Source organism: Stenotrophomonas sp. WHRI 8082, from assembly GCF_040223995.2.
In the GTDB taxonomy this organism is placed as follows: Bacteria; Pseudomonadota; Gammaproteobacteria; order Xanthomonadales; family Xanthomonadaceae; genus Stenotrophomonas.
In genome coordinates this window covers 403,295-458,674 of record NZ_CP167826.1, presented here as the reverse complement: position 1 = coordinate 458,674, position 55,380 = coordinate 403,295, and the positions used below count along the sequence as shown (strand labels likewise).

55 protein-coding genes and 1 other RNA gene (2 of these 56 only partly in view) are annotated in these 55,380 nt (G+C 65.7%); 36 read left to right on the top strand and 20 right to left on the bottom strand.

The features are described 5' to 3' along the window. The 6 genes from rsmD to ABRP17_RS01930 form a co-directional block, all read left to right on the top strand. A protein-coding gene (gene rsmD, locus ABRP17_RS01955) for a 16S rRNA (guanine(966)-N(2))-methyltransferase RsmD (protein WP_349986818.1) crosses the window boundary here: on the top strand, positions 1-329 show its 3' portion. Its footprint begins 250 nt before the window's first position; 329 of the gene's 579 nt are visible here — the last part of the coding sequence; its start codon lies off the left edge, out of view; its stop codon occupies positions 327-329. A 26-nt stretch (positions 330-355) separates the two neighbouring features. Next, complete coding sequence (coaD, locus tag ABRP17_RS01950) at positions 356-865, top strand: pantetheine-phosphate adenylyltransferase (RefSeq protein WP_188324352.1); 510 nt, start codon at positions 356-358, stop codon at positions 863-865. A gap of 82 nt (positions 866-947) precedes the next feature. After that, positions 948-1,442, top strand: coding sequence for a hypothetical protein (locus ABRP17_RS01945; protein WP_188324351.1), 495 nt, complete (start codon positions 948-950; stop codon positions 1,440-1,442). A gap of 153 nt (positions 1,443-1,595) precedes the next feature. After that, positions 1,596-1,877, top strand: a complete 282-nt coding sequence (locus tag ABRP17_RS01940) for a YfhL family 4Fe-4S dicluster ferredoxin (RefSeq protein ID WP_042612382.1) — start codon at positions 1,596-1,598, stop codon at positions 1,875-1,877. After that, positions 1,874-3,601 (top strand): gamma-glutamyltransferase, encoded by a 1,728-nt coding sequence (ggt, locus tag ABRP17_RS01935; RefSeq protein ID WP_188324350.1) that lies wholly within the window; start codon positions 1,874-1,876, stop codon positions 3,599-3,601. The genes ABRP17_RS01940 and ggt overlap by 4 nt, the downstream gene beginning before the upstream one ends. 85 nt (positions 3,602-3,686) lie before the next feature. Further along, positions 3,687-4,571, top strand: coding sequence for an MBL fold metallo-hydrolase (locus ABRP17_RS01930; RefSeq protein ID WP_188324349.1), 885 nt, complete (start codon positions 3,687-3,689; stop codon positions 4,569-4,571). 84 nt (positions 4,572-4,655) lie between these two features. On the opposite strand, the gene upp is transcribed toward ABRP17_RS01930, so the two are convergent. Next, positions 4,656-5,285, bottom strand: a complete 630-nt coding sequence (upp, locus tag ABRP17_RS01925) for a uracil phosphoribosyltransferase (RefSeq protein ID WP_188324348.1) — start codon at positions 5,283-5,285, stop codon at positions 4,656-4,658. A gap of 167 nt (positions 5,286-5,452) precedes the next feature. Between upp and ABRP17_RS01920 the strand changes: the two genes are divergently transcribed. From ABRP17_RS01920 to ABRP17_RS01890, 7 genes are all read left to right on the top strand, one after another. Further along, the gene (locus ABRP17_RS01920) at positions 5,453-8,011 is read left to right on the top strand and encodes a TonB-dependent receptor (protein WP_349985306.1); all 2,559 of its coding nucleotides are present in this window, start codon (positions 5,453-5,455) and stop codon (positions 8,009-8,011) included. Next, entirely contained in the window at positions 8,011-9,144 is a 1,134-nt protein-coding gene (locus ABRP17_RS01915; RefSeq protein ID WP_349985305.1) for a phytase, read from the top strand. Before ABRP17_RS01920 ends, ABRP17_RS01915 begins: the two co-directional genes overlap by 1 nt. Beyond that, a complete protein-coding gene (locus ABRP17_RS01910; RefSeq protein ID WP_372486942.1) occupies positions 9,144-10,520 on the top strand; it encodes a metallophosphoesterase in 1,377 nt (458 codons plus the stop codon). The genes ABRP17_RS01915 and ABRP17_RS01910 overlap by 1 nt, the downstream gene beginning before the upstream one ends. A 34-nt stretch (positions 10,521-10,554) precedes the next feature. Continuing rightward, positions 10,555-11,181: an inorganic diphosphatase gene (locus ABRP17_RS01905; RefSeq protein WP_349985304.1), complete on the top strand. Its 627-nt coding sequence runs from the start codon at positions 10,555-10,557 to the stop codon at positions 11,179-11,181. A gap of 31 nt (positions 11,182-11,212) precedes the next feature. Continuing rightward, positions 11,213-11,341, top strand: coding sequence for a hypothetical protein (locus ABRP17_RS01900; RefSeq protein WP_349985303.1), 129 nt, complete (start codon positions 11,213-11,215; stop codon positions 11,339-11,341). Between the two features lie 106 nt (positions 11,342-11,447). Beyond that, positions 11,448-12,854 carry a deoxyribodipyrimidine photo-lyase gene (locus tag ABRP17_RS01895; protein ID WP_349985302.1) on the top strand — a complete coding sequence of 469 codons (1,407 nt, stop codon included), beginning with the start codon at positions 11,448-11,450 and terminating at the stop codon, positions 12,852-12,854. Between the two features lie 145 nt (positions 12,855-12,999). Continuing rightward, positions 13,000-13,695: an OmpA family protein gene (locus ABRP17_RS01890; protein WP_188324342.1), complete on the top strand. Its 696-nt coding sequence runs from the start codon at positions 13,000-13,002 to the stop codon at positions 13,693-13,695. Between the two features lie 149 nt (positions 13,696-13,844). On the opposite strand, the gene ABRP17_RS01885 is transcribed toward ABRP17_RS01890, so the two are convergent. After that, complete coding sequence (locus ABRP17_RS01885; protein WP_188324341.1) at positions 13,845-14,864, bottom strand: LysR family transcriptional regulator; 1,020 nt, start codon at positions 14,862-14,864, stop codon at positions 13,845-13,847. Positions 14,865-15,009: 145 nt separating this feature from the next. Here ABRP17_RS01885 and ABRP17_RS01880 point away from each other — a divergent pair, with 145 nt between their 5' ends. From ABRP17_RS01880 to ABRP17_RS01855, 6 genes are all read left to right on the top strand, one after another. Beyond that, entirely contained in the window at positions 15,010-15,237 is a 228-nt protein-coding gene (locus ABRP17_RS01880) for a hypothetical protein (RefSeq protein WP_192080622.1), read from the top strand. Then, positions 15,234-16,004, top strand: a complete 771-nt coding sequence (locus ABRP17_RS01875) for an SDR family NAD(P)-dependent oxidoreductase (protein WP_192080624.1) — start codon at positions 15,234-15,236, stop codon at positions 16,002-16,004. Before ABRP17_RS01880 ends, ABRP17_RS01875 begins: the two co-directional genes overlap by 4 nt. Positions 16,005-16,115: 111 nt before the next feature. Then, on the top strand, positions 16,116-17,357 hold the full coding sequence (locus tag ABRP17_RS01870) for an efflux RND transporter periplasmic adaptor subunit (protein WP_349985311.1): 1,242 nt from the start codon (positions 16,116-16,118) through the stop codon (positions 17,355-17,357). A 98-nt stretch (positions 17,358-17,455) separates the two neighbouring features. Further along, positions 17,456-20,626, top strand: a complete 3,171-nt coding sequence (locus ABRP17_RS01865; RefSeq protein ID WP_188324338.1) for an efflux RND transporter permease subunit — start codon at positions 17,456-17,458, stop codon at positions 20,624-20,626. An 86-nt stretch (positions 20,627-20,712) separates the two neighbouring features. Continuing rightward, positions 20,713-21,450 carry an SDR family oxidoreductase gene (locus tag ABRP17_RS01860; RefSeq protein ID WP_349985301.1) on the top strand — a complete coding sequence of 246 codons (738 nt, stop codon included), beginning with the start codon at positions 20,713-20,715 and terminating at the stop codon, positions 21,448-21,450. Next, positions 21,444-22,862: an efflux transporter outer membrane subunit gene (locus tag ABRP17_RS01855; protein WP_188324336.1), complete on the top strand. Its 1,419-nt coding sequence runs from the start codon at positions 21,444-21,446 to the stop codon at positions 22,860-22,862. Before ABRP17_RS01860 ends, ABRP17_RS01855 begins: the two co-directional genes overlap by 7 nt. A gap of 142 nt (positions 22,863-23,004) precedes the next feature. On the opposite strand, the gene ABRP17_RS01850 is transcribed toward ABRP17_RS01855, so the two are convergent. Beyond that, positions 23,005-23,856: an endonuclease/exonuclease/phosphatase family protein gene (locus tag ABRP17_RS01850; RefSeq protein WP_349985300.1), complete on the bottom strand. Its 852-nt coding sequence runs from the start codon at positions 23,854-23,856 to the stop codon at positions 23,005-23,007. A gap of 192 nt (positions 23,857-24,048) precedes the next feature. Here ABRP17_RS01850 and ABRP17_RS01845 point away from each other — a divergent pair, with 192 nt between their 5' ends. Next, a complete protein-coding gene (locus ABRP17_RS01845) occupies positions 24,049-24,222 on the top strand; it encodes a DUF1328 domain-containing protein (RefSeq protein WP_042612362.1) in 174 nt (57 codons plus the stop codon). 201 nt (positions 24,223-24,423) lie between these two features. On the opposite strand, the gene ABRP17_RS01840 is transcribed toward ABRP17_RS01845, so the two are convergent. Together ABRP17_RS01840 and ABRP17_RS01835 are read right to left on the bottom strand one after the other, a co-directional pair. Next, positions 24,424-24,705 carry an excalibur calcium-binding domain-containing protein gene (locus ABRP17_RS01840; RefSeq protein WP_349985299.1) on the bottom strand — a complete coding sequence of 94 codons (282 nt, stop codon included), beginning with the start codon at positions 24,703-24,705 and terminating at the stop codon, positions 24,424-24,426. A 74-nt stretch (positions 24,706-24,779) separates the two neighbouring features. Further along, the gene (locus ABRP17_RS01835; RefSeq protein WP_349985310.1) at positions 24,780-25,238 is read right to left on the bottom strand and encodes a VOC family protein; all 459 of its coding nucleotides are present in this window, start codon (positions 25,236-25,238) and stop codon (positions 24,780-24,782) included. Between the two features lie 125 nt (positions 25,239-25,363). Between ABRP17_RS01835 and ABRP17_RS01830 the strand changes: the two genes are divergently transcribed. Beyond that, entirely contained in the window at positions 25,364-25,897 is a 534-nt protein-coding gene (locus ABRP17_RS01830; RefSeq protein ID WP_349985298.1) for a hypothetical protein, read from the top strand. Between the two features lie 17 nt (positions 25,898-25,914). On the opposite strand, the gene ABRP17_RS01825 is transcribed toward ABRP17_RS01830, so the two are convergent. The 5 genes from ABRP17_RS01825 to ssrA all read right to left on the bottom strand — a co-directional run bounded on the left by ABRP17_RS01825 (position 25,915) and on the right by ssrA (position 28,614). After that, positions 25,915-26,364 carry a response regulator gene (locus tag ABRP17_RS01825; RefSeq protein WP_349985297.1) on the bottom strand — a complete coding sequence of 150 codons (450 nt, stop codon included), beginning with the start codon at positions 26,362-26,364 and terminating at the stop codon, positions 25,915-25,917. A gap of 180 nt (positions 26,365-26,544) precedes the next feature. Continuing rightward, positions 26,545-26,961 carry a hypothetical protein gene (locus ABRP17_RS01820; protein ID WP_349985296.1) on the bottom strand — a complete coding sequence of 139 codons (417 nt, stop codon included), beginning with the start codon at positions 26,959-26,961 and terminating at the stop codon, positions 26,545-26,547. Between the two features lie 408 nt (positions 26,962-27,369). Further along, the gene (locus ABRP17_RS01815; protein WP_349985295.1) at positions 27,370-27,771 is read right to left on the bottom strand and encodes a type II toxin-antitoxin system HicB family antitoxin; all 402 of its coding nucleotides are present in this window, start codon (positions 27,769-27,771) and stop codon (positions 27,370-27,372) included. Continuing rightward, a complete protein-coding gene (locus ABRP17_RS01810; RefSeq protein ID WP_349985294.1) occupies positions 27,771-27,950 on the bottom strand; it encodes a type II toxin-antitoxin system HicA family toxin in 180 nt (59 codons plus the stop codon). Before ABRP17_RS01810 ends, ABRP17_RS01815 begins: the two co-directional genes overlap by 1 nt. A 268-nt stretch (positions 27,951-28,218) precedes the next feature. Further along, positions 28,219-28,614, bottom strand: a transfer-messenger RNA (tmRNA) gene (ssrA, locus tag ABRP17_RS01805). 229 nt (positions 28,615-28,843) lie between these two features. Between ssrA and ABRP17_RS01800 the strand changes: the two genes are divergently transcribed. Then, a complete protein-coding gene (locus tag ABRP17_RS01800) occupies positions 28,844-29,410 on the top strand; it encodes a hypothetical protein (protein ID WP_349985293.1) in 567 nt (188 codons plus the stop codon). Positions 29,411-29,494: 84 nt separating this feature from the next. Here the strand turns inward: ABRP17_RS01800 and smpB are convergent, their stop codons facing one another. Then, complete coding sequence (gene smpB, locus ABRP17_RS01795; protein ID WP_188324326.1) at positions 29,495-29,998, bottom strand: SsrA-binding protein SmpB; 504 nt, start codon at positions 29,996-29,998, stop codon at positions 29,495-29,497. Between the two features lie 59 nt (positions 29,999-30,057). Between smpB and ABRP17_RS01790 the strand changes: the two genes are divergently transcribed. Beyond that, positions 30,058-30,486, top strand: a complete 429-nt coding sequence (locus tag ABRP17_RS01790) for a type II toxin-antitoxin system RatA family toxin (protein ID WP_349985292.1) — start codon at positions 30,058-30,060, stop codon at positions 30,484-30,486. 4 nt (positions 30,487-30,490) lie between these two features. Further along, positions 30,491-30,754, top strand: coding sequence for an RnfH family protein (locus ABRP17_RS01785; protein WP_192080649.1), 264 nt, complete (start codon positions 30,491-30,493; stop codon positions 30,752-30,754). Positions 30,755-30,825: 71 nt separating this feature from the next. Here ABRP17_RS01785 and ABRP17_RS01780 read toward each other — a convergent pair whose 3' ends face one another. Next, positions 30,826-31,218, bottom strand: coding sequence for an outer membrane protein assembly factor BamE (locus ABRP17_RS01780; protein WP_192093769.1), 393 nt, complete (start codon positions 31,216-31,218; stop codon positions 30,826-30,828). 103 nt (positions 31,219-31,321) lie between these two features. Here ABRP17_RS01780 and fur point away from each other — a divergent pair, with 103 nt between their 5' ends. Next, positions 31,322-31,726: a ferric iron uptake transcriptional regulator gene (fur, locus tag ABRP17_RS01775; RefSeq protein WP_188324322.1), complete on the top strand. Its 405-nt coding sequence runs from the start codon at positions 31,322-31,324 to the stop codon at positions 31,724-31,726. Positions 31,727-32,032: 306 nt separating this feature from the next. Here fur and recN read toward each other — a convergent pair whose 3' ends face one another. Then, on the bottom strand, positions 32,033-33,694 hold the full coding sequence (gene recN / locus ABRP17_RS01770; RefSeq protein WP_349985291.1) for a DNA repair protein RecN: 1,662 nt from the start codon (positions 33,692-33,694) through the stop codon (positions 32,033-32,035). A gap of 115 nt (positions 33,695-33,809) precedes the next feature. On the opposite strand from recN, the gene hrcA reads away from it, so the two are divergent. The 6 genes from hrcA to ABRP17_RS01740 all read left to right on the top strand — a co-directional run bounded on the left by hrcA (position 33,810) and on the right by ABRP17_RS01740 (position 41,200). Then, positions 33,810-34,874: a heat-inducible transcriptional repressor HrcA gene (gene hrcA, locus ABRP17_RS01765; RefSeq protein WP_188324320.1), complete on the top strand. Its 1,065-nt coding sequence runs from the start codon at positions 33,810-33,812 to the stop codon at positions 34,872-34,874. A gap of 63 nt (positions 34,875-34,937) precedes the next feature. Beyond that, complete coding sequence (gene grpE / locus ABRP17_RS01760) at positions 34,938-35,447, top strand: nucleotide exchange factor GrpE (protein WP_188324319.1); 510 nt, start codon at positions 34,938-34,940, stop codon at positions 35,445-35,447. A gap of 354 nt (positions 35,448-35,801) precedes the next feature. Beyond that, positions 35,802-37,718: a molecular chaperone DnaK gene (gene dnaK, locus ABRP17_RS01755; protein ID WP_188324318.1), complete on the top strand. Its 1,917-nt coding sequence runs from the start codon at positions 35,802-35,804 to the stop codon at positions 37,716-37,718. A gap of 155 nt (positions 37,719-37,873) precedes the next feature. After that, the gene (gene dnaJ / locus ABRP17_RS01750) at positions 37,874-39,004 is read left to right on the top strand and encodes a molecular chaperone DnaJ (RefSeq protein ID WP_188324317.1); all 1,131 of its coding nucleotides are present in this window, start codon (positions 37,874-37,876) and stop codon (positions 39,002-39,004) included. A 175-nt stretch (positions 39,005-39,179) separates the two neighbouring features. Continuing rightward, the gene (gene pdxY / locus ABRP17_RS01745; RefSeq protein WP_349985290.1) at positions 39,180-40,088 is read left to right on the top strand and encodes a pyridoxal kinase; all 909 of its coding nucleotides are present in this window, start codon (positions 39,180-39,182) and stop codon (positions 40,086-40,088) included. Next, complete coding sequence (locus ABRP17_RS01740) at positions 40,085-41,200, top strand: prephenate dehydrogenase (RefSeq protein WP_349985289.1); 1,116 nt, start codon at positions 40,085-40,087, stop codon at positions 41,198-41,200. Before pdxY ends, ABRP17_RS01740 begins: the two co-directional genes overlap by 4 nt. A 216-nt stretch (positions 41,201-41,416) precedes the next feature. Here the strand turns inward: ABRP17_RS01740 and ABRP17_RS01735 are convergent, their stop codons facing one another. From ABRP17_RS01735 to ABRP17_RS01715, 5 genes are all read right to left on the bottom strand, one after another. Then, on the bottom strand, positions 41,417-41,608 hold the full coding sequence (locus tag ABRP17_RS01735; protein ID WP_192080655.1) for a hypothetical protein: 192 nt from the start codon (positions 41,606-41,608) through the stop codon (positions 41,417-41,419). Between the two features lie 67 nt (positions 41,609-41,675). Further along, the gene (locus ABRP17_RS01730; protein ID WP_349985288.1) at positions 41,676-43,439 is read right to left on the bottom strand and encodes an ABC transporter transmembrane domain-containing protein; all 1,764 of its coding nucleotides are present in this window, start codon (positions 43,437-43,439) and stop codon (positions 41,676-41,678) included. After that, positions 43,432-44,037 carry a YigZ family protein gene (locus tag ABRP17_RS01725; RefSeq protein WP_188324312.1) on the bottom strand — a complete coding sequence of 202 codons (606 nt, stop codon included), beginning with the start codon at positions 44,035-44,037 and terminating at the stop codon, positions 43,432-43,434. The genes ABRP17_RS01730 and ABRP17_RS01725 overlap by 8 nt, the downstream gene beginning before the upstream one ends. A gap of 53 nt (positions 44,038-44,090) precedes the next feature. Next, a complete protein-coding gene (locus ABRP17_RS01720; RefSeq protein WP_349985287.1) occupies positions 44,091-45,092 on the bottom strand; it encodes a hypothetical protein in 1,002 nt (333 codons plus the stop codon). After that, positions 45,089-45,730: an RNA polymerase sigma factor gene (locus tag ABRP17_RS01715; RefSeq protein ID WP_188324311.1), complete on the bottom strand. Its 642-nt coding sequence runs from the start codon at positions 45,728-45,730 to the stop codon at positions 45,089-45,091. The genes ABRP17_RS01720 and ABRP17_RS01715 overlap by 4 nt, the downstream gene beginning before the upstream one ends. Positions 45,731-45,851: 121 nt before the next feature. Here ABRP17_RS01715 and ABRP17_RS01710 point away from each other — a divergent pair, with 121 nt between their 5' ends. After that, positions 45,852-48,692 carry an EAL domain-containing protein gene (locus tag ABRP17_RS01710; RefSeq protein ID WP_349985286.1) on the top strand — a complete coding sequence of 947 codons (2,841 nt, stop codon included), beginning with the start codon at positions 45,852-45,854 and terminating at the stop codon, positions 48,690-48,692. Between the two features lie 91 nt (positions 48,693-48,783). Here the strand turns inward: ABRP17_RS01710 and ABRP17_RS01705 are convergent, their stop codons facing one another. Both ABRP17_RS01705 and ABRP17_RS01700 read right to left on the bottom strand, forming a co-directional pair. Beyond that, positions 48,784-49,380 (bottom strand): TIGR00730 family Rossman fold protein, encoded by a 597-nt coding sequence (locus ABRP17_RS01705; RefSeq protein ID WP_192080659.1) that lies wholly within the window; start codon positions 49,378-49,380, stop codon positions 48,784-48,786. Positions 49,381-49,461: 81 nt separating this feature from the next. Continuing rightward, entirely contained in the window at positions 49,462-50,958 is a 1,497-nt protein-coding gene (locus tag ABRP17_RS01700) for an aminotransferase class III-fold pyridoxal phosphate-dependent enzyme (protein WP_349985285.1), read from the bottom strand. Between the two features lie 213 nt (positions 50,959-51,171). Between ABRP17_RS01700 and queA the strand changes: the two genes are divergently transcribed. The 4 genes from queA to secD all read left to right on the top strand — a co-directional run. Then, positions 51,172-52,236 carry a tRNA preQ1(34) S-adenosylmethionine ribosyltransferase-isomerase QueA gene (gene queA / locus ABRP17_RS01695; protein ID WP_349985284.1) on the top strand — a complete coding sequence of 355 codons (1,065 nt, stop codon included), beginning with the start codon at positions 51,172-51,174 and terminating at the stop codon, positions 52,234-52,236. Positions 52,237-52,563: 327 nt separating this feature from the next. Beyond that, positions 52,564-53,694: a tRNA guanosine(34) transglycosylase Tgt gene (tgt, locus tag ABRP17_RS01690; protein WP_349985283.1), complete on the top strand. Its 1,131-nt coding sequence runs from the start codon at positions 52,564-52,566 to the stop codon at positions 53,692-53,694. Between the two features lie 132 nt (positions 53,695-53,826). Next, complete coding sequence (gene yajC / locus ABRP17_RS01685; RefSeq protein WP_042615071.1) at positions 53,827-54,171, top strand: preprotein translocase subunit YajC; 345 nt, start codon at positions 53,827-53,829, stop codon at positions 54,169-54,171. A 61-nt stretch (positions 54,172-54,232) separates the two neighbouring features. After that, positions 54,233-55,380, top strand: the 5' portion of a protein-coding gene (secD, locus tag ABRP17_RS01680; protein WP_349985282.1) for a protein translocase subunit SecD. 703 nt of this gene lie beyond the right edge of the window; the window shows 1,148 of its 1,851 coding nt (coding positions 1-1,148); the start codon lies at positions 54,233-54,235; its stop codon lies off the right edge, out of view.

Sequence of the window (55,380 nt, the reverse complement as noted above, 5' to 3'; positions counted from 1 at the left end):
CGCAGCTGGCGGCAAACCTGACGGCGGTGGTGGCCAAACTCAAGGCCGAGTCGCGCGTGCAGGTGGTGCAGAGCGATGCGCTGCGCTGGCTGCAGAGCGCGCCGCCGGCACAGGCCGACATCGCCTTCGTCGATCCGCCGTTCGCAGCCGAGCTGTGGGAAAGCACGCTGGCCCAGCTGCCGCGACACCTGGCCGCCGACGCCTGGCTGTATGTGGAGTCACCCGAGGGCCAGGCTCCGCGCTTGCCGGCGGAGTGGCTGCTGCACCGCGAAGGAGGCACCCGCGAGGTGCGCTTTGCGCTGTATCGGCGTGCCACTGCTACACTTTGACCAAATCTGAACGTTTACGACCGCACATGACCGTCGCCAATCGTCGCATCGCTGTCTACCCGGGCACCTTCGACCCCATCACCAATGGTCACATCGACCTGGTGAACCGGGCCGCTCCGCTGTTCGAAAAAGTAGTGGTCGGCGTGGCGCAGAGCCCGTCCAAGGGCCCGACGCTGCCGCTGGAGCTGCGCGTGCAGTTGGCCCGCGGCGCGCTGTCGCACCACGACAACGTGGAAGTGATCGGCTTTGATACCCTGCTGGCGCACTTCGTGCGTTCGGTGCAGGGCGGCATCCTGCTGCGCGGGCTGCGCGCGGTCTCCGATTTCGAGTACGAGTTCCAGATGGCCAGCATGAACCGCCACCTGATCCCGGAAGTCGAAACCCTGTTCCTGACACCGGCCGAGCAGCACAGCTTCATCTCCTCGTCGCTGGTGCGCGAAATCGCACGCCTGGGTGGCGACGTGTCCGGCTTCGTGCCGGCGTCGGTGCTCGATGCGCTGCGCAGGGCCCGCGAAGCCAAGGCAGCGCAGGCCTGAACCACCCGCCCGTGGCGCACCAGCGCCGCCGGCATCCTTACGTATCCACTGCAATCCACAGAATCACCACGGGAGATCACCCATGAACACCACCATGCGCGCCATGCTGCTGGCCTCGCTTGCCCTGGCCTTCACCGCCTGCAAGAAGGAAGAAGCCCCGGCTCCGGCCGCCGACGCCCAGCAGGCGCTGGTCGCTCCGGCCAAGGACGACGATGCCGGCTGGAAGAAGTACCTGCAGACCGTGGCCGTGCAGAACATGGGCACCGTGACCAACAGCCCGTTCCTGTACTACCTCGCACCGGAATCGGATCCGGAGTTCGCCGCCAAGTTCGAGCGCCAGACCGAGAGCGCCACCCAGGCCGTCGCCCGTGGCGTGCAGCCGGGCAACATGCTGGCCTTCGGTTCGTCGGCCTCGGCCAAGATGGCCGACATGATCCAGGTCGTGTTCAAGGACGTGTCGCCGGATTCCATGAAGAACGTGCGCGTGCTGTTCATCGGTGACGCCGCGGACAATGCGCGCGTGCAGGCTGTCGTCCAGCCGACCGGTGCCGAGTACGTGTTCGTCGAAGCCAAGTAATACCCGTGCGGTAGCGGCCACGCCCTGCGGCGTGGCCGTAGGTGCCCCCGACGGGGTGCCACTGACCGGCCAGCGCGCCCGCGCCGGCCGGTGCCAGTCCAGCGGTCTGCCTTGCCAGGCAGTCCGCGCTGCGCGGGCGAGGAGTCCATCGCCGTGTCGCTGAAAATCAATGAGCTCTGCGTCAACTGTGACGTCTGCGAGCCGGCCTGCCCCAACCAGGCCATTTCGATGGGTGAAACCATCTACGTGATCGACCCTGCACGCTGTACCGAGTGCGTGGGCCATTTCGACGAAGCCCAGTGCGTGGTCGTCTGTCCGGTGGAATGCATCGACCCGGACCCGGACATCGTCGAAACGCACGACCAGCTGATGGCCAAACTGCGCGGCCTGCAGCACGATCACCCTGAACTCTACGCGGAGCCCCCATCCGAATGAACCCGATCCTGCGCCCCTTGTTGCTGCTGGGCCTGCTGCTGTCTGCGCCGCTGGCGTGGGCGCAATCCACTGGCCCCACCCGTGCCGCCCATCCCGATGGCGTGGCGATCGCCAGTGGCCATCAGTTGGCCACGCAGGCCGGCATGGACATCCTGGCGCAGGGGGGCAATGCCTTCGATGCGGCCGTCGCGGTGTCCTCCACCCTGGCGGTGGTCGAACCGATCAGCTCCGGGCTGGGCGGTGGCGGCTTCTTCCTGCTGCACGATGCCGCGTCGGGCAAGGACCTGATGCTGGACGCACGCGAGACCGCACCGGCGGCCGCCACCGAAGCGGCGTTCCTGGACAAGGACGGCAATCTGGATCGCGACCGTTCGGTCAACGGTGCCTGGTCGGCCGGCATCCCAGGCCTGCCCGCGGCACTGGTCGAGCTGTCCTCCAAGCATGGCAAGCTGCCGCTGAAGACCTCGCTGCAGCCGGCGATCCGCATCGCCACCGAAGGCTTCCCCGTGTACGCGCGGATGGCCAAGGGCTACCAGTCGCGCCGTGAAGTGATGGAGCGTTATGCCGGCACGCGGGAGGTCTACCTGCGCAACGGCAAGCCGATTGCCGAGGGCGATATCTTCCAGCAGCCGGAACTGGCACGCACGCTGCAGCGTCTGGCGGACGGCGGGTTCGATGGGTTCTACCGCGGACAGACCGGCAAGCTGCTGCTGGCCGGGGTCAAGCAGGCCGGTGGCCGCTGGACCGCCGACGAGCTGTCCGGCTACACGGTGAAGGTGCGCGAGCCGATCGTGTTCGATTACAACGGCTGGAAGATCACCACCGCGCCGCCGCCGTCTTCTGGTGGCATTGCGTTGGCCAGCATGCTGCAGATCCTCGAGGGCTGGGACATCAAATCGATGGATGAGGCGCACCGCGCCCACCTGGTGGTGGAGGCCATGCGCCGCGCATACCGCGATCGCACCTTCTTCCTTGGTGATCCGGATTTCGTCGACATCCCGCAGAAGGTGCTGACCAGCAAGGATTACGCGCAGGGGCTGCGCGCGACCATCCATCCGGAAAAGGCCACGCCCAGCGATCTGTTGTCGGGCAATCCGACGCCGCTGGAAGATGACGAGACCACGCACTTCTCGATCATCGACCGCGACGGCAACCGCGTGGGTGCAACGCAGACGGTGAACCTGCTGTACGGCTCCGGTTTGATTCCGAAGGGCACCGGCGTACTGCTGAACAACGAAATGGATGACTTCGCACTCAAGCCCGGTACCCCCAATGCCTTCGGCGTGATGGGTTACGCGGCAAATGCGCCGAAGGCCGGCAAGCGCATGCTGAGCTCAATGACGCCGACCTTCATGGAAAGCGACGACAAGGTGGTGGTGCTGGGCACCCCGGGTGGCAGCCGCATCATCACCATGGTGCTGCTGGGCATCCTCGGCTACGACCAAGGGCTGACTGCGCAGCAGGTTGCCGCGTTGCCGCGTTATCACCACCAGTGGTTGCCGGATGCGATCGAAGCGGAAACCGATGCGTTCGATGCCGGCACCATCAAGCAGCTGCAGGCCATGGGCCACAAGATCGACCTGCCGGGCGACAGCGCCGCTGGCGGTCGCGGATCCAGCCACGTGTGGGGCAACCTGCAGACGGTGGAATGGGATCGCCGCAGCAATACGTTGTACGGCGGCAGCGACCCGCGCAATCCGGTCGGCAGCGCGCAGGTGAAGTAAATGGTTCAGCGGTAGCGCCGAGCCACACTCGGCGTGACCGCCCCGGCTAGCGATTATTTAACGGTAGCTGACCGATACTTGCCGCATGAAACTATGGTCGATCCGCGGCAACACGCAACGTCTGGATGGCGGTGCGATGTTCGGCAACGCTCCACGTGCGGTGTGGGAAAAATGGGCGGCGCCCGACGAACTCAACCGCATCGAACTGGCGTGTCGCGCGTTGTTGGCCAGCCCGCTGCACGGTAAGACCGTGCTGTTTGAAACCGGGATCGGCGCATTCTTCGAACCGCGGCTGCGCGAGCGCTACGGTGTGCAGGAAAGCCGGCACGTGCTGATCGATTCCCTGCGCGAAGCGGGTTTCGAGCACGAAGACATCGATGTGGTGGTGTTGAGCCACCTGCACTTCGACCACGCCGGTGGGTTGCTGGCGCCGTGGGTGGAGGGCAGGCCCCCCGAACTGCTGTTCCCCAACGCCACCTTCGTGGTGGGTGCCGAGCATTGGCAGCGCGCAGTGCAGCCCCACCCGCGCGACCGCGCCAGCTTCATCCCGGAACTGCCCGCCCTGTTGCAGGAAAGCGGACGCCTGGAAATCGTGCAGGGCGAGTACTCGCAGGTACTGGGTGCCAGCGTGCGTTTCAGTTTCAGCGACGGCCACACGCCTGGCCTGATGCTGGCGGAGATCGTCGGCCAGCCAACGGCAGACGGCCAGACCCGGGGCGGCGTAGTGTTCTGTGCCGACCTGGTGCCGGGCCGGTCCTGGGTGCACGTGCCGATCACCATGGGCTACGACCGCAACGCGGAACTACTGATCGACGAGAAGAAACAATTCCTCGAAGACAAGCTGTCGCGCAACGTCCACCTGTTCTTTACCCACGACCCGCAGATCGCGCTGGCGCAACTCCAGCGCGACGACAAGGGGCGATTCGTGACCGTGCACGAGCAGCACGAACTCACCGCCCGCGCCCTGTAACACCATAAAGGGGACGGAGGGGATTAAGTCGCAAATGGCCACGTTCTTGGCCATTTGCGACTTAATCCCCTCCGTCCCCTTTTTTCAGACGCGGGTGCCGAAGATGCGGTCGCCGGCGTCGCCGAGGCCGGGCAGGATGTAGCCCTTTTCGTTCAGATGATGGTCGATGGCGGCGGTGTAGATCTCCACGTCCGGGTGCACGGCCTGTACGGCGGCGATGCCCTCCGGTGCGGCTACCAGGAAAATGCCCTTGATGCGGCGTGCGCCTGCCCGCTTGAGCATGTCGATGGTCGCGATCAGGGTGCCGCCGGTGGCCAGCATCGGGTCCAGGATCAGCGCGTCCCGCTCTTCCAGGCGGCCCGTCAGGCGCTCGAAGTAGGGCACCGGCTGCAGGGTTTCTTCGTCGCGCTGCAGGCCGACCACGCTGACGCGCGCGGCGGGAATCAGCGACAGCACGCCGCTCAGCATGCCCAGGCCCGCGCGCAGGATCGGCACCACGGTGATCTTGGCACCGGCGATGCGCTGCACCGTCACCGGGCCGGACCATCCGTCCATGGTGTGCGATTCGGTGTCCAGGTCGGCGGTCGCCTCATAGGCGAGCAGGGTGCCCAGCTCGTTGGCCAGTTCGCGGAAATCCTTGGTGCTGAGCGCGGCGTTGCGCATCAGCCCGATCTTGTGCTGCACCAGCGGATGGCGCACTTCGACGATATTCATGGGGGGCCGGCAAAGGGAAAGGCAGAGGTCGCCATTGTCCCCCAGCGCGGCCCTGTGCGGCCAGTGCGGTGATGCCGTCATGACCGCACAGGTGTCCCGGTGTCATGCCGGTGCAACCTCGCCGACATACCTTGCCCTCCCATTCTTCACACCGAATGGGATCACCCGTGCAGACCAAGACACCGTTGGCCATCGCCATCACCCTGACCCTGGCACTGGGGGCTGCAGCGCCGCTGCGTGCCGCCGGCCAGGACGTGGCGGCCACCAGTGCCATCGCCGCCGATGCAACAGATCTGGACCGCATCGAAGTGCGCGCGCAGCTGGAATCGCAGATCCGCGCAGTGGACCTCAAGCGCAGCAGCAACGCGATCGAGGACGCGGTGTCGTCGGATGCACTGGGCCAGTACCCGGACCAGAACGTGGCCGAATCCCTGCAGCGCCTGCCGGGTGTCAGCGTCACCCGCGACCAAGGCGAAGGCCGCTTCGTGGTGGTGCGCGGCCTGGACGCGAACCTCAACAGCGTCAGCATCGACGGTATCGCAGTCGGTACGCCGGAGGATTCCAGCCGCGCCGCACCGCTGGACGTCATTCCTTCGGACTCCACCGAGCGCCTTCGCGTCGTGAAGTCGCCGACCCCGGACATGCCCGGCGATGCCATCGGCGGCGCGATCCTGGTGGAGTCGGCCTCGGCCTTCGACCGCGATGGCCGCAGCCTGCGTGGCAAGATCGAAGCCAGCCACCAGGCGCTCTCCGGCCACACCAGCCCGAAAGCTGCCATCAACTACAGCGAAGTGTTTGCCGATACGTTCGGCGTTGCGCTGGGCGTGAACTACCAGAACCGCAAGTTCGAGTCGGACAACAGTGAAGTCGAGTATGCCGGTGAGGACGATGCGGCACCCGGCGATGTCACCGCGATCAACCTGCAGCGCCGCAAGTATGAAATCGAGCGCAAGCGCATCGGCGCCAATCTCAACCTGGACTGGCGCCCCAGCGAAGACAGCACGTACTACCTGCGCACGCTGTACAGCCGCTTTGACGATGCCGAGACGCGTCAGCGCACGATCATCAACTTCGAGGACGCCGACGTCGTCGCGACGGGTGCCGATCAATTCCGCCTGGACGACCTGCCGGCCGATGCGATCCAGAAGCGCATGCGCTACCGCACCAAGGAAGAAAATACCTTGGCCGCCAGCCTGGGCGGCGAGAACCGGCTGTCCGCTGCCGTGGTCGATTACAAGATCGGCTACACCAAGACCGAAGAGCGCGTGGACGACGAGATGGAAGCGCGCTTCGAGCTGGACGGCGACGACCTGTCCGGCACGCTGGACCAGCGCAGCCGACTGCCGCGCTACACGCTGGGCAGCGATGCATGGATGGACAATGCCAACTACGCCTACGACCGGATGATCCTGTCGCCCAAGCGGGTGGATGACAAGGAACACAGCGCGCAGCTCAACGTACGCTTCGATGCGGACAATGCCAGCTACAAGTTCGGCGTGCTCGGCCGTTGGCGCGAGCGCGATGTGGATGTCAACGAAGTCGAGCTGCGCCGTGGCCCAGCCATCGACCTCGCCAGCTGGACCATCGGTGCGCCCGATCACCGCCACGGCACGCTCGGGCAGGGCATGAGCTCGGACCTCATGCGCCGCTACTGGGCGGCCAACAGCGGCCTGTACAGCGCGCGTCCGCAGGAGACCGGGGCCAATGCGTTGACCTCGCTGGAAGAGGACTACAGCGCCAGCGAAGACATCTTCTCGACCTACGCCATGGGTACCTGGGATATCGGTGCGCTGCGCATCATCGGCGGTGTGCGTGTGGAGAACACCCAGTTCAAGGCGATCGGCAACCAGGTCGACGTAGCCGAAGACGAGCGCAGCTTCACCATTACCCCGCGCGTGGCCGACAGCAGCTACACCAATGTGTTGCCCGGCCTGCACCTGCGCTATGACGCTACCGATGACTGGGTGCTGCGCGCATCGGCGAACAAGACGGTTTCGCGTCCGTCGTTCGGCGACATCTCACCGCGCGTAGGCTACAGCCGCGGCGACGAAGAGGTCCGCCTGGGCAATCCCCAGCTTGACCCGTACGAATCGAAGAACATCGATCTGTCGGTGGAGAAGTACATCGGCACGACCGGCATCGTGTCGCTGGGCCTGTTCCACAAGTCCATCGACGGCTACATCGTGGAGACGGTGCGCAACAACGACCCCGCCTACGACGGCTTCGACGTGACCCTGCCGATCAACGGCGAGAAGGCCACGGTACGGGGTGCCGAATTCAACTATCAGCAGCAGCTTGCGTTCCTGCCGCCGGGCCTGGATGGCCTGCTGGTCGGCGCCAGCGGCACGTGGCTGGATACCGATTTCGATCCTGGCGTGGAAGGCCGCGAGGGCGATGACTTCACCCTGCCGCGTGCGTCCAAGCATGTGTACAGCGCCCACATCGGCTACGAAAAATATGGCCTGAGCACGCGCCTGGCCGCGGTGTACCGCAGTGAATACCTGGACAGCATCGGCGTCGGCCGCGCGTTCGACATCTACGTCGCACCGCACACCCAGCTCGATTTCTCGCTGGATTATAAATTCACCCCCCGCGTCAGCATGTACTTCGAGGCACAGAATCTGTTGGACAAGCCGCTTGAGCTCTACCAGGGCACGCGTTCGCGCACCCTGCAGCTGGAAGAATACGGCCGCACCTATGCGGTCGGCCTGAAGGTGGCACTGTGATGGCGCCCCGTATCGCCCTGGTCGGCGCACTGGCGCTGGCACTCGCCAGCGGCTGCACGCCGTCGGCCCCCACTGCGAAGGGCGCCGCTGCTGCGGCCAAGGGCGCGCCGGTCGCGACCGATGCCACTACCACGCCGCGTCAGGTGCATACCCTGGCCGAAGCCTTCCTGACCCCCATGACGCCGGACGACAACATCGACTCGCCCGCTGCGTGGAAGGCACCTGACGGCAAGACCTGGCTGATTGCCACGGCCAAGGCCACCGACAAGCTGGTGGCGTACGACGGCAGCACCGGCACCCCGTTGCGTGACGTTGGCAGCGCGGGCAGCGCACTGGGCCAGTTCGACCGCCCCAACGGCATTTCGATCATCGACGATCTGATGTGGATCGTGGAGCGCGACAACCATCGCGTGCAGGTATTCTCGCTGCCCGACTTCACGCCGCTGGCGGTGTTCGGTGCCGATGACCTGCGCAAGCCCTATGGCCTGTGGGTCGACAAGGGGCGTGATGGCTACACCGTGTATGTCACCGATTCCTGGGACAACGGCGAGGACGCGCAGGGCAACGACATCCTGCCGCCGCTGACTGAGCTGGACAAGCGCGTACGCCAGTACCACGTCACCCGCGATGGGGCGAAGGTGCAGGCCACGCTGACGGCGAGCATCGGCGATACCAGCGAAGCCGGTGCGCTGCGCGTGGTGGAATCGATCTGGGGCGACCCGGCCAACGACCGCCTGTTGATCGCCGAAGAGGACGAAAGCTACGCCAGCGAATTCAAGGTCTACACGATGGCCGGTCGCTTCACCGGCACGACCTTCGGCCGCGATGTGTTCAAGGCGCAGGCGGAAGGGGTGATGCTGCGCACCTGCGGCAAGGACGGCTGGTGGATCACCACCGAGCAGGCCAAGGACCGCAGCGTCTTCCATCTGTTTGACCGGCACAGCTTGAAGCCGGTGGGGGCCTTCCAGGGCAACACCGTGGCCAACACCGACGGCATCTGGATGATGCAGCAGGGCACGCCACGCTTCCCGCACGGCGCGCTGTATGCCGTGCACGATGACCAGGGCGTGGTGGCGTTCGACTGGGAGCAGATCGCCAAGGCGCTGTCGCTGCCGCTGGAGTGTGCGTCGTGATCCGTCGCCTGACCTCGCTTGGCCTGGGCGTGGCCCTGGCGCTGGGTTGCAGCAGTGTGCTGGCCGATGAGCTGGCATCGCGCGTGGAGCCCAACAGCCAAGTGCCGGCCGGCAGCCGCCACTATGCGGCAACCGGCTTCCCGGATCGGATCGTGGCCTCGCCGGCGGCGGATGCCTCACAGGGCTTCGCCGTGCGATGGCGCACCGACGGCAGCGTGCAGGCGCCGCTGCTGGAGATCGCGCCGGCGGATGACACGCCGGGCTTCGGCCCGATCACCCGCATCACCGCCAGCAGCCAGCCGCTGCAGACCGAGAACGGCCCGTCCCATCACCACCGTGCCGACGTCACCGGCCTGAAGCCGGGCACCCTGTACGTGTATCGCGTGCAGGGTAAAGACACCTGGAGCGCCTGGAACCAGCTGCGTACGGCAGGCACCGCCGACCAGTCGATGACCTTCCTGTACTTCGGCGACACCCAGAACAAGAACCTCAGCCATGTAACCCGCGTGGTGCGCGCAGCGCAGAAGGCGGCGCCTGACGCACACCTGAGCCTGTTTGCCGGTGATCTGGTCAGTGGGGGCTACGACGCCGATGACAGCGAGTGGGGCGAGTGGTTCGCCGCCACGGGCTGGCTGGCACAGGAAACGATGCTCGCACCGGCCATCGGCAACCACGAGTACTTCGAAGAGTTCGAAGACACCCCGCAGGAACGCCGGGTGATGGCCCGCCACTGGCCCGCGACCTTCGCCCTGCCGGACAACGGGGCCAAGGGTGCGGAGCAGAGCACGTATTGGTTCGACTATCAGGGCGTCCGGTTCGCCGTGCTGGATGGCACCTCGGCGATGGACCTTGGCACCGCGCAGGCACAGGCGCAGTGGCTGGATGGCGTACTGGCATCCAACACGCAGCCGTGGACGATCGTGGTGGTGCACCAGCCGTTCTACTCGCCCGCGCGTGGCCGCCACAATCCGGTGCTGCAGGACGCCCTGCTGCCGGTCGTGCGACGGCACGACGTGGACCTGGTACTACAGGGCCACGACCACACCTATGGCCGCCGTGGTGAAGACGGCCTGGCCACCCCGCAGTTCGTCGTCAGCAACGCCAGCCCCAAGCAGTACCGCCTGTCCAAAGAGGCGATCGCCACGATGTCCCCGGTAGCCGAAGACACCCAGCTGTTCCAGGTGCTGCGCATCGATCCACAGCGCCTGCACTACGAAGCCCGTACGGTGACCGGCAAGCTGTACGACGCGTTCGAGCTGGTGCGTCAGGCCGACGGCAGCACGAAGAAAGTGGAGCTGGAGGCGGACCGCATCGCACCGCGCCGCTGCCAGCGCCCGCACGCACCGACTGGCCGCAAGGACCGGTGCTGGGAATGAGCCATGACGTGATGCAGAACCTGGAGGAGCCGCAATGAGCGCACGACGTAGCAGGTTGCCGATGGTGGCACTGGCCGCTGCGCTGGCCGTGATGGCCGGTGCCAGCGTTGCCGCCGATAGTGTGTTGCACCCGTTCCTTGCCGCGCAGCCGAAGCAGGCACCGGAGGAAGTGAATCTGGTGGTCGAGATTCCGGCGGGGAACTTCACCAAGTACGAGATCAAGGACGACGGGCTGGTGCATGTGGACCGTTTCCAATCGATGCCCGTCGCGTACCCGGCCAATTACGGGTCGATGCCGCGCACCCTGGCCGGTGACAACGATCCGCTGGACGCGCTGGTGCTGACCCGCGAACCGCTGCACCCCGGTGTGATCGTGCGCTTCCGGCCGATAGGTTACCTGAAGATGGTGGACGACGGCGAGCAGGACGAGAAGGTGATCGGCGTGCCCACCGACAAGGTGGATCCGACCTACGCCGGCATTCGCGACCTGTCCGATCTGCCGCTGATCGAGCGGCAGCGCATCGAAGCATTCTTCCGCGTCTACAAAGACCTGCCGGAAGGCCGCAACCCGGTGCAGTTGAGCGGCTGGGGCACTGCAGCAGAGGCGAAGACCCTGATCCGCCAGTCGATGCAACGCTTCGATACGAACGCGGCCAGGTAACGCCGAGCCATGCCCGGCGGTTGCGGTTGATGTGGCCGCTGCCCGTGCCGTGGCCGTGGCTGCTGCCGTGTGGTTGTGGCCGTTGCCAGTGCTGTGGCCGTTGCTGTGGCTATTGCTGTGGCTGTGGCTGTTGCTGTTGCTGTTGCTGTTGCTCTGGTAGAGCCGACTTCAGTCGGCTGCTGTTGGCAAGCCGACTGAAGTCGGCTCTACAGTCAGGTCACGCGCGCTCGTTATCATGGCAGCCTTGCATTCTCCAGGTACGTCGCGTGTCATCAGCCTTGGTGTGGTTTCGCCGTGATCTCCGCCTTGCCGACAATCCGGCGCTGCAGGCTGCGCTGGAGTCCGGGCACGATATCGTGCCGGTCTACATCCATGCGCCGCACGAGGAAGGCCGCTGGGCGCCCGGTGCGGCGTCCAATGCGTGGCGGCACCGCTCACTGTTGGCGCTGGACGACGATCTGCGCGCACGCGGCTCGGGCCTCGTGCTGCGCGAAGGCGACAGCCTGGCGGTCCTGCAGGAACTGATCGCCGAGACCGGCGCGGAGGCGGTCTTCTGGAACCGCAAATACGAACCCGCCACCCAGCCGCGCGATGCCCTGATCAAGCGCACCCTGCGCGAGCAGGGGCTGCAGGCGGACAGCTGCAACGGCAGCCTGCTGTTCGAACCGTGGGACCTGCAGACCAAGCAGGGGGGACCGTACAAGGTCTTCACCCCGTTCTGGCGCAATGCGCTGAGCCAGTGGCGTCTGCATGCCGTGAGCGATGCACCGGCGTCGCTCCCCGCCCACACGGTCAAGGGCCTGGCGCTCGATGCGCTCGGCCTGCAACCCTCGCTGGGCTGGGATGCAGGCTTCTGGGAGCACTGGCAGCCCGGTGAGGCCGGTGCCCGCGAAGCACTGACCGTGTTCGTCGATGGGGCGTTGAACGGCTATCGCGAGCAGCGTGACCTGCCGGATCGCGTCGGCACGTCCATGATGTCCCCGCACCTGCACTTCGGCGAGATCGCGCCGTGGCGGATCGTCCACGCGCTGGAGGCCGAGCGCACCGCCAGCCGCAGCGCCGACATCGATGCCTACATCCGGCAACTGGGCTGGCGTGACTTCGGCCATCACCTGCTCCATCACTTCCCCGGGACCACGGACGAAAACCTCAACCCGCGCTTCGACAGCTTCCGCTGGGCGTCGCCCGCGGCGGCCGACCTGCAGGCATGGCAGCGTGGCAATACCGGCGTGCCAATCGTCGATGCCGGGCTGCGGCAGCTGTGGCACACCGGCATCATGCACAACCGCGTACGCATGATCGTCGCCAGCTACCTGTGCAAGCACATGCGCGCGCACTGGCTGGAGGGCGCGCGCTGGTTCTGGGACACCCTGGTGGATGCGGACCTGGCCAACAACACCATGGGCTGGCAGTGGGTGGCCGGCACCGGCGCCGATGCCGCGCCGTATTTCCGCGTGTTCAATCCGGTCACCCAGTCGGAGAAGTTCGACCCGCAGGCGCGTTACATCACCCGGTGGGTGCCCGAGTTGGCCGCTCTGCCGGTGAAGGCGCGTTTTGCCCCCTGGCAGCACGCCGATCTGCTGGCGGCCAAGGCACCGGATTATCCGCGGCGGCCGTTGGTGGATCTTGCTGAAGGCCGTGACGCGGCGTTGGCTGCCTATCGGCACACTTGAGCGTCGCAGGGCGCTTTTACACGTCGTTGCGAAGAAGCTGAACGGGGCAGTGATGGGAGCTTCGGCCCTCATCCCCGCATCGCACTAGGCTGTATATGCTCATCCCCGACGCACGCCGGACCACCCGGCTTCCAAGGAGAACACCATGATCCGATCCGCTCCCCGTAATGTGGCCCTCGCCCTGATGACCGCCGCTGCGCTCAGCGCCTGCGCGACCGGTGGTTCGTACGTGCAGAGTGACCCGTATGGCAACGAAACCCAGCAGCAGAACCGCACGGGCCGCAACGCGCTGATAGGTACCGCCGTCGGTGTCGCAGCTGGCCTGCTGACCGGTGGCAGCGCGACTGAACGTCGCCAGCACGCGATGATCGGTGCCGGTATCGGCGCACTGAGCGGCGCGGCCGTCGGCCAGTACCAGGATCGCCAGGAACGCGCCTTGCGCGAGCGTACCGCCAACACCGGTATCGACGTGGTCCGCCAGGGCGACAACATCAGCCTGAACCTGCCGGACGGCATCACGTTCGACTTCAACAAGTCCGCGTTGAAGCCGCAGTTCTACGGTTCGCTCAACGGTGTCGCGAGCACGCTGGCCGAATACAACCAGACCATGATCGAAGTGGTCGGCCATACCGACAGCATCGGCAGCGACGCGGTGAACAACCGTCTGTCGAAGGAACGTGCCGATGCCGTGGCTGCCTACCTGACCGGCCAGGGCGTACAGCGCGCACGCATCGAAACGCTGGGCGCCGGCAAGGCCTACCCGGTTGCCGACAACAGCACCGACGCCGGCCGTGCGCAGAACCGTCGCGTGGAAATCCGCGTGATTCCGTTGCAGCAGTAACGCTGCGCGTTACTGCCGTTGCGGCCGCCAGGCCGCAACAAAAATGCCGCCCTTGCAGGCGGCATTTTTGTAGGTGACTACTTCAGTCGTCACACCTGTAGCAACGAACTGACGGCCAGCGGCCGTCACGATCGTCGCCCATCGTCATCTCACGCGGCAACGACCTCCAGAATCCGCTTCCCTTCAGCCATCGCTTCGGCTTCGGCTTTCTCGTTCTGCTGCTGCGCGTACTTCGCTGCGGGGCACTGCGCCATCATGTAGTTGGCGTCGAAGTTGAGCTTGTCGACCAGGAAATCCACGAAGGCGCGCACTTTCGGCGACACCAGCTTGCCGCCGGCGAAGACCGCATTGAAGTCCACTTCCGGTCCCGTCCAGCCGGCCAGCACACGGCGCACCATTCCGGTTTCCACGTACGGCTTGGCCATCACATCGCCGGTCAGCAGCAGGCCTTCGCCGCATACCATCGCGCCGTTCAACGCCGACATGTCATTGGCCACCATCAGCGGATTCACCGGGAAGTCGCGCAGCTCACCGCCATTCTCGCCGAGCTGCCAGGTGATGCGGTTCGGATGGCTGTGGTACGCCTTGCGCATCGCCAGGATGCGGTGGAACTGCAGCTCGTCCGGGTGCAACGGTTCGCCGTGGCGTTCGATATAGGCCGGGCTGGCGAATACCTGCGTGCGCAACGTGCCGAGCTTGCGGGCGACCAGATTGGAATCGGGCAGGGCACCGACCCGCAGCGCAAGATCCGCTTCACCGGCGATCAGGTCGAGCTTCTCGTTGCCCAGATGCATGTCGAGCCGGATCTCGGGGTACATCGCATGGAACTGGCCCATCAATGGCGCGATCCAGGTGATGCCAAGCGAATAGGGCACGGTGAAACGCAGCCACCCACGCGGGCCGGACTGCAACTGGCTGACGGCACTCTCCGCCTCTTCCAGTTCGCGTGCGATGCGCTGGCAGTGCTCGTGATAGATGGAACCGGCTTCGGTCAGGCCGAGGCGACGCGTGGTCCGGTGCAGCAGGCGCGCACCGAGGCGCGTTTCCAGATCCTGCACCTTGCGGCTGACGGTGGTCTTGGGCAGGCCGAGCGACTTGGCGGCGGCGATGAAGCTGCCTTGCTCGACCACTTTGACGAAGATCAGCGTTTCGTTGAGATCGTGAGACATGGTCGAATTCCTGGACGTCGGGACGGGAATAGCGTGACAAAAAGATTGGACCGGGAGCGGGATGATTATTCCCCTAAATCAGGACTAATCAAGTAGGAGTTAGAAGCGCACCATGGCGCCATTCCCGAATCGGAGGCCATCAGCCATGAGCCTGCGCAACATTCTCAACCACTTCCGCCGCGCTGGCCAGGATGCCCTGGACCAGGCGATGACCGTGGAAACCCGTCCCAGCTCCTTGGTTAACAAGGACTTTCGCGAGTTTACCGCCCCCGCCCGCCAGCAACGCGGCGGTGCCCTGCGTATCCGTCCCCGCGGCACTGATCGCCTGGGTCGGATTGGGATTGTCCCGCAGATGGGAGGAAATATCCCGTGAACGGGATGCTGGCACCGGAGGTCCTCGTCCTCGGCGGCACCGGTGCCGTGGGCCAAGGCGTGGTCGGCGCACTGCTGGAGGCTGGCAGCCCGGTCCTGGTGGTCGGTCGCGATCCGCGCCGCCTGGCTGCGCTGCGCCAGCAGTTCGATGACGAACCCGGACTGGAAACCCTGCTCGGGTCGCTCGCCGACGACGAATCGGCCAAGGTCGTCGCCGACCGCGTGGCCGCACGGCCGCGTCCGCTGGGCGCCGTCGTTGCCGCGCTCGGCGGGCCCTATGCACGTGGCCGGGTGATCGACCGCCCGGGCGATGCGTTGATGCAGACGCTGCAGCTTGACCTGCTGCCGCACGTGCACGCCGTCCGCCATCTGTTGCCGCTGCTGCAGGACCACCCGCATCCGCGTCGCTTCGTGATGATCGGCAGCCCGGCCGGGCTGAAGCCGTGGGCCGCACATGGCGATTCATCGGTGAGCGCCGCTGCGCTGCGGATGTATGCGCAGGTGGTTCATCAGGAAGCGCAGGCGATCGGCGTACGCGCGCAGCTGCTGGAAGTCTGTGCACCGGTGTGCACGCCCAGCAATGCAGCCAATGCGTGCATCGAGTGGCCCAGTGCGCTGCTCGTCGGCCGGCGCCTGGTCTCTCTGCTGGACCAATGCCACGACAACAACGCGATCGTGCGCTGCGACACGCGCGACGGCCAGCTGCCGCGCGGCCTGTTGAAACTGGATGCGCCACCCCGATGGCGCGAGGCGGCCGGTAGTGCTTGACCTCAACCATTGTTGAGGTTGCACCATCCCCCGGTCGTCGGCGCTGCCGACAAACGAACGACTGATCACCTGTATCACCACCCCTTACGGATACATGCCATGAACACCATGATGACCCTCCACCGCACTACCCGCCGCGCGGCCTTGGCCACCGTCTCGGCACTTGCCCTGGCCATCCTGACCGCCTGCAGCGGCAGCCATGCCGAAGAAGCCGGCGCACCGCCTGCGCCTGAAGTCAGCGCCGCACCGGTGCTGGTCAAGCAGATCAGCCAGTGGGACGAGTTCAGTGGCCGGGTGGAAGCGGTCGAGAACGTGGACCTGCGCCCGCGGGTGTCCGGCTACATCGACAAGGTGAACTATGTCGAAGGCGAGGAAGTAAAGAAGGGCGATGTGCTGTTCACCATCGATGCCCGCAGTTACCAGGCCGAATATGACCGCGCCCGCGCCGAGCTCAACCGCGCACGCACGCAGTCCACGCTGGCGCGCGGTGAATCCGAGCGGGCCAAGCGCTTGTCGGACCAGCAGGCGATCTCCACCGAAACCTGGGAACAGCGCCGTGCCGCGTCCGACCAGGCCGGCGCGCAGGTGCAGGCCGCACAGGCCGCGCTGGATGCCGCCGCACTGAACCTGGAGTTCACCAAGGTGCGTGCGCCGATCAACGGCCGCGCCGGTCGCGCGATGGTCACGGCGGGCAACCTGGTCAGTGCTGGCGATGCGGCCAGCGTGTTGACCACGCTGGTGTCGCTGGAAAAGGTGCACGTGTATTTCGACGCCGATGAAGCCACCTTCCTGCGCTATGCGCAGATGGCACGCAAGGGCGAGCGTCCGAGCGAGCGCGATGCGTCGCTGCCGGTGCGTATCGGGCTGAGCGGTGAGCAGGGCTTCCCGCACGAAGGCAAGGTCGACTTCCTGGACAATCAGGTCACCCGCAGCACCGGCACCATCCGCGTCCGCGCACTGCTGGACAACGCAGACCGCCAGTTCACCCCGGGCCTGTTCGCCCGCGTGCAGCTGCTGGGCAGTGGCCAGTTCCAGGCGATGCTGATCGATGACCGCGCCGTACTGACCGACCAGGACCGCAAGTACGTCTATGTGGTGGACAAGGACGGCAAGGCGCAGCGCCGCGATATCGCGCTGGGCCGTACCGCTGATGGCCTGCGCATCGTGGAAAGCGGCCTCGCCGCCGGCGACAAGGTGATCGTCGATGGCGTGCAGAAGGTCTTCATGCCGGGCATGCCCGTGCAGGCCAAGGCGGTCGCGATGCAAGGTCCCGCCGCACCTGCTGTTGCACCGGCGAAGGCCCCGGCTCCCGCCCAGGCCCCCGTTGGTACTGAAACCGCCGCACTGAACTGATCCAACCGGCCAGCGTCACCGCGATGCCCGAACCCCTGCCGGATTGGCAGGGGCAGGGCGGCTGCATCCCAGCGTCGGCCAAACCAAGGACATTCCCAATGGATTTCTCACGCTTTTTCATCGACAGGCCGATCTTCGCGGCGGTGTTGTCGATCATCATCTTCGCTGCCGGCCTGATCAGCATTCCGCTGCTGCCGACCGGTGAATACCCCGACGTGGTGCCGCCCTCGGTGGTGGTGCGCACCGTGTACCCGGGCGCCAACCCGAAGGTGATCGCCGAAACAGTGGCCACGCCACTGGAAGAAGCCATCAACGGCGTCGAGGACATGATGTACATGAAGTCGGTCGCCGGCTCCGACGGTGTGCTGCAGATGACCATCACCTTCCGCCCGGGTACCGATCCGGATGCGGCGGCGGTCAAAGTGCAGAACCGCGTTGCCCAGGCGCAGGCACGACTGCCTGAAGACGTGCGGCGGCAGGGCGTGACCACGCAGAAGCAGTCGCCGACCTTCCTGATGGTGGTGCACCTGACCTCGCCGAACGGAAAGTACGACACGCTGTACCTGCGCAACTACGCGCGCCTGCATGTCAAGGACGCGCTGTCGCGCATCCAGGGCGTGGGCGATGCGCAGATCTTCGGTGGCGGTGACTACGCCATGCGTGCCTGGCTGGACCCGGACAAGATCGCCGCGCGCGGCCTGACCGCCAGCGATGTGGTCGGCGCGATGCGCGAGCAGAACGTGCAGGTCTCGGCGGGCCAGCTCGGTGCCGAACCGATGCCCAACAGCCAGTTCCTGACCCTGATCAATGCACAGGGCCGGCTGAAGAGTGAGCAGGAATTCAACGACATCGTGCTCAAGAGCGGCGCTGACGGCGAAGTCGTTCGCCTGTCCGACGTGGCCCGTCTGGAGCTGGGTGCCGGTGACTACACGCTGCGTTCGCAGCTGGATGGCAAGAACGCAGTGGGTATCGGCATCTTCCAGGCCCCCGGCGCGAACGCGCTGGAAATCCGCGATGCCGTCATGAACACCATGGACGAGATGCAGAAGACCTTCCCGGCCGACGTCAAGTACGAAGCGGTGTATGACACCACCATCTTCGTGCGCGACTCGATCAAGGCCGTGGTGTCCACGCTGCTGGAAGCCATCGCCCTGGTGGTGCTGGTGGTCATCCTGTTCCTGCAGACCTGGCGCGCGTCGATCATTCCGCTGATCGCCGTGCCGGTGTCCATCGTAGGCACGTTCGCTGCACTGTATCTGCTGGGTTTCTCGATCAACACACTGAGCCTGTTCGGCCTGGTGTTGGCGATCGGCATCGTGGTCGACGATGCGATCGTGGTGGTGGAGAACGTCGAGCGCAACATCGAAGAAGGTCTGTCACCCACCGCCGCCGCCCATCAGGCCATGAAGGAAGTGTCCGGTCCGATCGTCGCGATCGCGTTGGTGCTGTGCGCCGTGTTCGTGCCGATGGCCTTCCTGTCCGGCGTCACCGGCCAGTTCTACAAGCAGTTCGCCGTCACCATCGCCATCTCCACGGTGATCTCGGCCATCAACTCGCTGACTCTGTCGCCGGCCCTGGCCGCACGCCTGCTGAAGCCGCATGACGCAACCAAGGATGCGCCCACGCGCATCATCGACCGCCTGTTCGGCTGGATCTTCCGTCCGTTCAACCGCTTCTTCAAATCCAGCTCGGAGAAGTACGAGCGCGGCGTATCGAAGATCCTCGGCAAGCGCGGCGCGGTGTTCGTGGTGTATGCCTTGCTGCTGGTCGGTACCGGCGTGATGTTCAAGCTGGTGCCGCCGGGCTTCATCCCCACGCAGGACAAGCTGTACCTGATCGCGGGTGTGAAGCTGCCGGAGGGCTCGTCCATTGCCCGCACCGACGCGATGCTGAAGAAGGTCGCGCAGATCGCCATGGAAACCGATGGCGTGGCGCATACCATTTCGTTCCCGGGCCTCAACGCGCTGCAGTTCACCAACACGCCCAATACCGGTGTGGCGTTCGTGCCGCTCAAGCCCTTCAGCGAACGCAATGGGCGTACCGCTGCGCAGATCAATGCGGAGATCAACCAGAAGATCGCCGGGCTGCAGGAAGGCTTTGCGTTCTCGATGATGCCGCCGCCGATCCTCGGGCTGGGTAACGGCAACGGCTACCAGATGTTCATCGAAGACCGTGGAAACCTGGGCTACGGTGCGCTGCAGACCGCTGTGCAGAGCATGCAGGGCGCGGTATCGCAGACACCGGGCATGGCCTTCCCGATCACCAGCTACCAGGCCAACGTGCCGCAGCTGGATGCCGAGGTGGACCGTGTAAAGGCCAAGGCACAGGGCGTGCAGTTGACCGAGCTGTTCGACACGCTGCAGACCTATCTGGGCTCGGCCTACGTCAACGACTTCAACCAGTTCGGTCGTACCTGGCAGGTGATCGCGCAGGCTGACGGACAGTTCCGTGACAGCGTGGAAGACATCGGCCGCCTGCGCACCCGCAACGACCGCGGCGAGATGGTGCCGATCGGCTCGATGGTCACCGTCAAGCAGACGTTCGGCCCCGACCCGGTGCTGCGCTTCAACGGCTACCCGGCGGCTGACCTGGCCGGTGAAACCGATCCGCGCCTGCTGTCATCCACCGAGGGCATGGCCAAGCTGAGCGAGATCGCCGCGCAGGTGTTGCCGCCCGGCATGGTCACCGAATGGACCGACCTGAGCTACCAGCAGGCCACCCAGGGCAACGCCGCGTTGATCGTGTTCCCGGTGGCGGTGATGCTGGCCTTCCTGGTGCTGGCCGCACTGTATGAAAGCTGGTCGCTGCCGCTGGCGGTGATCCTAATCGTACCGATGACCCTGCTGTCCGCGCTGTTCGGCGTATGGCTGACCGGCGGCGACAACAACGTGTTCGTGCAGGTGGGTCTGGTGGTGCTGATGGGGTTGGCCTGCAAGAACGCCATCCTGATCGTCGAGTTTGCACGCGAGCTGGAAATGGGCGGCAAGGGCATCGTTGAATCTGCGTTGGAAGCCTGCCGCCTGCGCCTGCGCCCGATCGTGATGACCTCCATCGCCTTCATCGCCGGCACCGTGCCGCTGGTGCTGTCCCATGGTGCAGGCGCCGAGGTCCGCTCGGTCACCGGCATCACGGTGTTCGCCGGCATGCTGGGCGTAACGTTGTTCGGGCTGTTCCTGACCCCGGTGTTCTACGTGGCCCTGCGCAAGTTCGTCACCCGCAACGGCGGTGGCCAGCTGGTCAAGCATGGCGAATCGACGCTGCATCATTGATGCGACGCTCCTGACCTGACCCCGGTAGCGCCGAGCCATGCTCGGCGGCTCCCGGAACCCTCTTTCAAGCTGCAAGGATTGAAACAATGAACGCACATACGAACAAGATCGCGCTGGTCACCGGCGCCACCCGTGGCATCGGCACCGAGACCGTGCGCCAGCTGGCGCAGGCCGGCGTGCACACGCTGCTGGCTGGTCGCAAGCGTGACACCGCCGTGGCCGTCGCACTGAAACTGCAGGCCGAAGGCCTGCCGGTGGAAGCCATCGAACTGGACGTCACCGATGAAGCCAGCGTGGCTGCTGCAGTGGAGCAGGTGCGCCAGCGCCACGGCCGTCTGGACATCCTGGTCAACAACGCCGGCATCATGATCGACGACATGAGCAAGGCACCTTCGCAGCAGTCGTTGGAGACGTGGCGCACCACCTTCGATACCAACGTCTTCGCACTGGTAGCCGTCACCCAGGCATTCCTGCCGCTGCTGCGCGAATCGGCTGCTGCGCGCATCGTCAACGTGTCCAGCCTGCTGGGTTCGGTGACCCTGCACAGCCAGCCGGGCTCGCCGATCTATGACTTCAAGGTACCGGCCTACGACGTGTCCAAGAGCGCAGTGAATGCATGGACCGCACACCTGGCCTATGAACTGCGCGACACCGCGCACAAGGTCAACACCGTGCACCCCGGTTACGTAAAGACCGACATGAACGGTGGCGAAGGCGAGGTCGAGGTATCCGTAGGCGCGCAGTCCAGCGTGCAGATGGCGCTGCTGGATGCCGACGGCCCGAATGGCAGCTTCACCTACCTGGGCGAGGTGCTGCCGTGGTAATCAAAACCTTGGCGGTCGCCCTGTCCAGCGTGCTGCTGGCTGGCTGCGTGACCGTCGGACCCAACTACAAAGCACCGGTGGAAGCACCGGTGGCCCTGCAGGGGGCTGCGGCACCGGTGTACAGCACCGAGTCGCCGGTAGCCACCTGGTGGGCACAGTTTGACGATCCGGTGCTGGAAGAACTGGTGCATCGCGCGCTGGCTGACAACCTGGATCTGCGCGTGTCGGTATCGCGCGTGCAGCAGGCGCGTGCGGTGTTCGTTGAACGCCGCCTCGACCAAGCACCGCATGTCACTGCCGGTGGCGCGTACGATCGCCGCAAGCAGCCGGAAACGCTGGCCGGTGGCGAGCGTGTCTTCAGCGAAAGCTACCAGCTGGGCTTCGATGCCGGCTGGGAGCTGGACCTGTTCGGACGCCAGCGCCGCGCCGCGGAAGCCGCCCGCGCGGATCTGGACGCCGAGTGGGCGAACCTGGCCGATGCACAGGTACTGGTCGCCGCTGAAGTAGCGCGCAACTACTTCGAGCTGCGCGGTACGCAGAAGCGCATCGCCGTGGCCGAGCAGACCCTGGGCAACCTGCGTGACACCCAGAAGCTGACCGAAACCCGCTGGGAACTGGGTGCGGGCAGCGAGCTGGACGTGCAGAGCAGCCGTGCACGCTTGAAGGCCATCGAGGCCGACATCCCGCTGCTGGAAGTGGCACAGACCCAGTCGCGCCATCGCCTGGCGGTGCTGCTGGGACTGCGTCCGGAATCGCTGGACGGCATGCTCGCCCCGCGCGACATGCCGGCCTTCGCCAAGGCGCTGCCACTGGGTGACACCCGCGAACTGCTGCGTCAGCGCGCGGATGTGCGCGTGGCCGAGCGTCGCCTCGCTGCGGCCACCGCACGCATCGGCGTGGCCACCGCAGACCTGTTCCCGCGCCTGTCACTGACCGGCTTTGTCGGCTTCCTCGGCGGCGATGCCAGCGGATTGATCAGCGGCAGCAACAAGGCATGGTCATTGACCCCGCAGCTGAGCTGGGCCGCGTTTGATTTCGGCACCGTGCGTGCGCGGTTGAAGGCCAGCAAGGCCGAAGCCGATGGCGTGGCTGCGCAATACGAACAGGCTGTGTTGCTCGCGCTGGAAGACACTGAAAACGCGTTGACGCGCTATTCCAAGCAGCAGGCCCGGCTGGCGATCGTCGCCGAGCAGGCGCAGGCGGCGCGGCGTGCCGAAACGCTGGCGCAGGTCCGCTATCGCGAAGGGTCGGAAGACTTCCTGACCCTGCTCGATGCCCAGCGCACGCAACTGGTGGCGGACGACGCCCTGGCCGCCGCCGAAGCCGAGGTCAACGTCAGCGTCGTCGGCGTGTACAAAGCCCTCGGCGGCTGGGGCCAAGCTGCACAGCCGAGCATCGCCCTGGCACAGTGACCCGTAGGGTACGGTCTCGCCACTGCGCTCGCCGACCCTGGGTCGGCGCTACCGATATGCTGCCTGTGTCCCGGTAGCGCCGAGCCATGCTCGGCGAGCGCAGCGGCGCTCTCAACGAACACCCGCCGAGTACGACTCGGCGCTACTTCGCGTCCCACTCCAGCTCCACCACCAGCGGGAAATGATCCGACGGCAGTATTCCGCCCACCCGCGCATCGACCGTGGCGAAATCCCGCGCGGTGAACCCACGCACCAGCACCCAATCCAGTTCCGTGGTCGCCTTGCCGGTGAAATCATGGAACGTATTCTTCGGCCCACGCGGTGCAGCCACCTGCGTGCGCGCATCCGTCAACGCACCCGTAAACGCAGCGTATGTGGGTCCGCCCGGCTCACTGTTGAAGTCACCCGTGACCACGACAGGAATGTCTGCCGGCAAAGTCTTCAGGTGCGCCACGATCGCCTGCGCTCCACGGACCCGACGCGGCTCATCTTCATCACGATAGGGCAGGTGGGTATTGAACAGATAGAAGCGCCGCCCATCCTCCACGCGACGGAACAACCCCCACGTCACCATGCGCGGAAACAGGTTGCCCCAGCTGATGCTGCCGGCCACGTCCGGCGTATCGGACAGCCAGAAATTACCCGATTGCTCCAACGCCACCGCCTTGCTGTCGTAGAACACGCCCATGTGCTCATCGTCATCGCCACCGCGTCGGCCTTCGCCGAACCAGCGGTAATCGGGCAACTGCGAGGCCAGGTAATCCGCCTGTTCCTTCACCAGTTCCTGCGTACCCATCACCGCCGGATGCGCTTGGCGGATGGTGGTCACCAAGGCCTCCCGGCGGTCCATCCAGCGCTTGCCGGGCGCGGTATCTGCTGGCGTACGCACATTGAAGGACATCACCTTCAACGGGGGCGGCGGCGTAGCAGCGGCTGCCGGCAAAGCCAGCGCCAGAAGAAGTAATGCGGCAGGGCGCCGCAGGCGGTTCAACATGGGAATCCCTCCATTCCGTGAAATCGTTTGCAGGCAAGAGTCGCATGGGGGGCAGGGAAGGGGATGTGCCGGAATGGCTGGTTTGCCGAGTCGCATCTGATCTTCACCCAATGCAGGCGACAGGCTCACCCCTGAACGACGCGATCCTCGTTAAGGTTTCTCCAACACGCACTCCTTGTTGGAAGGAATCACATGATCAAGTGGGCCATCATCTTCGCCATCATCGGCCTCATTGCCGGTGCACTCGGCTTCGGCGGCATCGCCGGCGCCTCGGTCGGCATCGCCAAGTTCCTGTTCTGGGCCGGCATCATCATCGCCGTGGTGCTGTTCCTGCTGGGCATGACCATCGCCAAGAAAGTCACCTAGTCGCGCGCCTAAAGCCCGCGCAACAAACGAAAAGGCCGCCCCTAAAAGGGCGGCCTTTTCTGCGTTGAGGGTATCGGCGACGGTGCATCCGGCGACGGGGTACATCCAACGCGGTACATCCCACGCGGTAGAGCCGACTTCAGTCGGCTGCCCTTCCATCGGCTGCTCTTCCACCCGCGCCAGTCACTTCAAACGAGCCACTCAACGCCCCCGATACGGCTCACACCCCACACCATCATTATCCCGGTCCAGATGCGGCCCATACCCCGGGTCTCCCCGACGCACCGGCGCCGCACCCGCCGCCCGTGCTTCCGTGCAGTTCTTGAACGCCCCGCCACGCGCACGCGGCGCGTTGAAGTTCTGCCGATCCACAGGGCGGGGCAGGGCGGCTGCTGCGCCGCCGCCATGGCAGTGATAATCCCCTGTCGCCCGATTGGTATGGCATCCCTGCTTGTTCAACCCGCCGCTATGCCCCTCAGCCATCTCCGCCACAACGAGGGCGCCGGCCAGCACAGCGCACTGCAGCCATCGCACAGGCCCATCGTCACGGGCCCGGTTCATCGGGTGACGGCCACGGTGATCACCGCCTCAACCCGATATCCATCTGGGTCGATCAGAAAGCCCGCGTAGTAGTGCTCGCCGTATTCCGGCCGCAGCCCGGGCACGCCATTGTCCTGACCGCCGGCAGCCAGCCCGTCGTGGTGGAAGGCGTCGATCTGGCCGTGCGAAGCGGCTGCAAACGCAATATGGAAACCGTCTGCCGGCGGCCTGGCGTCCGCTGAAAGATTGAGCAGCAGCAGATCCTGGCCATCCACCAGCCCATAGCCGATCGATTCATCGCCGTCGAAAACACGGCGGTAACCCAAGGCGCCCAGCGCGGCGTCGTAGAAGCGGCCAGCACGCGCAAGGTCAAGGACGGCCAGAGAAAGGTGATGGAACATGGGCGGCCCGGCGAGAAAGATGAGCAGAGCATAGCTGCGAATCTGCCTCTGCGATGCAGCACCGCTGGCGCCCACGGGCAAGGCCCCGTCGCCGGAAGTCACCCTGCCGCGCGGCACGTTCCCGCGCCGGCGCCGGTCTCTACTATCGGGTCAACATGCACATCGTCCGCATCCAGCGCGGCATACTCCGGGGAAGCGCCATGCAGGTAAACAATGATCGCCGGCTGACGCTGGCCTTGGCGGCCCTCGGCGCTGCTGCCGCGCTGGCGTTCGTCGCATGGGAGTACCTGCACGGCGGCGTCAAAAGCCACCATCTGCTCAACCATGCCGACCTTCCCGCAATATCCAATTGGTGGGGCGTGCTGATGCTGCCGCTGCTGGGTGCAACCGCAGGGTGGTCCATCGCCCGTCAACGCCCCCGCACCTCATCGGCGGTGTCGCGTGCCCTCATCGCAGCCGTCGGCGCACTGGTCGTCGGCGTTGCGCTTTCGGTCGCGTTTACCACCGGGCACGAGTACGCCGCGTCCATCATCTTCCTCGGCCTTGTCTTGTCGGGTCTGGTGCTGCCGGTTTACCGCGCGGAGTATCTGTTCGGCTTCGTGCTGGGCATGGCCTTTACGTTCGGTGCTGTGCTTCCCACCTTGGTCGGACTGGTTGCGGCCCTGCTTTCGGCCGCAACCCATCTGCTCACCTATCCGCTGATACTGAAGGCGTATCGCCGCGTGCGGGCCTGACTCCGAATGTCTGAGGGTCAGGCGGTAGGCACGAACGGCGGCGGCTGGTTGGTGACGCCCCAGAACATTCCCAGCTCCTGTACCGCTTCCAGAAACTCATTGAAGTCGATTGGCTTGACCACGAACGCATTCACGCCGGAATCGTAGCTCTTCACCAGATCGCGCTCCTGGCGCGACGAGGTCAGCATCACGACCGGGGTGCTCTTCAGCAGGGCATCGCCGCGGATCTCGGCGAGCACTTCCAGTCCATTCAATTTGGGCAGTTTCAGGTCCAACAGCACGACGACGGGACCGCCGTGCAACGCGCCTGCATACGGTCCATGGCTGCGCAGATAATCCAGCGCTTCTTGGCCATCCCGTACGTGCACGACGGGGTTCAGCAGCTGGCACCGCGCCAAGGCGGCCATCGTCAGCTCAGCATCTTTCATGCTGTCTTCTACGAGCAGAATCGGTCGCAGGTCTTTCATGGAGCGTCCTTGATCAATCAGTGCGCCGGTTGCCCTGGCGCCGGGAAGGGCGCATAGCTTTGCATGACCGATAGGGAATGTCAGTAAGTTCCTTAACGGTTAATCTTAACAATTAAGTTAAGGGTGCGTGTAGGTATGGGGCGGGGCATAAGGCGCATGCCAAGCCACCCGGTCAGTGCATCAGGACGCGTTGAAGGTCGTAGCAGAGGCCGACTTCACCATCGCCCGGCCACTGACAATCAGCCCCTCCACCAGGTGTTCGCTCAGGACGCCTTCGGGATCGCCGTCCTGCTTGGCCAGATGCACCGCGTGCAGGATCTCGAAGATAGACGCCAAGCCCTGCAGGGTGCGAAGCGGGATGGCGACCTTACTGTGTCGTTTGAGATCGCTGAATGCATCTGCGCCCAGTAGTGGGGCGTCGTCGGCCACGTCGGGCACCAGTTTCAGGTGCACCGTGCCGGTGCGGGCGATCTGCTCCCGCTCATGCTCTTCCAGCGTCCGTTCCAGCTTTTCAATGAAGCGGGGAGGAAACGAATGCATCTTGTCGCCAAGCAGGGCGTGTAGGCGCTTGGCGCCCAGCGGGTACTGCGATTCCATCGGTATGCCTCGCATTACATGAAGGCCACCTGCGCCAAGGCGCGAGGTGGCAGGCGATGCGGGTTGGCATACCGGACGCTAAGAACCATAAACCGGCGGATCAGGGATCCCCACGCATCGCCCGCCGCAAGAGTCGGTAGGCGATGCAGTGCATTCTCCGCCGTGCCCCGAGGGGCAGAACAGAGTCAACGGTTCTAAGCGATAACAGGATGCCAATCCCGACTGGTGCCGTAGGGCGCCAGCGGATCCATCGTGCGCAGGGCAAGTGCCTGCGTCCATGAGGAAAATTGCGAAGTCAGGTGATCGGGAGCGCGCTCGGGGCGCTGCTCTACCATTGTCGGTGACGCGTCTGGCCTCACCATGATGCGAGCGATGACGGCGTTGAGCCGATGCCCTTACGTCACCCGATCAAGGGCGGAGCGAGTCACCACCCAGTTCATGCTCCGCCGCAAGCGCTAGATATGCGGATCGAGACATGCGGCGGGATGCAGCAGCTTGGTCGATTCGACCCACCAGGTACTCCGGCAGGCTGATATTCAACCGGACGGCGCGCGTGCTGAGCCTGGACAGGTCGACGTCCACCAGCATCCAGAATCCGCCCGTGTACTCATCGCTTTGACTATAACGTTCCAGCGACGATGCGACAGCAGGGCCTGCTGATTCGCCCTCATACCTTGCTTCGACGGCCTCTTGCACCATGCGAGGGATGTCCGCTGATTCATCCGCGGCGGTAAAGACGCCTGGCAGATCCGGGATGGTGACACCATAGGCAGAGCCTGCATCGTGGTGCACATAAACGGGGTAGAGCATCAGGTCCTCCATCCGGCCTGCCGATAAATGTTTCGGACGGTTCCGATAGGTAAGTCCTTCTTCGGGTGCGGAAGGACGACAACACGATCTGCTTTACGAAGCTTGTGATGGCTGCCACGTGTACAGACGACTGCAAACCCATCGGCCAGTAGTTGCTTGAGCAGTGTGCGGCTGTCCATGGGAACTATGTACGCACACGCATTGCCTCTACACAAGTCTACACAATAATTTTGAAGTAAACCTCAAGGCTTATGCGGGATATGCGCGCTCGCGTCAATGCGGCGCTTGAGACGCTTGGCCTTGTCCCAGAGGCATGGTGCAAAGCCAAGGCCGATGCGCCAGGCAGAGCAAGAAGGCTTCGTTACGAATCACGTCCAACAAAAAAGCCGAGATCCCCTTTTTGACGAAGGATCCCGGCTTCTCGCGGCTCCCGAAGGAGCCAATCAATGGTGGAGGTGGGCGGAATTGAACCGCCGTCCGAAGGCACTCCATCCCCAGCTCTACATGCTTAGCTCACCGTTGGATTTCGTTCCGGAACAGCACGGTGTGCGAAGCACATCCCGGAACAAGCCTGCTGTGTTCTAGTGCTGGACTGACAGGCAGCCGCCCAGCTCGATTCCATGATAATGACTCTACGCTGCTAGCATGGACACAGGCAGTTTCGAGGCTTCACCTAAGGCGGCGAAGGATGACGCAGGTCAACCGTTAGGCTGCGACTGCGAAATCCGAAGCGTAGTTGTCGTCGTTGGCAACTAGAGTTTTGCAGCTGGATTTACGAGGAAAGCTACACCCTCGGCATGCGCCAAGCGACTTCACAACCCCCGTCGAAACCAATGCACCCCCGGTTTCAAACAAGTGCTTGCAAGTACTGGCCAGATTCCGGTGCTGCAGGAACGAGGCTGCCCAACGAGACCGATGCTACGCCAATCCGGCTGAACAGTCACGCAAAAGCGCGATTTCTGGTAGCAGGCCTACATATCGAACTGTTAACGTCTTGAGGAGCCATTTGCGACACCATTGTGGTCACGTGTGGTCACGCTGGGAACACGAAGCAGGAGACGTGTGGGTGGAGATGACGAACAAGCGCAGTCTTCGGCAGCTGGTTGGCCCCGTGGGCATTGGCTATCTGCGCCGTGCGGTACCGCCGGGTTGGGTATGGACGGTCCTGGCAGCGCTGGTGGCTGCGGCGTGTCTGATCGAACTGCCCGCGTCGGCCGCGATGGCGCTGTTGGCCAGTGCCGTCGTGGTGCATTGGCCGCGCAGAAAGCGTCCGTCGCTGGGCTACTGGCGGCTGCTGGGGTTGGTGCTGCTGGGACTGTTGGCGTGGGCGCCGGAGCCTGATGTGCTGTCGCAATGGTTCGAGCACGGGCTGGCGATCGCGCTGCTGGCGCTGGCCGGGGTGAGTGCGCTGACCCATGTGCTGCAGGCACGCCGCTTGTCGCGCCGCCTGCAGCAGGCCGCAGATGCGATGGACGACAACCGGTTGCTGGCGCTGCTGCCGGGTGACGCGGCGCGTCTGGCGCGCAGCTGGACGGCAGGCGATGACAGCCACGCCGACGAGCTTGCGGTAGTGATGCATCTTGCCGTGATGCATGCAGCGTTGGCGCCGCAGATGCAGGGTGGGGCGGTCAAGGCCTGACGGCGTACGAGCTGCGGTGAGGGTCCGCCGAGCGTGGCTCGGCGCTACCGGAGTAAGAAGTTGGTCGCCGGAGTACGACGTCGGTCATGCGTCGCGGTTGCCCCGACGCATGACGCGTGACTTTTCGATTGCCCATTCGCGGTCCTTGGCGGCATCGCGTTTGTCGTGGTCCTGCTTGCCCTTGGCCAGCGCCACTTCCAGCTTGATCTTGTTCTTGCTCCAGTACATCGCGGTGGGGACGATGGTGTAGCCGTCGCGCTCCACCTTGCCGACCAGCTTGTCGATCTCGCTCCGGTGCAGCAGCAGCTTACGCTCGCGGCGGTCCACGGCCACGAAGTGGCTGGAGGCCTGGATCAGCGGGGTGATCTGCGCGCCGATCAGGAAGATCTCGCCCTGCTTCACGTACGCGTAGGCATCCACGATGTTGCCGCGGCCGGCACGGATGGATTTGACCTCCCAGCCCTGCAGCGCAAGGCCCGCCTCGAAGCGCTCCTCGATGTGGTACTCGTGCCGGGCACGCTTGTTCAACGCGATGGTCTTGTTGGCCGTCGCGTTCTTTGCTTTATCCTTGCCGTCGTTCTTGCTCATTCCCGTATTGTCTCCGATTCGGGCCCGCCCGGTCGATCACCTGCAGCCAAAACTCTGAAATGCCTACCATTCGTCGAAGCGCCCTGGTCGAACACTCCGCGGCGCGCATGTTTGATCTTGTCAACGATATCGCCGCCTACCCGCGCCGGTTCCGTTGGTGCTCGGCTGCGCAGATCCTGGAGCAGGGCGATGATCGCCTCGTTGCGCGCCTGGACCTGGGGCTGGGCTCGTTCTCCACCTGGTTCATGACCGAGAACACGCTGGTACGCCCGCAGCGTATCGATATGCAGCTGCGCGATGGTCCGTTCAAGAGCCTACATGGCCGCTGGGCGTTCCATTCGCTGGCCGAAGATGCCTGCAAGGTCAGCCTGGAGCTGGAATTCGAGCCGAAATCCCGCTTGTTGGCGCCCGCGCTCGCTTTGGGTTTCCAGGGGCTGGCCGACCGCATGGTCAACGACTTCGTGCGCGTGGCAGACGAGCAGGATTGATCCGATGATCCGCGTGGAAGTGGTACTGGCTTGGCCCGACCGCGTGCTGCATCGCGCGCTGGAACTGGCTGAAGACGCCACGGTGGCCGATGCGGTCGCGGCGGCTGCGTTGGAGGGCAGTGCGGAATGCCCTGCGGTCGCGGTGCATGGTGTACTGGCTACACCCGGGCAGATCCTGCAGGACGCTGACCGGGTGGAGCTGTTGCGGCCACTGCTGGCCGATCCCAAGGACAACCGCCGGCGGCGCGCGAAGGCGCAGCCGAAGTAGTCTTACGGTGGGATGTCGGGGCCGGCGGCCGGTCATGACGGCCAGCGGCCGTCACTACCGACCAGGCGGGATCAGCCGCCGCCCTTCTTCTTTTCCTTCGGCAGGTTGCGACCGAACTGGCGGACGGTCTGCGTGGCCAGCTTGGAGTCCTGCGCGGGGAAGTAGTCGCCTTCCCAGCGGGTGACGGCATCGTTTTCGAAGTAGACGGTGAAGTTCTTCGTTTCCGTGCGGCCGACGCGGTCGATACGCTGGCTGGCTGCGTAGTCCCAGCGCTGGGCGTGGAACGGATCTTCAATGGACGGGGTGCCGAGCAGGGCATTGACCTGCTGCTTGCTCTGCCCCACCTGCAGCTTGGACACGGCATCTTCCCGGATCAGGTTGCCCTGATAGATGGGTTGCTTATAGATGATGCCGCAGCCCGTGGTGGACAGGGCAACGGCGGCGACCAGCAGGAGATTGCGCATCGGGAATCGCGTTTGGGGAAATCGATCCGATGATACACTCCCGGCGTGCCACCGCGACCCAATCCGAGGCAGCTGGCGCTAAATCGCCAATGAACGGAGACCTATGGAAACCCACGACCTGCGTAAAGTCGGCCTGAAGGTGACCCATCCTCGGATGCGGATACTTGCACTGCTTGAGCGCACTGCCCAGCACCACATGACCGCCGAAGACATCTATCGCCAGCTGCTTGAGCACGGTGATGAAATCGGCTTGGCCACGGTGTACCGGGTGCTGACCCAGTTCGAGGCCGCTGGCCTGGTGCTGAAACACAATTTCGAAGGCGGCCAGGCCGTCTATGAGCTGGACCGCGGCGGCCATCACGACCACATGGTGGACGTGGACTCGGGCAACGTGATCGAGTTCGAAAGTGCGGAGATCGAAGAGCTTCAGCGCAAGATCGCATCAGATCATGGCTACGAGCTCGAAGAGCACTCGCTGGTGCTGTACGTGCGCAAGAAGCGCCGCTGAGGCGTCCGCCGAGCACGGCTCGGCGCTACCGAAGCAGAATCCGAAACGCCGGAATCCGTAGCGCCGACCCATGGTCGGCGAGCGCAGCGGGCCTTCGGCGGAGAGTCCACCGAGCGTGAACAGAACCCGTAGCGCCGACCCATGGTCGGCGAGCGCAGCGGGCCGTTCGCGGAGAGAATCCGCAGAGCGTGAGCAGAAGCCGTAGCGCCGACCCACGGTCGGCGAGCGCAGCGGGCCGTTCGCGGTGAAATTCCGCCGAGCGTGGCTCGGCGCTACCGAAGCATTGCCGTAGCGCGCGGCCAGATGTCAGCCGGCCAGCAGCTTCCGCGCCGCGGCGCGGGCTTCTTTGCTGACTTCGACACCGCCCAGCATCCGCGCGAGTTCTTCTTCGCGGGCCTTGGTGTCCAGCTTTTCCACCGCGCTCTGGGTCATGCCGTCGACCGGCGCCTTGCTGACGCGATAGTGTGCGTGGCCTTTGGAGGCCACCTGCGGCAGATGCGTCACGCATAGCACCTGACGCTTTTCGCCGAGGGCGCGCAGCTTCTGCCCCACGATATCGGCCACCGCGCCGCCGATACCTGAATCGACCTCGTCGAACACCATGGTCGGCACGGCATCCAGATCCAGCGCGGCCACTTCGATGGCCAGCGAGATCCGTGACAACTCACCGCCGGAGGCCACCTTGCGCAGTGGTCGCGGCGGCTGGCCAGCGTTGGCCGCCACCAGGAACTCCACCCGCTCGGCACCCTGCGGGTCCGGCTTGCCGGCGTCCTGCGGTTCCAGCTGGATCAGGAACTGGCCGCCGCCCATGCCCAGCTCGGCGATCAGCCCGGTCGTGGTGGTGGACAGCTCCGCGGCAGCGCGCTGACGGCCTGCGCTGAGTACGGCAGCCTGTTCGCGCCATGCGGCAGCCGCTTTTTCGATTTCACCGGCCAGCTTCTGCAGGCGCACATCGGCCCCTTGCAGCTGCTCCACTTCGGCCTGCATGCGGTCGCGCTGCGGGCCGAGTTCTTCCATCGGCACCCGGTGCTTACGCGCCAGATCGTGCAGACGGCCCAAGCGGCGCTCGTTTTCTTCGAACTGCTCCGGATCGGCGTCCAGATCGTCGTGCACGCGGTCCAGCAGGGTCAGTGCTTCCTGCAGCTGGATGCTGGCGCTGTCGATCAGTGCGTCCACGTCGCCCAGCCGGGCATCGTGTTCGATCAGGCGGCCGAGGTCACCACGCACCTGCGCCAGCAGGCCCAGCGCGGAAGCGTCTTCGTCACCGTTGATCCGCGTGGTGGCCGTGTCGCAGGCACTGAGCAGGGCGCTGGCGTGCGCCTGGCGGCGGTGGCTGGCACCGAGCGCGGTGATGGAATCGGGCTCCAGGTCTTCGCGTTCCATTTCCCGCAGCTGATGCTCCAGGAAGCCGATGCGGTCGCTGACATCGCCCTGCTGGGACAACGCGGCGGCCTCGTCCACCAGGGTCTGCCACGCGGCGGCGGCCACGCGCACGGCGCGGCGCTCTTCGGCGTTGCCGGCGTAGGCATCCAGCAGCGAAAGCTGCGAGGGCCGGGTCAGCAGGGCCTGTTGCTCGTGCTGCCCGTGGATTTCCACCAGCAGCGAGGCCAGGTCGGTCAGCTGGGACAGGGTGACCGGGCGGCCATTGATCCACGCACGCGAGCCGCCATCGGCGCGGATCACCCGGCGCAGTTGGCAGTGTTCGTCGTCGTCCAGCTCGTTGTCGGCTAGCCAGCGCCGTGCGGCGGCCAGCTGTTCCAGCGCGAATTCGGCGGAAAGCTCCGCCCGCGCGGCACCGTGGCGCACCACGCCGCTGTCGGCGCGAAGGCCTGCCAGGAAGCCGAGGGCGTCCACCATCAGCGACTTGCCCGCGCCGGTTTCGCCCGATACCACCGTCATGCCGGGCCCGAACTCGAGTTCGGTGGCGCGTACGACGGCAAAATCCTTGATCGATAGATGTCTAAGCATGGTCCGTTGAGTCTCTCAAGCCGCGCAACGCTAGCACGGGCGACGGGGTGGTCCAATGACTTGCCAAGAGGGCATGCCGGCATTATCTAGTGTGTGAGTCTCACAGGCTGATCCGATGCCGTCGTCTTTCGACAACCTTGCTCCACGTTCACGCCATCTGCTGCGCACCCTGATCGCCCGCCACATCCAGGATGGCGAACCGGTCGGGTCGGCAACGCTTGCGCGCACGTCCGGGCTGGACGTCAGTGCGGCAACCATCCGCAACATCCTGGGCGACCTGGAAGAGCTGGGGCTGCTGAGTTCGCCGCACACGTCGGCCGGTCGCGTGCCCACGGCGCATGGCTATCGGGTATTCGTCGACAGCCTGGTGCAGATGCATCCGCCGGGCGAACAGGACCTCAGCCGGCTGCGCAGCGAGCTGCCCAGCGGCGCCGGTACGCAGGCCCTGCTGGGCAGCGCATCGGAGCTGCTGTCGGCGATGAGTCACTTCGTCGGGGTGGTCAGCGCGCCCCGGCGAGGGCAGTTTGCCTTCCGCCAGATCGATTTCGTGGCGCTGGACGCACACCGGGTGCTGGCGATCGTGGTGTTCGCCGACAACGAGGTGCAGAACCGGGTGATCGAGGCCCGCCGGCCCTGGGAGCCGGGCGAGCTGGAGCAGGTGGCCAATTACCTCAATGCCCACTTTGCCGGGGTGCCGCTGGCGCAGATACGCCGCCGCCTGCTGCACGAACTGCGCGACACCCGCAGCGAGATGGAGCAGTTGCTGGCGCACAGCATCGAGCTGGCCGAACAGGCGCTGGAGCCGCCGGCCGACGACATGCTGGTGGCCGGCCAGACCCGCCTGATGGGCGTGCAGGACCTGACCGACCTGGAGCGCCTGCGCGAACTGTTCGAGCTGTTCTCCAGCAAGCGGGAGATCCTGCAGCTGCTGGAGCGCACCATCCAGGCGCCGGGCGTGCGCATCTTCATCGGCGAAGAAACCGGGGTGGTGCCGCTGAAAGGCATGTCGCTGGTCACCGCACCGTACACCGCCGACGGGCAGGTGCTGGGGGTGCTGGGGGTGATCGGGCCCAAACGGATGGCCTACGACCGCATGATTCCGCTGGTGCAGGCCACGGCCGAGGTGCTGGGGGCGGCCTTTTCTCCCGGATCGGTCAACTCCGTGCCACGCAGCGCTTGAAACGCAGTTTCCCGCCCACACTAGGTGGGATGGAGGCGGGGAGTGACCGCCAGGGAAACGCACATGAACCAAGATCAGCACGATATCGAATCCAACCCGGCCGCCGACGAGGCCGCTGCCGCCCACCACGACCAGCTGGAGCAGCTGCGCGGGGAGCTGGAGCAGGTCAAGGCCGATGCGCTGCGTGAGCGCGCCGACCTGGACAACCAGCGCAAGCGCGTGGCCCGTGACGTGGAACAGGCCCGCCGCTTTGCCAACGAAAAGCTGCTCGGCGAGCTGCTGCCCGTGTTCGACAGCCTGGACGCCGGCCTGAAGGCGGCGGGCGAAGAGGCCAGCCCGCTGCGCGATGGTCTGGAAATGACCTACAAGCAGCTGCTGAAGGTCGCCGCGGACAACGGCCTGGTGCTGTTGGACCCGACCGGCCAGCCGTTCAACCCGGAACACCATCAGGCCATCAGCCAGGTAGACGCCAACGGCGCCGCACCGGGCAGCGTGGTGCAGGTGTTCCAGAAGGGCTACCAGCTCAACGACCGCCTGCTGCGCCCCGCGCTGGTGGTGGTCGCGCGGGACTGATCGCAGCGGCAGGCGAGGGTGTAGCCGACTTCAGTCGGCTTCGGTACCAGCAGCCGACGGTAGAGCCGACTTCAGTCGGCTTCGGTAGGAGCAGCCGACTGAAGTCGGCTCTACCTGGCAAAGGCCAGCAGACGGCAAGGGCCAGCGGCAGGCAAAGGCCAGCAGCCGGCAAGAACCAGCAGCCGGCAAGAACCAGCGCCGCGCCGCGCGATTTTCCCGCCAGACGCTGAACGCGTTTGGCCTTGCAGAAACACAGCGTTCGGGGGATGGCTTGAATGTTCCACGAGCCTCCCCCACATCCCATTCATACACCGGCCACGGCCGGATTCACCGAATTATCTTCAGGAGTTCCCCATGGGCAAGATCATTGGTATCGACCTCGGCACCACCAACTCGTGCGTGGCGATCATGGACGGCGGCAAGGCCCGCGTCATTGAAAACTCGGAAGGCGATCGCACCACCCCGTCGATCGTCGCCTACACCAAGGACGGCGAAGTCCTGGTGGGTGCCTCGGCCAAGCGCCAGGCGGTCACCAATCCGAAGAACACCTTCTACGCGGTGAAGCGCCTGATCGGCCGCAAGTTCACCGACGCTGAAGTGCAGAAAGACATCTCCCACGTGCCGTACTCCATCCTGGGGCACGACAATGGCGATGCCTGGGTGGCTACCAGCGATGCGCGCAAGATGGCGCCGCAGGAAATCTCCGCCAAGGTGCTGGAGAAGATGAAGAAGACCGCCGAAGATTATCTCGGCGAGAAAGTGACCGAGGCGGTCATCACCGTGCCGGCCTACTTCAACGACAGCCAGCGCCAGGCCACCAAGGACGCCGGCCGCATCGCGGGCCTGGACGTCAAGCGCATCATCAACGAGCCGACCGCGGCTGCGCTGGCCTACGGCCTGGACAAGGGTGACAGCAAGGATCGCAAGATCGTGGTGTACGACCTGGGCGGCGGCACCTTCGACGTGTCGGTGATCGAAATCGCCAACGTTGACGGTGAGAAGCAGTTCGAGGTGCTGGCCACCAATGGCGACACCTTCCTGGGTGGCGAAGATTTCGACAACCGCGTCATCGAATACCTGGTGGAAGAGTTCAACAAGGACCAGGGCATCGACCTGCGCAAGGATCCGCTGGCGCTGCAGCGCCTGAAGGACGCTGCCGAGCGCGCGAAGATCGAGCTGTCCAGCGCCCAGCAGACCGAAGTGAACCTGCCGTACGTGACCGCCGATGCTTCCGGTCCGAAGCACCTGAACATCAAGCTGACCCGCGCCAAGCTGGAGTCGCTGGTGGACGAGCTGATCAAGAAGTCGATCGAGCCGTGCCGCGTTGCGTTGAATGATGCCGGCCTGCGTGCCAGCGACATCAACGAAGTGATCCTGGTCGGTGGCCAGACCCGCATGCCGAAGGTGCAGCAGGCGGTGACCGAGTTCTTCGGCAAGGAACCGCGCAAGGACGTCAACCCGGACGAAGCCGTGGCACTGGGTGCGGCGATCCAGGGCGGCGTGCTGGGCGGCGACGTCAAGGACGTGCTGCTGCTGGACGTGACCCCGCTGTCGCTGGGTATCGAAACCATGGGCGGTGTGTTCACCAAGATCATCGAAAAGAACACGACCATTCCGACCAAGGCCTCGCAGGTGTTCTCCACCGCCGAGGACAACCAGTCGGCCGTGACCGTGCACGTGCTGCAGGGTGAGCGCGAGCAGGCCCGGTTCAACAAGTCGCTGGCCAAGTTCGACCTGTCCGGCATCGAGCCGGCACCGCGCGGCCTGCCGCAGGTGGAGGTGTCCTTCGACATCGACGCCAACGGTATCCTGCACGTGTCGGCCAAGGACAAGAAGACCAACAAGGAACAGAAGGTCGAGATCAAGGCCGGTTCGGGTCTGTCCGAGGACGAGATCGCACGCATGGTCGCCGATGCGGAAGCCAACCGCGAAGAAGACAAGAAGTTCCAGGAACTGGTGCAGGCCCGCAACCAGGCCGATGCCCTGATCCACGGCACGCGTTCGGCGATCACCGAACACGGCAGCAAGGTCGGTGGCGACGTGATCGGCAAGGTCGAGGCCGCACTGGCGGACCTGGAAACCGCAATGAAGGGTGACGACAAGGCGCAGATCGAGTCCCGGTCGAAGGCGCTGGAAGAAGCCGGCCAGGCACTGTTCGCCGCCGCTTCGGCCGGTGACCAGGGTGGTCCCGCCGACGCGGATGCCGGTGCGAAGCACGACGACGTCGTCGATGCCGAGTTCACCGAAGTAAAGGACGACAAGAAGTCCTGATCCAGACCGACGCGGGACGTTGCCTCACGGCAGCGTCCCGTCGTCGCATCAGGGTCCTGACCGCCAGCAGCGGGTCGGGGCGCCCGACGCAGGAGCGGACCATGTCCGCTTTTCTGCTTTGACGAATCCCGACGTACCGGAAAGCGATCCATTCCATGAGCAAGCGTGATTACTACGAAGTTTTGGGCGTAGCCCGTACCGCGACCGACGAAGAGCTGAAGAAGGCATACCGTCGTTGCGCGATGAAGCATCACCCCGACCGCAATCCGGGTGACGCGGCGGCGGAGGCTGCCTTCAAGGAGTGCAAGGAAGCTTACGAAACGCTGTCCGACGGCAACAAACGCCGCATGTACGATGCCCACGGCCACGCGGCCTTCGAGCACGGCATGGGCGGTGGCGGCGGTGGTCCGGGTGGTCCGGACATGAACGATATTTTCGGTGACATCTTCGGCAATATTTTCGGAGGTGGGGCCGGTGGCCCGCGCCAGGCGCGTCGCGGTGCCGACATCGGCTACGTGCTGGAGCTGGATCTGGAAGAAGCGGTGCGGGGTGTTGAGCGCCGCATCGATATCCCGACCCTGGCCGAGTGCGGTGACTGTGACGGCAGCGGTTCGGAAGACGGCAAGGTGGAAACCTGCACCGTCTGCCATGGTCGCGGCCAGGTGCGCATCCAGCGCGGGATCTTCGCGATGCAGCAGGCCTGCCACCATTGCAACGGCCGCGGGCAGACCATCGCCCAGCCGTGCAAGACGTGCCACGGCAACGGTCGCGTGGAAGAAGACAAAGTGCTGTCGGTGAAGGTACCTGCGGGCGTCGATACCGGTGACCGCATCCGTCTGGCTGGCGAAGGCGAGGCCGGTCCGGCCGGCACGCAGCCGGGCGATCTGTACGTGGAAGTGCGTGTGCGCGACCACGCGATCTTCCAGCGCGACGGCGATGACCTGCACTGCGAAGTGCCGATCCGCATTTCGCAGGCATCGCTGGGTGACAGCATCCGCGTGGCGACCCTGGGTGGCGAGGCGGAGATCCGCATTCCGGCCGAGACCCAGACCGGCAAGCTGTTCCGCCTGCGTGGCAAGGGCGTGCGATCGGTACGCAGCCGCAGCGAAGGCGATCTGTACTGCCGTGTCGTGGTGGAGACCCCGGTGAACCTGACGCCCGACCAGCGCAAGCTGATGGAGCAGTTCGAAGCCACCTTCGTGGGCGAGGACGCGCGCAAGCATTCGCCGAAGTCGGCGACGTTCATCGATGGCGTGAAGGGTTTCTGGGACCGGATGACGTCTTGATCCCAGGGTCGTGACGGCCGCTGGCCGTCACGGGTCTGCCGCTGCGCTCGCCGAGCACGGCTCGGCGCTACCGAAGCCGGGTTTGGCGCGTTCCACCGGGCGCGGCGCACCGCCGGGCGTGGTGCATATCGTCAGGCGCGGCGCGTTCCACCGGGCGCGGGCGTAAAATGCGCCCATGAGCGAATCCCTTGAAAATCATCTGGTCCACGGCCGCCGCCAGCGGCCGGATGGACCCTCGCCGGTCGATGTCATCTCGGTCCAGTCGCAGCTTGTGTACGGTCACGCCGGCAACAGCGCGGCGGTACCGCCGCTGCGCGCGCTGGGCGTGCGGGTGGCCGAGATACCGACCACCTTGCTGAGCAACGCGCCGTTCTATGCAACCACCCGTGGCCGCGTGCTGCCGGTGGACTGGTTCGCCGATCTGCTGCGCGGTACCAGCGAGCGCGGGCTGCCACAACGTGCGCGGATGCTGGTCTCCGGCTACTTCGGCAGTGTCGACAATGGCGCGGCATTCGCCGATTGGCTGGATGAGATCCTGCCGCTCTGTCCGCAACTGCGTTACTGCCTGGATCCTGTGATCGGTGACACCCACACCGGCCCCTATGTCGAACCTGGCCTGGAGAAGGTCTTTGCCGAGCGGCTGCTGCCGCATGCCTGGCTGGTCACGCCCAATGCGTTCGAGCTCGGTCGGCTGACCGGCATGCCGTCGCTGGCCCAGGACGATGCCATCGCCGCGGCCCGCGCGCTGCTGCAGCGCGGCCCGGAATGGGTGCTTGCGCACAGCGTGTCGGGCGAGAGCGGTGAGCTGGTGACGCTGGCCGTGGGCCACGAAGGCGTCTGGCGCTGGACCTCGCCGTTGTTGCCGGTGGACGTGGCCGGTACCGGCGATGTGCTGATGGCGCTGATCGTGGCCTTCCTGCTGCGCGGGGAGACCCTGCAGCAGGCCATCAGCCGCTCGGTGTCCGGCACCCATGCCGCACTGGAAGCGACCCTGGCCAACGGCGTCGAGGAGTTCGACGTGCACGCGGCTGCACCGGCCGCCTTGGCCCAGCCGGAGCGGTTCGCGGTGGAGCGGCTGGCATGAGTGCGTCGCCGCAGGTGATCGGCATCGTTGGCAGCGCCGGTGCGTATGGGCGCTGGCTGCAGCGCTTTTTCAGCGAGCGCATGCAACTGCGGGTGATCGGCCACGATCCGGCGGATCCTGCGTCGCACACGCCCGAGCAGTTGTTGGAACAGGCGGATGTGCTGCTGTTTTCCGCACCGATCCGCCACACCCCCGCATTGATCGCCGACTACGTGCAGCGTGCGGCTGGCCGCGAGGCGGGAACGCTGTGGCTGGACATCACCTCGGTCAAGGAAGCACCGGTGGAGGCGATGTTGGCGTCACGCGCTGAAGTGGCAGGCCTTCACCCCATGACGGCACCACCGAAAGCGCCGACGCTGAAGGGCAGGGTGATGGTGGTCTGCGAAGCGCGTGTGGATCGCTGGCAGCCGTGGCTGCAGGAACTGTGCGCCGCACTGCAGGCCGAATGCGTGCGCGCGACGCCGGCCCACCACGATAAAGTGATGGCGCTGGTGCAGGCAATGGTGCACGCCGGCCATCTTGCGCAGGCGGGCGTCCTGCGCGGTTACGCGGCGGAACTGGGTGATCTGTCGGCGCTGCTGCCATATCGCTCTGCCTCGTTCGAGCTGGATACGGCGATCATTTCGCGCATCCTCTCGTTGAACCCGGCGATCTACGAAGACATCCAGTTCGGCAACCCGCACGTGGCGCCGATGCTGGAGCGGCTGATCGCGCAGCTGCAACAGTTGCAGTCGCAGGTGCTGCAGGGCGATGACGACGCACGCGCGGCATTCCGCCAACAACTGCTGCACGACAATCGCGACGCGTTCGGGCCGGACGTACTCGCTGATGGCAACTACACCTTCGAGCGCGTGGGTTATCTGCTCGCCGATCTGACCGAGCGGCAATCGCTGTCTGTCCATCTGCCGGAAGACAGGCCGGGCTCGCTGCGCGCGTTGCTGCACGTGTTCGAGCAGCACCAGATCAGCCTGGCCTCGATCCATTCCTCGCGCACGCCGGGTGGCGAGGTGCATTTCCGCATCGGCTTCGTGCCCGGCAGCAGCGACATGGCCATCGCCGCCGCTGCAGCTGAAGTGGACGACAGCGGCATCGGGCGAGTACTTCCACGCTGACGGTTTCATCCACAGGCCGTGTGGATGGTTTCCGCACAAACATGTGGATAACCTGTCTCATCCCTTGCGACGCTAGGCTGTCAAGATGGGTGGTGAAAACTTCGCCACCCATCGGATGGTGGCATCCACGGTAGCGCCGAGCCATGCTCGGCGGAGAGTCCCGGGACATTGTGATAGTCCCCGCCGAGCATGGCTTGGCGCTACCGTTTTCTCAGCTCAGATGCTCAGGCGCACATCGCCACCGGGCGTTACGAACTCCCGCCCCTTGCGGACCAGCGCGCGGCCGTCTTCCAGTTCGTAACGCGGTTCTACCGCGCTCGCCGCTGCTGCCGCCTCGTCGGGCTTGAATTCAAGAATGATGCGGCTTTCGCCATCCGAATCGGTGGCGGGAAACTGACGGAATGACATCGTCTACCTCCTTCAATCATCGAACATGCGGCGCCAGCGTGCGCCGCCACTCGTTAGCCGCGCGTGGTCAATCGATGAACTGCAGTTTCGCCAGGTCCGCGTACAAGCCGCCTTCGGCCAGCAACTGCTCATGCGTGCCTTGGGCGATGATTCGTCCATGGTCCATCACCACGATCCGATCGGCCTTGAGGATGGTCGCCAGGCGATGCGCGATGACCAGCGTGGTGCGTCCCGCCATCAGGCGTTCCAGTGCCTGCTGCACCGCCCGCTCGCTCTGCGCGTCCAAGGCGCTGGTCGCTTCGTCGAGCAACAGGATCGGGGCATCCTTCAGCAACGCGCGGGCGATGGCGATGCGCTGCTGCTGCCCACCGGACAGGCGCGCACCACGCTCGCCCAGCTCGCTCGCGTAGCCTTCGGGCAACGCACGCAGGAAGTCGTCCGCTTCGGCGGCGCGTGCGGCCGCTTCCACTTCAGCGTCGCTCGCGTCCAGCCGACCGTAGCGGATGTTGTCCCGTGCACTGGAGGCAAACAGCGTGGGCTGCTGCGGCACCAGGGCCAGCTGCGCACGCAGGGATGCCGGGTCCATCGCACGCAGGTCGATGCCATCAACGGTGATCGCACCGGAAAGCGGATCATGGAAACGCAGCAGCAGCTGCAGCACCGTACTCTTGCCGGCGCCGGAAGGACCGACCAGCGCCACGGTTTCACCATGCCGCACGTGCAGGCTGAAATGCTCCAGCGCCGGCGTGTCCGGGCGCTGCGGGTAATGGAACACGACATCGTCGAAATGGATCTCGCCGCGCAGCGGTACCGGCAGCGCGGTGGGCGTGTCAGGGGCGCGGATCTCAACGTCTTCCTGCAGCAGTTCGCTGATCCGGCCCATGCCGCCTGACGCACGTTGCAGCTCATTCCAGACTTCGGCCAGCGCGCCGACCGAGCCGCCGCCAATCAGCGCGTACAGCACGAACTGCCCGAGCGTACCGGCCGTCAGACGACCGGCGATGACATCGTGCGCGCCCAGCCACAGCACGCCGACGATGGCGCCGAACACCAGCAGGATGGCGCTGGCCGTGACCAGCGACTGCGCGCGGATGCGGCGCTTCGCGGCGCGGATCGAATCGCTCAGTGCCACGCCGAAGCGACCCTGTTCGTAGGGTTCGCGCGCATGTGACTGTACGGTGCGCACGGCGCCCAGTGTTTCGGCCGCCAGACTGTTGGCATCGGCGATGCGGTCCTGGCTGTCGCGTGAGATCCCGCGCAGGCGGCGCGCCCCGATGATGATCGGCAGCACCGCCAGCGGAATGCCCAGCAGGGCCCAGGCGGCCAACCGCGGACTGGTCACGAACAGCATCACCAGGCTGCCGACCACGGTCACGCTGCTGCGCAGGGCGACGGACATGGTGGAGCCGATCACGCTGCGCAGCAGTTCGCTGTCCGCGGTCAGGCGCGACACCAGTTCGCCGCTGCGATTGCGGTCATGGAAGCCGGCCCCCAGGGTGATCAGGTGCCCATACAACTGCGCGCGCAGGTCAGCGACGACTTTTTCGCCCAGCAATGAAACAAAGAAGAAGCGCGCCGCCGTGGCGAGCGCCATCACTACCGCCACCAGCATCAGCAGGGCGAAGGCGCGGTTGATCTGGCCGCCACCGGTGAAGCCGTGGTCGATCATCTGCTTCACCGCCGGCGGCAGGCTGAGCGTTGCCGCCGACGACACCGCCAAGGCGGCCAGCCAAGCGCTGAACAGCCCCGCGTGGCGGCGTACGAACGGCCACAGCGTACTGAGGCTGCCAAGGCGCTTGAGGGTGGGGCGGGGCGGGGCGGCGTCAGTCATCGGTGGGGCACTCGGAAGGTTGCAGCAGGCGTACCCGGTTACGGGTGGCGTCGCGCAGGCGCGTTTTCAATGCGTCGCACTGGTCAACGGGCAGTTCGATGCGGATGGCGACCCCGTCGGCGTCGAACGATTCGTCCAGCTTCAAGGCATTGTGCGCCGCCAAGGCCGCGTGCAGCGCGCCCAGGTCGTCGAACCCGGCACGGATGTGCAGCTGCGCCAACGCGATCAGCGGCAGGCGTGGCGCGATGCGCAAACACTCGGCTGCCGTGCCGCCATAGGCCCGCACCAGTCCGCCGGCACCCAGCTTGATGCCGCCATACCAGCGGATCACCACCACCATGATCCGGTCGAAGCCTTGTCCGTCGATCGCCGCCAGGATCGGCCGGCCGGCCGTGCCTGCAGGTTCCCCGTCATCGCTGGAGCGATATTCGTTGCCGTGCCGGTAGGCCCAGCAGTTATGCGTGGCGTCGGGCACCGCGACATGCTGCAGGAACGCGAGCGCATCGCTGGCATCGCCGATGGGTGCGGCGTGCGCGATGAAGCGGCTGTGCTTGATCTCCAGACTATGGTGGACGGCAGCGGCGAGGGTGTCAGGCATCCGTGCAATGTTACCGCGCCGGCTCGCGCTGGGCCGGGTGGGCGGTCAGACCGTCAATCGGCCAGCAGCGGCTGCAGGTCGCGCGGCAGGCGCGTTTCCGGATACTGGAACAGATAGCGCTCCAGGCTGGCGCGGGCGACATCGACGTCCCCTGCGTCGCGGCGATGGCGGATCTTCTGCAGCCATTGGCGGCGTGTCAGCTGCGCGTCGGCCAGCACGGCGTCCTGCACGGCTTCGGCACTCAGCGATGCCGCCTGCTTGCGCTGCGCGAAGGCCTGCGGGTTGTTGGCCTGCGCATTTTCCGGCGCGGCGCGCAGGCTACGTGCGGTACGCGAAGAGGACGATTCGACGTCGGCTGCGCGTGGCTCTGCGGCATCCGCTTCCATCGCGGCAGCCGGCGCTGCGGCGTACGCATCGGCGCGTGCAGGCGCAGGCGCGGCGGAAGGTGCGGGAAGCGGAGGCGCGGGAAGCGGATGCGCGTGCGGCACCGCGCGCTCACGTGGCGCCGGTTCTGCAACGACAGGTGGGGGCGCCGGGGCGGCTTCGGGTGCGAGGGCCGGCTCGGGCGCCCTGCGTGCTTGCCGTGTCGCTTCTGCGGGGGCAGCGGGTTGTGCCGCCGGCCGCTCATCAGCCTGCATCACGGCCGATGCGTCGGCCGCTTCGTCGGCCTGCGCAGGGCGCGCAGCGGGCGCGCTGCTGTCTGCCGCTGCAGAGGCCGGCGCGGGTGCCGCCTCGACGCGGGCGGGGGCCTGCGGCGGCTCGGGACGCAGCTGCCAGGCCAGGCCGACGGCGAACACCACCGAAGCGGCCACGCCGAACACGGCAGGCCAGCGCGGGCGACGGTGCTGCAGGCGCGGGGTGGGTGCATCGGATGGCGCTGAAGGGGCCGCGTCATACCTGCCACGATCGTCTAGCACCGCCGCGCGGGCGGCCGCCAGCACGGCGGCATCCACCGCAGGCGGGGGCGCCTTGTCCAAGCGGCCACCCAGCAGCTTGGCCATCTCGCGCTCTTCGGCCGTCAGCGGATCGTGGCGATTCAGGTCGGAGCCGGTCATGGGGTCAATCCTGCGCGCAATTTGTCCATCGCGTAACGCAGCCGCGACTTCACGGTTTCCCGGCCAACGCCGGTGATCTGGCCGATCTCTTCCAGACTCAGCTCCTGCTCCAGGCGCAGCAGCAGCACCTCGCGCTGGTCGGGCGGCAGGGCATCCATCGCCTGCTGCACGCGCCGGCGCTGTTCAAACCCGCTGAGCTCGGTTTCAGGCGTGTGCCCATCCACCACGGCCTCCACCCGTGCGTCAGCATCGTACGGCGCAGGCGGGCGGTGGCGGGACGCGCGCCAATGGTCGTTCAGCCGGTTATGGGCGATGCGGAACAGCCACGTGCCGAAGGCGGCGTCGGGCTGCCAGCCGGCACGGGCCGCGATGACCCGCTGCCACACGTCCTGGAACATTTCTTCAGCCAGGCCGGGATCGCGCAGTTGCCGCAGCAGGAAGCCATGCAGCTTGCGCCGGTGACGCTCATACAGGGCTTGGAACGCGGGCAGGTCGCCGCCGGCCCAGGCGAGCATCAAGGCTTCATCGGTTGGCAATGCGGCAGTGTCCACGGCGCACAGGGTAAGGCCTGCCCGCGACGACGCATAGCGGGTCGTGCCGGAGGCGGGGGCGGCAAGCAACGGGCGAGGAATGGACATGTCTCCCTCCCTAACGGACGAGGGGGGGCAGAGGGGTTGCAGGGCTCCATTTCCGGGGGTGGAAAGCGCTATGCTCCGCGTCAAGGGGAGGTGTCGGGAATTCCCGCGCCATGGGGTCGTCATGTTGTCCAGCCAGATCGTTGCGCCATTGATGGAAACACCAGGCGACGCCGTGGTGACGGCCGGGGTGTTGCAGGCCTTGCACGGGCTGCTGCCGGCGGGCGCGACGCTGCAGGCGTACTGGAACGACCCGCTGCTGGGCGAGGGAATGCAGGGGTTCCCCTGCGACGGCGCGCCCTGCAGTACAGCGGACTGGGCCAAGGTCGGCGTCTGCGACGATCGGCACCAGCAGTGGCAGCACGCCGGTGCACGACTGGGCCTGCAGGTGGATGCGCAGAGCGTTCCGCCGGGTTGGTGGCCGGTCGCCCGCGAAACATTGCAGGCGGCGGTGCGGCAGGCCCGCCAGGACGCGCAGATCCACGTGCTGGAAGACGGCAAGCGGCTGCAGCAGGCGCTGTATGAAATCGCGGACCTGTCCGGGGCCGAGCTGGAAATGGCCGAGATGCTGCGCCATGTCCACCGCGTGCTGAACACCCTGATGTACGCGCACAACTGCTTCATCGTGGAATACGACGATGTGCGCAGGACGATACGATTTCTGTACTTCGCTGATCAGATCGATGACTTCGTCGCCGATGCCTCGCGCACCTATGCGGAAAGCGAGATGCCCGGCAGCCTGACCTTCGCGCTGCTGCAACACGGGCAGGCGCTGAGTGGTCCATCGCGGCAGCTGCTCGCCAGCGTCGGGCAGGATGCACAGCACTGGCGCGGACCGGAAAGCCTGGACTGGTTGGGCGTGCCGATGCTGCGCGACGGCCGGGTATGCGGCGCCATCGTGGTGCAGAGCTACGACCAGCATGATCGCTATGGGGATGCGGATCGCGCGTTGCTCGGCTTTGTGGCCCAGCACGTGCAGACCGCGATGGACCGGCGCCAGGCGCAGGTGCAGCTGGAGCGGCAGGTGGAACGGCGCACGCTGGAACTGCAGCGGGCGAACCGCAGCCTGCAGGATGAAGTGTTCGAACGTCGGCGTGCGGAAAAACTGCAGGCCGCGTTGTACGGCATCGCCGAACTGGCGATGAAAGCCGAGAGCCTCTCGCAGTTCCATGCGCAGGTGCACGGCATCGTCGGCACGCTGCTGGATGCACGCAATTTCTACATCGCGCTGGTGAACGAAGCGGGTGACGGACTGGAGTTCGTGTACTCGGTGGACGAATACACCACGTTGCGGGCGCCGCGCGCTTTCAGCCAGGGACTGACCGAACACGTCGTGCGTGAGCGCAAGCCGCTGCTCGCTGCGCGCGCGGCTATCGATGCGATGATCGAGGCGGGGCAGATACGCGAATCCGGAGTGCGCTCGCAGTGCTGGCTGGGTGTGCCGCTGCTGCGCGACGACGAGGTGGTTGGTGTGATCGTCGTACAGAGCTACAGCGCGGATGTGGGATTCACTCCGAATGATCAGCGGCTGCTGACGTTCGTGGCGCAGAACATCGGCGCCGGGTTGGCGCGGCAGCGCGACCAGGAGCGCCTGCGGCTTGCCCACGCCGGGCTGGAGCAGCGCGTGGAAGAGCGCACGCGCGAGCTGGCCGATGTCAACGAAAAGCTGCTCGGGCAGATCGCCGAACGGCTGCGCGCCGAGCAGCGGCTGACCCACCAGGCCATGCACGACGGCCTGACCGGCCTGCCCAACCGCATTCACCTGCTGGATCGACTGGAGGACGCGCTTGCACGCGCACGGCAGGGCGAGGGCGGCGAGTTTGCCGTGCTGTTCCTGGACCTGGACCGCTTCAAGCTGGTGAATGACAGCATCGGGCATGCGGCGGGCGACCAGATGCTGGTCGAAGTGGCCCGGCGCATCGTCTCGATGCTGGGGGCCGACGACGTGGTGGCACGCTTGGGCGGCGACGAGTTCGCCATCCTGCTGCAGTGTCCGCAGGGGCTTGCGCAGGCACTCGAGTTCTCGCAGCGCATGCTGCTGGCGCTGCAGGAATCGATGTGGGTGGCAGGGCGCGAATTGTTCCCGTCGGGCAGCCTGGGCATCGCGCTGTGGAACAGCCGCTACCACCGCGGCGAAGAGCTGCTGCGCGATGCCGACGCGGCGATGTACCGGGCCAAGGCACAGGGCCACGACCGCTGCGCGATCTTCGATGAAGACATGCGCGAACAAGCGATGCGCAGCCTGGACCTGGAATCCGACCTGCGCCGGGCGATCATCAACCACGATTTCATGCCGTACTACCAGCCGATCGTTCGCCTGTGTGATGGCGAGATCGTCGGCTACGAGGCGCTGCTGCGTTGGCAGCACGAAACGCGGGGGGTGCTGTTGCCGGGGGCCTTTCTCGACCTCAGCGAAGGCAGTGGCCTGATCGAACAGGTGGACTGGCTGATCTACGAACAGGTGATCGCCGCACTGGCGCACGGCGGCAGCGGGTATGTATCGGTGAACGTGTCGCCGCGGCATTTCCGTTCTGCCGATTTCAGTCAACGGTTGTTCGGGCTGATCGAAGCGTTCAACGCCGACCCGCACCGCCTGCGGCTTGAAATCACCGAAGTGGCCCTGCTCGATGACGGCCCGCGCACCCTGCGCGTGCTGCAGGCGCTGCGCGAGCGCGGCATCCTCGTACAGCTGGACGACTTCGGCACGGGATTCTCCGCGCTGTCCTACCTGCACCGTTTCCCGATCACCACGCTGAAGATCGACCAGAGCTTCATCGCCGGCCTGAACGGACCGGAGGCGAAGAGCACCTTGGCGCTGGTCGAAGGCGTGGTGTCACTGGCCCGCACGCTGGGCATCGACACGATCGCCGAAGGCATCGAAACCGAGAGCCAACGCCAGATACTGCTCGGCCTGGGCTGCGACTACGGCCAAGGCTACCTTCTCGGCCGCCCCGCCCCGCGCTGAAGCAAAAAAGGGGACGGAGGGGATTAAGTCGCATTCGACCACGTCCGTGGCCGAATGCGACTTAATCCCCTCCGTCCCCTTTTTTTCGTGTTTACGGGACCAGTGCCTTGCGGCGCTTCTCATCGATCCACTTGGAGGCCTGGGCGGGCTCGTAGTGGCGCATCCATTCCAGCATCTCGTCGATGTCCGAGCCGTACCACAGGTCGGCGCGCTGGGCGGGGTGCAGGAAGCGCTCGTCGACCATGCGGTCGATCATGCCGATCAGCGGGGCGTAGAAGCCGTCGACATCGAGGAAAGCGCAGGGCTTGCTGCCGATGCCCAGCTGGCGCCAGGTCAGCATCTCGAAGATCTCTTCCATGGTGCCGAAGCCGCCGGGCAAGGCGACGAAGGCGTCGGACAGGTCGAACATGCGCGACTTGCGCTCATGCATCGAGCCCACGATTTCCAGGGAGGTCAGGCCGCGGTGGGCGACTTCCCAGTCCGCCAGCTGCTGCGGTATCACGCCGGTGACTTCACCGCCGGCCTCCATCACCGCGTTGGCCACCGTGCCCATCAGGCCGACATTGCCACCGCCATAGACCAGGCGCAGCCCGTCGCGGGCGATACGTTCACCCAGCGCGGCGGCGCGTTCGCTGTAGATGGGCTTGCTGCCTGCGTTGGACCCGCAGTAAACACAAATGGACTTCATGGGATTTCCTGCAAATAACGACAAAATGGGGACGGAGGGAATTAATCAGAATTAATTCCCTCCGTCCCCATTTTCGCATTTTCAGGCGGCTTCGGCCTCTTCGCGGCGCGGGCCTTCGCGCAGGGCGCGGCCGATCATGCCGACCAGCAGCTGCAACTCGCTGCTGTCCATGCCGAAGTGCGGGGTGAAGCGGAGCGAGCGCTCGCCGCCGTGGATGACGTTGACGCCGCGACGGCGCAGCCACTCTTCGGTGGAGCCGGCGCCATAGCACTTGAACTGTGGGGCCAGCTCGCAGGAAAACAGCAGGCCGGTGCCCTGGACCTTGGTGATCAGGCCGCCCAGTTCGTCCTTCAGCTGTTCCAGCCGCTGCACTGCTTCCGCCCCGCGCTCGGCGATGTTGCGGCGGACCTCCGGCGTCAGCTGGGCCAGCGTGGCGCAGGCCACGTCCAGTGCCCGCGGGTTGCTGGTCATCGTGTTGCCATAGATGCCCTTGCGGTACAGCTGCGCAGCGCGTTCATTCACTGCCAGCACCGACAACGGGTACTGTGCGGCGTTCAGCGCCTTGGAGTAGGTTTCCATGTCCGGCGGGTCCAGGCCCTCGAAGCCCGGGTAATCCACCACCGACAGGACGCCGTGCGCGCGCAGGCCGGCCTGGATCGAGTCCAGCAGCAGCAGGCTGCCGTGCGCGCGGGTCAGTTCGCGGGCGAGGGCATAGAACGCCGGTGGCACCGAACGGCCCGGATCGCCTTCGCCCATCACCGGTTCCAGGAAGACCGCTTCGATGAACCAGTTGTTGCGGCCCGCGTCGTCGAACACGGCGCGCAGGGCGGCCTCGTCATACGGTGCGATCGCGATGACCGAGTCTTCGCTGCGGTAGCTCGCCAGGTACTGCTGGTACGTACGGCGGCTGGAATCGGAGTACAGGGCAGGGCGGTCGGTACGGCCGTGGAAGCTGCCCTTGATCACCACGCGCTTCACCGTCGCGCCCGCATGCGGGGCACCCGGGTCGGTCTGCAGCTTGCTGTTCACATCGGCGATGCGCGCGGCAAGGCCGACCGCTTCCGAGCCGGAATTGAGGCACATGAAGCGGGTGAACGGGCAGCCGCCGCGACGGTGGCCGATCTCTGCACGCAACGCGCGGACAAAGCGCTGTTGCGACAGGCTGGGGGTCATGATGTTGGCCATCACCTGGGGCTGGGCCATGGCGTCGATCACGGCGTCCGGGGTGTGGCCGAAACCGAGCATGCCGTAGCCGCCCGCGTCGTACAGCACTGCGCCCTTCAAGGTGACCACCCACGGTCCGCGCGCGGTCAGCGCCACGTACGGGGTGACTGCGTCATCGGCATAGAAGTTGATGAAGCCGTCCTGCATGGCGTCGATCTGCGCTTGTTCGTCCAGCGCCAGCAGCTCGCCCAGCTCCGCCTGTACCCGGGAAAATTCCGCAGCAGCGGCGTCCATTGCAGCCACCAGCGACGGGTGGCTCGCGGCCAGCTGCTCCAGCGTGGCGTCATCCAGGCCGGTGGTCAGGCGGGTGCCGGGCTGGGCGCGAAGGGGGGCGAGGCGTTCGATGAAGCTCATTGCAGGTCTCCTGAAACGATAGGTCGCACGGCCCCGGAAAAGCACAACGCGCGGCAAGCGCGCGCGTTGGATGATGGCTCGTGCATTCGGACTTCTGATTCGATGCTAGCACGCGCCTTTTTGCGCGATAACCCCGTGCGTTCGCTGCTGCATGGCAGCATTTTCGCGGCCGTTGGGCTCCTGCATCGCGGTCTGGCGGCGGCCGGTCGTACAATGCGCGCCATTGCCGACCTGTTGCCGCGTGTTCCCTTGAAGAAGTCTGACTTCCACTACGAACTTCCTGCTGAACTGATTGCCCAGGCGCCGCTGGCCGAGCGCTCCGCCAGTCGTCTGTTGCTGGTGCCGCCCGTGCCGGGCGCGCTGGCCGATGCACATGTGCATGACCTGCCGGAGCTGCTGCGCGCGGGCGACCTGTTGGTGTTCAACGATACGCGGGTGATCCCGGCGCGGCTGTTCGGCCAGAAGGCCACCGGTGGGCGGGTGGAGATCCTCATCGAACGGCTGTTGGGCGCACAGCAGGCCCGGGCGCAGGTCGGGGCCAGCAAGACGCCGAAGCCGGGCAGCCGGATTGCCCTGGATGCCGGCGGCGAGGCGGAAGTGCTGGGGCGCGACGGCGAGTTCTACGTGCTGCAGTTCCATGTGCCCGAGGCGCTGGAGCAATGGCTGCTGCATGCCGGTCGCCTGCCGCTTCCGCCGTATATCCAGCGCGAGCCGGGGCTGGACGATCGCGAGCGCTACCAGACGGTGTTCGCCCGTGAAGTAGGGGCGGTGGCGGCGCCGACGGCGGGGCTGCATTTCGATGATGCGCTGCTGGATGCCCTGCGGGCCAAGGGCGTGGAATTCGGCCATGTGACGCTGCACGTCGGCGCAGGCACCTTCCAGCCGGTACGGGTGGATGACCTGAAGGATCATGTGATGCACCGCGAGTGGCTGAACGTGGGCGCGGAGCTGGTACAGCAGGTGCGGCGCACGCGCGAGGCCGGTGGACGGGTGATCGGCGTCGGCACGACGGTGGTGCGTGCACTGGAAAGCGCGATGCGCGACGGCGAACTGCTGCCGTTTGCGGGGGAGACGCAGATCTTCATCACCCCCGGTTACCGGATCCGCAGCGTGGATGCGATGGTGACCAACTTCCATCTGCCGGAAAGCACGCTGTTGATGATGATTTCCGCGTTCGCCGGCAAAGAGCGGGTGTTCGAAGCCTACCGGCATGCGATCGCGCAGCGCTACCGGTTCTTCAGCTACGGCGATGCGATGTTGTTGTTCCCGCAGGGCTGATCGGTTTTCCGTTGGTCTGCGCGTTTCTGTGTCGCCGCGCTGCGAGCCGGGAACAGGCCCCACGGGACACGCCGTGAATCCATCCATGGAGGCTCGTTTCCGCCCGTCCGGGGCTCCAACGGTCCCGTGGGGCCTGTCCCCGGCTCGCCGGACAGAGGGCTGGATGCGGCAGGCGAAGAGCACCCGTGCGGTGGGTGGGGGATGAAAGGCAGCCGGCCTGCTGCCGGCCGTAGCCGCGCCCCTCCCAGACATCCGAGGCGCCATGCTTTTCGCGGTCAACCGGAAAGTGCGGGATAATGGACAGCTATCTGTCCAAGCACCCGCATCATGTCCCGACTGCAGTTCCAGCTCCAGACCACGGATGGCCGTGCCCGCCGCGGCCGCCTCACGTTCCCGCGCGGTACGGTGGAAACGCCCGCCTTCATGCCGGTCGGCACCTATGGCTCGGTGAAGGGGATCTTTCCTGACCAGGTGCGTGCGCTGGGCGCGGAAATCATCCTCGGCAACACCTTCCACCTGTATCTGCGCCCGGGCCTGGACGTCATCGCCGACCACGGCGGCCTGCACGGCTTCGCGCGCTGGGATGGACCGATCCTCACGGATTCCGGTGGTTTCCAGGTGTTTTCGCTGGCCCACCGCCGCAAGATCACCGAGCAGGGCGTGACCTTCTCTTCGCCGACCGACGGCGCGCGGGTGTTCCTGGGCCCCGAAGAGAGCATGAAGATCCAGAAGGTGCTCGATTCGGACATCGTGATGATCTTCGACGAGTGCACCCCGTACCCCGCGACCGAGGATGTCGCCCGGCGTTCGATGGAGCTGAGCCTGCGCTGGGCACAGCGCAGCCGTGACGCACACGACGCGCTGGAAAACGACGCGGCGCTGTTCGGCATCGTCCAGGGCGGGGTGCATACCGGCCTGCGCAGCCGTTCGGCCGAGGCCCTGCAGCAGATCGGTTTCGACGGTTACGCCATTGGCGGACTCGCCGTGGGTGAGCCGGAACATGAACGCAATGCCATGCTGGACCACCTGCACCCGGAGCTGCCGGCGGACCGCCCGCGCTACCTGATGGGCGTGGGTCGACCGGAGGATCTGGTGGAAGGCGTGGCCCGTGGCGTGGACATGTTCGATTGCGTGATGCCCACCCGCAACGCCCGCAACGGCCACTATTTCACCTCCACCGGCACGGTCCGCATCCGCAATGCACGATATGAGCGCGACATGGACCCGATCGAGCCGGGCTGCGGCTGTTTTGCCTGCAGCGGGGGCTACACGCGTTCGTACCTGCGCCACCTGGACCGCTGCAACGAGATGCTGGCGCCGATGCTGGGGACCATCCACAACCTCTTCTATTACGAAAAGCTGATGGCGGACATGCGCGCGGCCATCGCGTCGGGAACCTTCGACGCATTCCGCGGGTCTTTCTACGCGGCCCGGGGCGCCGCCGCACCACCGCTGTAAGCGGCGACACCCCTGCCGAAGGGCCCAAGGACGAATCCCTGGGCCCGTGGCATACTTCACGGCTGACACCGATCTGCGGTCGCGCCCGGTTCCCTGAGGGAGCGGAGTGCCGCCCAACCAAAGGACTTCTTGATGAACCTGCTTGCTTTCCTGATTCCCGCCGCCCACGCACAGGCCGCCGGCGGCCAACCGCAGGGTTTCACCATGACCACCCTGCTGTTCCCGGTCATCCTGATCGCCATCATGTACTTCCTGATGATCCGCCCGCAGATGAAGCGGCAGAAGGAGCACAAGGCCATGCTGGAGAAGATCAAGCGCGGCGACGAAGTGCTGACCAATGGCGGCATTGCCGGTGTGGTCACCGACATCGGTGACAACTTCGTCACCCTGGAAGTGGCCGACAACGTGCGCATCCGCGTGCAGAAGGGCGCTGTCGGCAACGTGCTGCCGGCCGGCACCCTGAAGTCGGCCGTCTGAGCCACTCCCTTTTCGAAGTACAACCGCGGCGCCGGGGATGGCGCCGCGCGGGACCCTAGCAATGCTCGAATTTCCACGCTGGAAGTACGTCGTCATCCTGATCGTCCTGGCGATCAGTGCGCTGTACGCGATGCCCAACATCTACCAGAAAGACCCGGCCGTCCAGATCACGGCCAACCGTGGCGGACTGGTCGACAGCGCGTTGCGCGATCGCGTGCTGGCTGACCTGAAGGCAGCCGGTGTCACGCCGATGGCGGCGGAAGTGGAAGGTGAAAACCTGATCGTCCGCCTGCCGGACATCCAGGCCCAGACCGCCGCCAACGACGTGCTCAAGCAGAGCGTCGGCGAGGACTACGTGGTCGCGCTGAACCTGGCGTCCACCGTGCCGGACTGGTTGTCCAACCTGGGCGCACGCCCGATGACGCTGGGCCTGGATCTGCAGGGCGGCGTGCACTTCGTGCTGCAGGTCGATCAGAAGGCCGCGCTGGACAAGCGCCTGGATTCCTACACTGAAGACGTGCGCACCAGCCTGCGGGATGCGCGTATCCCGTACCAGTCCGTCGAGCGCCGTGGTGACAACACCATCGTGGCCAACCTCAGCCCGTCAGCGGGCGAGGGCGCCGGCCTGCGTGCGCGTGATGCGCTGTTCAAGTCGCAGCCGACGCTGGGCTATGAAGTCACCGGCAACCGCGTCACGGTGAGCATGCCCGACGCCGAGTTGACCGCGATCGCCAACGGCGCCATCGAGCAGAACGTCAACACCCTGCGCAACCGCGTCAACCAGCTGGGCGTGGCCGAGCCGATCATCCAGCGCCAGGGTGCCGACCGCGTGGTCGTGCAGCTGCCGGGTGTGCAGGATACGGCCGAAGCCAAGCGCATGATCGGTGCCACCGCGACGCTGGAATACCGCGCCGTGGTGGAAGGCAATGCACAGGACGCCATCGATACCGGCCGCATTCCGCCGGAAGCGAAGGTGTACCACCGCCGCGATGGCCGCCCGGAGCTGCTGTCCAAGCGCGTGATCGTCACCGGTGACCAGATGGTCGCCGCGCAGGCCACCACCGACCAGAACGGTGCGGCGGCGGTCAGCGTGACGCTGAACAATGTCGGCGGGCAGCGCATGTTCGACTTCACCAGCGCCAACGTGAACAAGCCGATGGCCGTGGTCTACACCGAGCGCATCCCCAGCGTCGAGACCGTGGACGGCAA

Coding starts and splice junctions, on each gene's coding strand:
- ABRP17_RS01700 (WP_349985285.1), bottom strand. CDS start 50,958: ATGAGCTTCATCGAACGCCTCGCCCCCCTTCGCGCCCAGCCCGGCACC.
- recN (WP_349985291.1), bottom strand. CDS start 33,694: ATGCTTAGACATCTATCGATCAAGGATTTTGCCGTCGTACGCGCCACC.
- ABRP17_RS01915 (WP_349985305.1), top strand. CDS start 8,011: ATGGCGCCCCGTATCGCCCTGGTCGGCGCACTGGCGCTGGCACTCGCC.
- ABRP17_RS01840 (WP_349985299.1), bottom strand. CDS start 24,705: ATGGCTGAGGGGCATAGCGGCGGGTTGAACAAGCAGGGATGCCATACC.
- ABRP17_RS01740 (WP_349985289.1), top strand. CDS start 40,085: ATGAGTGCGTCGCCGCAGGTGATCGGCATCGTTGGCAGCGCCGGTGCG.
- ABRP17_RS01930 (WP_188324349.1), top strand. CDS start 3,687: ATGAAACTATGGTCGATCCGCGGCAACACGCAACGTCTGGATGGCGGT.
- ABRP17_RS01725 (WP_188324312.1), bottom strand. CDS start 44,037: ATGCCTGACACCCTCGCCGCTGCCGTCCACCATAGTCTGGAGATCAAG.
- hrcA (WP_188324320.1), top strand. CDS start 33,810: ATGCCGTCGTCTTTCGACAACCTTGCTCCACGTTCACGCCATCTGCTG.
- ABRP17_RS01860 (WP_349985301.1), top strand. CDS start 20,713: ATGAACGCACATACGAACAAGATCGCGCTGGTCACCGGCGCCACCCGT.
- ABRP17_RS01810 (WP_349985294.1), bottom strand. CDS start 27,950: ATGGACAGCCGCACACTGCTCAAGCAACTACTGGCCGATGGGTTTGCA.
- ABRP17_RS01885 (WP_188324341.1), bottom strand. CDS start 14,864: ATGTCTCACGATCTCAACGAAACGCTGATCTTCGTCAAAGTGGTCGAG.
- ABRP17_RS01705 (WP_192080659.1), bottom strand. CDS start 49,380: ATGAAGTCCATTTGTGTTTACTGCGGGTCCAACGCAGGCAGCAAGCCC.
- ABRP17_RS01945 (WP_188324351.1), top strand. CDS start 948: ATGAACACCACCATGCGCGCCATGCTGCTGGCCTCGCTTGCCCTGGCC.
- ABRP17_RS01730 (WP_349985288.1), bottom strand. CDS start 43,439: ATGACTGACGCCGCCCCGCCCCGCCCCACCCTCAAGCGCCTTGGCAGC.
- upp (WP_188324348.1), bottom strand. CDS start 5,285: ATGAATATCGTCGAAGTGCGCCATCCGCTGGTGCAGCACAAGATCGGG.
- ABRP17_RS01715 (WP_188324311.1), bottom strand. CDS start 45,730: ATGTCCATTCCTCGCCCGTTGCTTGCCGCCCCCGCCTCCGGCACGACC.
- dnaJ (WP_188324317.1), top strand. CDS start 37,874: ATGAGCAAGCGTGATTACTACGAAGTTTTGGGCGTAGCCCGTACCGCG.
- yajC (WP_042615071.1), top strand. CDS start 53,827: ATGAACCTGCTTGCTTTCCTGATTCCCGCCGCCCACGCACAGGCCGCC.
- ABRP17_RS01820 (WP_349985296.1), bottom strand. CDS start 26,961: ATGGAATCGCAGTACCCGCTGGGCGCCAAGCGCCTACACGCCCTGCTT.
- pdxY (WP_349985290.1), top strand. CDS start 39,180: ATGAGCGAATCCCTTGAAAATCATCTGGTCCACGGCCGCCGCCAGCGG.
- ggt (WP_188324350.1), top strand. CDS start 1,874: ATGAACCCGATCCTGCGCCCCTTGTTGCTGCTGGGCCTGCTGCTGTCT.
- ABRP17_RS01780 (WP_192093769.1), bottom strand. CDS start 31,218: ATGCGCAATCTCCTGCTGGTCGCCGCCGTTGCCCTGTCCACCACGGGC.
- ABRP17_RS01865 (WP_188324338.1), top strand. CDS start 17,456: ATGGATTTCTCACGCTTTTTCATCGACAGGCCGATCTTCGCGGCGGTG.
- ABRP17_RS01825 (WP_349985297.1), bottom strand. CDS start 26,364: ATGAAAGACCTGCGACCGATTCTGCTCGTAGAAGACAGCATGAAAGAT.
- coaD (WP_188324352.1), top strand. CDS start 356: ATGACCGTCGCCAATCGTCGCATCGCTGTCTACCCGGGCACCTTCGAC.
- ABRP17_RS01870 (WP_349985311.1), top strand. CDS start 16,116: ATGACCCTCCACCGCACTACCCGCCGCGCGGCCTTGGCCACCGTCTCG.
- ABRP17_RS01890 (WP_188324342.1), top strand. CDS start 13,000: ATGATCCGATCCGCTCCCCGTAATGTGGCCCTCGCCCTGATGACCGCC.
- ABRP17_RS01785 (WP_192080649.1), top strand. CDS start 30,491: ATGATCCGCGTGGAAGTGGTACTGGCTTGGCCCGACCGCGTGCTGCAT.
- ABRP17_RS01845 (WP_042612362.1), top strand. CDS start 24,049: ATGATCAAGTGGGCCATCATCTTCGCCATCATCGGCCTCATTGCCGGT.
- fur (WP_188324322.1), top strand. CDS start 31,322: ATGGAAACCCACGACCTGCGTAAAGTCGGCCTGAAGGTGACCCATCCT.
- ABRP17_RS01850 (WP_349985300.1), bottom strand. CDS start 23,856: ATGTTGAACCGCCTGCGGCGCCCTGCCGCATTACTTCTTCTGGCGCTG.
- ABRP17_RS01815 (WP_349985295.1), bottom strand. CDS start 27,771: ATGCTCTACCCCGTTTATGTGCACCACGATGCAGGCTCTGCCTATGGT.
- ABRP17_RS01800 (WP_349985293.1), top strand. CDS start 28,844: ATGACGAACAAGCGCAGTCTTCGGCAGCTGGTTGGCCCCGTGGGCATT.
- ABRP17_RS01880 (WP_192080622.1), top strand. CDS start 15,010: ATGAGCCTGCGCAACATTCTCAACCACTTCCGCCGCGCTGGCCAGGAT.
- ABRP17_RS01790 (WP_349985292.1), top strand. CDS start 30,058: ATGCCTACCATTCGTCGAAGCGCCCTGGTCGAACACTCCGCGGCGCGC.
- ABRP17_RS01830 (WP_349985298.1), top strand. CDS start 25,364: ATGCAGGTAAACAATGATCGCCGGCTGACGCTGGCCTTGGCGGCCCTC.
- dnaK (WP_188324318.1), top strand. CDS start 35,802: ATGGGCAAGATCATTGGTATCGACCTCGGCACCACCAACTCGTGCGTG.
- queA (WP_349985284.1), top strand. CDS start 51,172: ATGCGCGCCATTGCCGACCTGTTGCCGCGTGTTCCCTTGAAGAAGTCT.
- ABRP17_RS01735 (WP_192080655.1), bottom strand. CDS start 41,608: ATGTCATTCCGTCAGTTTCCCGCCACCGATTCGGATGGCGAAAGCCGC.
- tgt (WP_349985283.1), top strand. CDS start 52,564: ATGTCCCGACTGCAGTTCCAGCTCCAGACCACGGATGGCCGTGCCCGC.
- smpB (WP_188324326.1), bottom strand. CDS start 29,998: ATGAGCAAGAACGACGGCAAGGATAAAGCAAAGAACGCGACGGCCAAC.
- ABRP17_RS01720 (WP_349985287.1), bottom strand. CDS start 45,092: ATGACCGGCTCCGACCTGAATCGCCACGATCCGCTGACGGCCGAAGAG.
- grpE (WP_188324319.1), top strand. CDS start 34,938: ATGAACCAAGATCAGCACGATATCGAATCCAACCCGGCCGCCGACGAG.
- ABRP17_RS01710 (WP_349985286.1), top strand. CDS start 45,852: ATGTTGTCCAGCCAGATCGTTGCGCCATTGATGGAAACACCAGGCGAC.
- ABRP17_RS01905 (WP_349985304.1), top strand. CDS start 10,555: ATGAGCGCACGACGTAGCAGGTTGCCGATGGTGGCACTGGCCGCTGCG.